The following is a 50,294-nucleotide window of genomic DNA, read 5'->3' on the forward strand; positions in this document are numbered from 1 at the left end:
CGGCGTTCGCCGAGCCGCTTCTCATGGGCCGCATCATCGACCAGCTCACCCACCTCAAGAGCAGCACCAATGCCTTCACGACGCTGGCGCCCCTGATTGGTGCCTGGGTGGCCTTCGGCCTGTTCACCATCGCGGCCGGCGTGACGATCGCCCTGCACGCGGACCGGCTGGCCCACCGCAACCGTTTGACCGCCATGGCCAACTACTTCGAGCACGTGCTCGAGCTGCCGCTCGCCTTCCACTCCTCGAACCATTCCGGTCGCGTCCTGAAGGCGATGCTGGAGGGCTCAAACGGCATGTTCTGGCTCTGGCTCGGCTTTTTCCGCGATCACTTCGTGGCCTTCGTCTCCCTGATCGTCCTCCTGCCGATGACCCTGTTCGTGAACTGGCAGCTCGGCTCGATCCTGGTTGTGCTCGTGCTGGCCTTCACGACCCTGACCACGATGGTCATGCGTCGTACCGAGACCCTGCAGGGCCGGGTCGAGGCCTACCAGTCGGGCCTGGCCGAGCACGCTTCGGACGCGCTGGGTAACGTCGCCGTCATCCAATCCTTTACCCGTGCCAAGGCCGAGAAGGACGCGATGCACGACATCATCCGCAACCTGCTCGCCGCGCAGATCCCGGTTCTGTCCTGGTGGGCGCTCGCCAACGTTGCCACCCGCGCCTCCGCGACCCTGACCATGACGGCGATCTTCATCACCGGCATCGCCCTGCACCAGCACGGTCAGGCGAGCGTCGGCGAGGTCGTGGCCTTCATGAGCCTCGCGACCATGCTGGTCTCGCGCCTCGACCAGGTTGCGACCTGCATCAACGGCCTGTTCCAGCAGATGCCCAAGATCGACGAGTTCTTCGAAATCCTGGACACCACACCAGCGGTCCACGACCGTCCGGGTGCCCAGCACGTCACGCGCTTCGACGGTGAGGTCGCTTTTGAAGGCGTCGGCTTCTCGTACAACGCTCGCCGCAAGGCATTGGAAGATGTTTCCTTCACAGCCCGGGCCGGCGAGACGATCGCCCTGGTCGGCACCACCGGTTCGGGCAAGTCGACCACGCTCGGCCTTCTGCACCGCGCCTTCGACCCGGACCACGGCGCCATCCGCATCGACGGCAGCGATATCCGCGACATCGGACTGTCCAGCCTGCGCCACAACATCGGTGTTGTGTTCCAGGAGCCGATGCTGTTCGCCCGCTCGATCCGCGAGAACCTGCAGGTCGGCCGCCCGGACGCCACCGATGCCGAGATGCTCGACGCCCTGGAGCGGGCCCAGGCCACCGAGTTCATGGCCCGCCAAGCCGACGGCCTCGATACGGTGATCGGCGAGCGCGGACGCTCGCTCTCCGGCGGCGAGCGCCAGCGCCTCTCCATCGCCCGCGCGCTCCTCAAGAACCCGCCGGTGCTGATCCTCGACGAAGCCACCTCGGCCCTCGATGCCACCACTGAGCGCAAGCTGCAGGGTGCCCTGGAGGCCGTGATGGAAGGTCGCACCACCTTCGTCATCGCCCACCGCCTAGCGACGATCCGTAACGCCGACCGCATCCTCGTCTTTCATGAGGGCCGGATCGTCGAATCGGGCAGCTTCGACGAGCTCGTCGCTCAGAACGGACGCTTCGCCGATCTCGCGCGAGCCCAGTTCATGGCGGGGTCCGAGCCGCAAGGCATGCCGCTCGCGGCGTGATCCGCGCAGCGCAAATCGACAACCAAAAGCCCTCGCCGGTTCTTGGACGAGGGCTTTTGGTTGTCTTGCCAAGGACTTAGACGGCACCCTGAAAGTTATGGCTTCACGCTGCGCTTGCGTCTGAACGGTATCCGCGTCCCACTCGATGCGGCGTCTTCAGGTGCAGGCGATCAATCCGCCGCGGCGGACGTCGCACCGTCCTCCGCCCAAACCCGGAACTTCGTCAGGCGGTTCGGTCCGAAGGTATGGGTCAGGGGCACGTCCGCCGCATCGCGCCCACGGGCCACCAGGATCCGGCCTCGGCGCGGAGCATTGTTGCGCGGGTCGAAGACGTGCCAGGCGCCACCGAGATAGACCTCCGTCCAGGCGGCGAAGTCCCCCGGGGCATGCGGCTCGGGCTCGCCGATGAAGCTGAGATAGCCGGTGCAGTAGCGGGTTGGGATATTCAGGGCCCGGCAGAAGGCGACGAACAGGTGAGCATAGTCGCGACACACGCCGCGCCGACTTGCGAAGGCATCGGCAGCGGTGCGGTCGACGTGGGCATACCCATAGCCGAAGGTGATGTGTCCGTGGACGTAGTCGCAGATCGCCTGCACCCGCGACCAGCCGGGCTCGAGGTCCCCGAACAGCCGCCAGGCCTCGCTCGAGAGGAGATCGGATTCGCAGTAGCGGCTCGCTACGAGGAACGGCAGCGCCTCTTCCGGCAGATCCTCGACCGCGTGCTCCTCGGCTTCCAGCACCACCGGATCGAGGGCGCCGTCATCCTCCGTCTCCGCATGCACGCTCAGGGTCAGGGCACCGGCGGGAGCCATGAAGCGCACGGTCCGATTGCCGAAGACATCACGGAAGGTGCGGAGGGGCAGCGGTGGATCGAGGGTGAGCACGTCCGGCGGTACGGCAGCCAAGCCGTTCACCGGATAGGAGTTCAGGCGGGCGATGACGGGCGTCGGCTGCGGAAAATCATAGCCCATCTCGCAACCGAACCTGATCCGCATCGAAGCTCCCCCGGGCCGGCCGCCGCGCCGCCGCTTACGCCATCACTGCCCGTGCCCGAACCGGGACACTAGGCCGCCAGGGTCACAGGCGGATGTCATCGCGCGCCCTGCGCGCAGATGAAGCAGTACAGACTCAGAGCCCCCGAGCCCGGGCCTGCTTCTCCTGCATCCGCGCCTGAAGCCGCACGCGTCGCGCTGCAATGACGGTGCCATTGATCTCGCCACCGAACAGGAACATCGCGGCCAGCCAATACAGGAAGACCAGGAACACCATCGCGGTGGCGAGGCCGCCATAAGTGGAGGCGTAGGCGTTGGAGAAGCGGTCGAGGTAGTAGCCGAAACCGAGGCCGGCCAGGAACCACAGCAGCAAGGTCACTGCGATTCCGGGGACCACCGCCAGGACGGAGCGGCGCCCTGTCGCGACAAACTTATGAGCGATCACGAGTACGGTGAGGAGCAGGAAGGCCGTGATTCCGATCCGTCCGATCGCGACGGTCAGGCTGAGGGGCTCGAGCCCCGGCGCCACGTTGATGACTTTGCGCCAGATCAGGGGGCCAAGCACCACCAAGAGGGCGAAGGCCAGCATGGCGAAGGCGCCGCAGACAACATAGCCGATGGATTCGAGACGCGTCAGCCACCAGGGCCGTACCTCGCGCAGGCCGTAGGCACGGTTCAACCCGACCCGCAGGCTCTCGACCCCAGAGGAGGAGAAGTAAAGCGCCAGCAAGGCACCCAGGGTCAGCACGCCTCCGCGCTGCTCGGTCAGCACCCGGTGCACCTCATTGACGATGGGCTTGGCCACTTCGCGCGGCCAGGCATCGAAGATGAGGACGCTGGCCTCGTCGGCGAGCGACTTCGTGCCGAACAGACCAGCCAGGGCGGCGAGCAGGATCAGAAACGGAAACAGCGCGGTCAGACTCGAGAGGGCGATGTGGCTGGCGATGGCCCAGCCGTCATGGGCGACGAAACGCTGGGCGGCGACGCCTGCGATCTCGAAAGGTTTGCGGAGACGTCTCACGGGGCGGGGGTTCGTCCTCGAACGGGGCAGGCGGGCGTGTCTTCTAAACGTCACGCGACCGGTTCGCGCAACGTGCCGTGCGCGAGGCGGCGCCCTACCTGCTTGAATTTATCGCGACCCTGTGATGCGTGGCCGCCATCATGCCCGCGCCCGCTCCGTTCCTCGTCCCCGCCCTGTTCGTTCTGATCTGGGCGACGGGCTTCGTCGCGGCCCGCTTCGTGGCTCCCCATGCCGAGGCCTTCACCTTCGTGGCGATCCGGGTCGTTGCCGTCGCGCTGGTGCTGGCGACCCTGGCGCTCCTGCTCCGAGCCCGCTGGCCGCGCGGTCGCACCGGCTGGCTCCATGCCGCGTTCGCCGGCGTGCTGATGCAGGGGGTTTACGTCATCGGCGTGTTCTGGTCGGTGCAGCATGGCTTGCCGTCCGGCATCGCTGCCCTCGTTGGCAGCCTGCAGCCCCTGTTGACCGCGAGCCTGGCAGGTCGCGTCCTTGGGGAGTCCGTGAGCCGGCGGCGCTGGCTCGGTATCGGCATCGGCTTTTCCGGTGCGCTTCTCGTCCTGGCACCGAAGATCGGCGCCTCGGATCCTGCCGGCATCCCGGTTCCGGCCCTGACTGCTTGCCTCTTCGCGATGGTGGCGATGACCGGCGGAACCCTCTGGCAGAAGCGACATGGGGCTGGTGCGGATCTCCTCAGCAATGCCGCCATTCAGTTCGCGGGCGCCGTACTCCTTGCCGTTCCAATCGCCCTCCTGTTCGGAACGGGTGGATTCGATGCTTCCACGCCCCTCTGGCTCGGCCTTGCCTGGTCGGTCCTCGTCAACTCCGTCGGTGGCATCCTCCTGCTTCTGATGCTGATTAAGCGCGGCGCCGTGGCGGGTGTCGCGTCGCTGTTGTTCCTGGTACCGCCGGTCTCGGCTGTCATGGCGTACCTCCTGTTCGAAGAGTCGCTCGCGCCGGTCCAGATGAGTGGCATGGCCATCGCCACCCTCGGTGTCGCTCTGGCCAGTCGCGGATGAGCCCCCGCCGGTGAGGCGGTGACTTTTTCTTTGAGAGGCGTCTCAATAAAATTCATCATCCCTTGGTTAGCAAAGAGAAATCAGGGTTTTTCACGCCCACGGATAATGAATTCAGGCGGGATAGTGCCGCAGTGCGGCGAGACGCCTCTACAGGGGCGACGAACCTGCCTATAATGGACTGCAAAGTATCGTTCCTTTGCCAGCGAGTTTGCCATGTCAGCCTCTCCCGTCGTCTCGACCGAACCGCAGGACCTCGTGACCCTGGCCCGCGAGGCGGCCGAGGCCGCCAAAGCCCTCGTCGCCGAGGCGACCCGGCGGGTGCGCACCACGATCCTGTCGGACGAGGGCAAGATCTCGGCCGAGAAGATGGAGACCCAGCAGCACGCCACGCATGGTCTCGCCTGGATCGCGACCTATGCCGAGGGCGTGCGTGAGCTCGGCGCGTACGCGCAGCGTCTGACGGAGAGTGGAGAGTTCGGCGAGACCGAGAGCCTCCTCGTCCGGATCGGTCTCGGCGAGTACCTCGACCAGATGTTCTCGGGCATTCCGATGAGCCAGGGCGAGATGGTGCGGCCGACAGGCTCCCTCGGCCTTGGCGCGCGCGAGGTCGCTAAGTTCCGCACCGAAGCGGTGGAGACCCTGATCGCCGAGGGTAACACCCCCGAGAACCGGGCTGCCCTCGTGGCCCGGATCCGTGACAACGGCGGCTCGGCCACCATCGGCAAGTCCGGTCTCGACGAGGACATGGAGGCGATCCGCTCCGAGATGCGTCGCTTCGGCCTCGCCGAGGTCGTGCCGCACGCGCACGAGTGGCACAGCCAGAACGCCTACATCCCGATGGAGATCGTCACCAAGATGGCCGAGCTCGGCGTCTTCGGCCTGACGATCCCGGAGGAGTACGGCGGCATGGGCCTGCCGAAGATCTCCATGTGCGTGGTCTCCGAGGAGTTGTCGCGCGCCTATATCGGCGTCGGCTCCCTCGGCACCCGCTCGGAGATCGCCGCCGAGCTGATCCTGTGCGGCGGCACCGAAGAGCAGAAGCATCGCTTCCTGCCCGGCATCGCCTCGGGCGACACCCTGCCGACCGCCGTGTTCACCGAGCCGAACACGGGCTCCGATCTCGCGAGCCTGCGCACCAAGGCGGTCAAGGACGGCGACGTCTGGAAGATCTCGGGCAACAAGACCTGGATCACGCACCCCGTGCGCGCCGACATCATGACCTGTCTCGTGCGCACCAAGCCAGAGGAGAAGGGCCACAAGGGTCTGTCGCTCCTCATCGCCGAGAAGCCGCGCGGCACCGACGCCGAGCCGTTCCCGGTCCAGGGCTTGTCCGGTGGCGAGATCCATGTGCTCGGCTACCGCGGCATGAAGGAGTACGAACTCGCCTTCGACAACTTCGAGGTCCCTGCCGGCAACCTCCTCGGCGAGGTCGAGGGCAAGGGCTTCGCCCAGCTCATGCAGACCTTTGAATCCGCGCGCATCCAGACGGCGGCTCGCGCCATCGGCGTGGCGCAGAACGCCCTCGACCTTGGTCTGCGCTACGCCGAGGACCGGGTGCAGTTCGGCAAGGCTCTGATCAACTTCCCCCGCGTGGCCGACAAGATCGCCATGATGGCCGTGGAGATCAACATCGCCCGCCAGCTGACGTATTTCTCGGCTCGCGAGAAGGACGAGGGCAAGCGCTGCGATCTCGAGGCCGGCATGGCCAAGCTTCTGGGCGCCCGCGTGGCCTGGGCGGCGGCCGACAACGCTCTGCAGATCCATGGCGGCAACGGCTTTGCGCTCGAATACGCCGTGAGCCGCGTGCTCTGCGACGCCCGCATCCTCTCGATCTTCGAGGGTGCCGCCGAGATCCAGGCCCAGGTCATCGCCCGCCGCCTGCTCGAAGCCGCCTGAGCCGCACAAGCCGACGCCAGAACGCCAGGGAAATCCGATCGCCCCGGCGTTCCGGTATTCACAGAGGGTGTCGTCGAGGTCGCGCTACTTGGTGACCTTCACCGAGACGGGATCGCTCGACGGGAAGGTTTCCTCCAGCGCCTCGTCGAGGCGCGCGTCGAGTTCGCCCTTCTGGTTCTCGGGGCGGTTCTTGTCCGACCCCTTCGGGGCGGCCTGGCCCGTGGTGGAGATCGTGTCGCTCTCCGGTGTCTTCTGGTGATCGGCCATGCGGGCACTCCTTCGGTTCGGGGATTCAGCGCCTTCCTCGGCACGTCGTCCGAAACAACGCCGGGCGCGCGTGGGGTTTCCATAGGGGGATCCGGGCCCGATGACCGGATCGGTCCACCCAAGGGTCGACAGGCCGGCCAGAACGCCCACCCGGGTCTGAGACATCCCGCATCGGGCCAGTCCATCGCGGTCGATGGATCTCGGCCGCTGTCTCAGGATACGGCCGGAAGCTGAGAGCGCGTGGCGACGCGGCCGGCCGGCGCGCCCGCGGTTCGGGCCTCGCGCAGGACGAAGTCATAGACCTGCGTGAGCCGGTCGAGATGCGCGTCCGACGTGAGGGGTGCCGCCCAGTAGCGCTCGTAGGCCGCCCGGCTCATGCGCTCGGCGAGGCCGTCGTCGGAGAGTCGCACGAGATGCGCGGCGAGCGAGTCCGGGTCGCCGGAGCGGAACCAGAAGCCGGTCTCGCCGTCCTCCACCGCCTCCCGGCCGGCACAGGCGTCGCTGACGATCACCGGCGCGCCGCAGGCGAGGGCCTCGTAGACCGTGAGGGGCTGGCCCTCGTACCAGACGCTCGGAAAGACGAGGGCGCGGGCCTGCCGCATCAGGGCCTGGACGCCGGCCTCGTCGCGCCAGCCCAGCATCACGGCCTCGGGATAGCGCGCCGCGAGGTCGGCGCGAGCCGGCCCGTCCCCGACGAAGACCGGGCGAACGCCGGCGCGGCGGGCCGCCTCGGCGAAGATCGGCGCCCCCTTCTCGGTGGAGATGCGCCCGACGAAGAGGAAATCGCCCGGCGCCCCGGAGCGGAGGGGCGCGTTGGCCACCGCGATCGGGTTGTCGACCCTGTGGAAGCGGGTCGCGCTCGGCAGATGCGGGGCGACGACCCGTTCCTGCAGGGCGCTGAGGGTGACGATGTGCGGGAACAGCGCCTTCAGGCCGGCCACGTGCTCGAGAGCGAGGTGGCGCACCACCCGCAGCAGCTTGCGCGGGTAGCTGCGGGCGTCGCAGTTCGTGGTCAGGCAGCCCGGGGACATCGGCGTGCGGTGGCAGATCCGGGCGGCCGGATACTCGTAGAAGCCGCCGTTCGGGCACACGAGGAAGAACTCGTGCATCGTATAGAGCAGCGCAAGTCCGGACGCCGCGAGGCTGCGCCCGATCGAGGGCGAGAGCGCCTTGGCGAAGGCGTGGACGTGGACCACGGTGTCGCGCGGGTCGAGACCGCGCAGTTCCTCCGCCAGGCGCCGGGCGGCCGGACGGTTCCAGATCGCCTGTGCGGCGAAGGCGAGCTTGTTCCGGGTCGTGCCGATGTCGTCCTGGCCGAGGCAGACCACGCGGATGCCGGCCGCCTCCAGGCGAGGGTCGGCGGGGCCGACGGCGGCGAACACCGTGACGCTGTGGCCGCGGGCACGCAGCCCGAGGCCGGCATCCAGGGCCACCTTGGCCTGTCCGCCGTTGATGAAGGCGTGGTCCACGACAAGGACGAGGTGCATGGTGAACTGTCCCGGCCAACGACGAGGTCTTCCCCGATCTTTACCGAACGTACGTTGATCTCCGGTAAATCTCGGTTCTTGCGGTGGTCGTCGGGTCGTCCGCTGCGAATTCCTCAGGCATCGGCACAGTCTCGGACCTCCCATGCAGATCGTCGTGTTGGCGGAATTCGCGGTGGCGAGCGGCGGTGCCGAGAAGGTGGCCGTCGAATCGGCACGGGGCCTCGCCGAGGCCGGACTCGACGTGACCTACATCCAGGCCATCGACGGGCCGGTGGATGACCTCCTCGACCATCCCCGCATCCGCCGGATCGGGCTGGGCAACACGGACATCTGGCAGCGTCCGGCGCATCGCGCCGCGCTCAACGGGCTCTGGGACGCGGAGGCCGCCGCCCGTCTCGGCGCCGCCCTCGACGCGCTACCGGTGCGGCCGGACCTGATCCATCTGCACCAATGGACGCGCAGCCTGTCGCCCAGCGTCTTCCCGGCGCTGTTCGCGCGCGGTCTCCCGGTCGTGACGACCCTGCACGACTACTTCCTGGCCTGCCCGAACGGGGTCTATTACCGCTTCGATCAGGCCGAGCCCTGTGCTCTGAAGCCTCTCTCGGCCGCCTGCCTCGCAGCGCCCTGCGACGGCCGGAGCCGGCTCCACAAGCTGGTGCGCGTCGGGCGCTCGGTCTCCCTGCGCGCGGCCCTGAAGCGGCAGCGCCTCGACGTCATCCATGTCTGCGACGCGAGCGTGGCGCGGATGGGTACGCTCCTGCAGGGTCTGGCGGTCACCCATCACCGGGTGGACAATCCGGTGCGCGTCACGAAGCAGGTGCCGGCCGATCCGGCACGGGGCGATGCGCTGGCCTATGTCGGCCGCCTGACCCGTGAGAAGGGCGTCGACCTCGTGGCGGACGCCGCGCGGGCCGCCGGGCTTCCGGCCCTGTTCGTCGGCACCGGTCCCCTGGAGAACGAGCTTCGTGCGCGCCCCGGGGTCGAGCTCGTGGGCTGGCAGGCGCCGGACGCGGTCTGGTCGCTCCTGCGCCGCCGGGCCCGGGCGATCGCCGCGCCGTCCCGCTGGTACGAGACCGGGCCCCTGACGGTCTACGAGGCCTTGGCCAACGGCATCCCGGTGATGGCGTCGAACCGATCCGGAGCGTCCGAGAAGATCCTCGACGGGGTGAACGGTTATTCCGTTTCGCCGGAGCCCGAGGCCTGGGCCCGGGCGGCCGCGACGCTCCACGACGACGCACGCACGGCCAGCCTCGGCGCCGCCGCGCATGCCCGCTACTGGGCGAGCCCGATGGCGCTGGGGGTTCATACCGATGCGTTGATCGCGGTCTACGAACGCATTCTCGCAACCCGGGCCGTCGAACGGCTGCCCGCGGACGCGGCTGCCTCGGCGGCTTGAAGGCGGCGCAGAAAGTTGGCAAAATTCTGCATCTTTCCGGACCGATGATCTTGACGTTCATGTTGCATCGCAACATAGATTTCCCGCGATGCATCGAACGAGTCGGTGCAGCCTGGAGAGCAGCGAGATGACCGGTCAGACCTTCGAAATCCCCGCCGAGATGCGCGCCTTCGCCGAGAAGAGCGTCGATCAGGCCCGCACCGCCGTGAGCACCTTCATCGGCACCGCGGTCAAGACGGCCGAGCAGATGCAGACGACGTCGAAGTCGGTGCAGGAGTCGATGCAGACCGTCGTTGCGAAGGGTCTCGACCAGGCTCAGGAAAATGCCGCCGCGACCTTCGACTTCGCCCAGAAGCTGGTCCGGACCCGCGACGTCCGCGAGGCGATGGCGTTGCAGGGCGAATTCATCCGCAGCCAGATCGCCACCCTGCAGGCCCAGGCCAAGGATCTGGGCGCCCTGGCTCAGAACACCCTGCGCCCCTCCGCCTGAACCCGGCCGGAGGCCCGAAACGCGCGGCCGGCCCCCTTCAGCGCCTCGGGGTGCCGCCCGCCCGCGCGGCGCCCCGCAGACATCCCGCCGTTTCGGGTTATTCTTCCCCTCGAAGCGGCAAGGAGACAGAAGCCATGGCAAGACGGCGCAGACCCCCCTCCAAAGCGCAGGACCGAGCCGGAGCGCTTCCGCAGACCGCCGGCAGCCAGGAGGATGGACCGATGAACATCGACACCGTGCAAGCCGTCGAGATGGGTGACCCGAACGATCCATCGGGGTCGGACCATGCGCCGAACCTCCATGACGCGCTCCTCGAAGGCGTGTCCCCGGACGCTCTGGCGGCGGCAGCCGGAAGCGACGGCACGCCGGTCCCGGTCGTGACCGAGTCCGCCACCGCGACGACCGAGACCTCCGAACGCGTCGAGGATCTCACCGTGGTCCCGGAAGAGACGGCGGCACCGGGCGAAGGCGGGCGGGAGACGGTCCAGGCCGCGGCCGACGCCGTCGAAGTCGCGACCGACACCGTCGAAGTCGCGACCGACGCCGTGGAGACCATCGCTCAGACCCTGCCCGCGACCATGGCCGAGCCCCTGCCGGCGGCGCGGTCCGTCCTCGAAGGCTCCCAGGCTTCCTTCGGCAAAATCGCGGACCTCGCAAAGTCGCCGCGGATCTCCGAGGTGATGGGTGAACTCGGCGAGGTGAACACCACCGTGCTCACCTATCTTCGCGGCGAGGGCGCCGCGGCGGTGGCCCACTGGCAGGCTCTCTCGGGCGCCAAGACCCCGGCCGATGCCATCCGCCTCCAGGTCACCGAGATGCAGCGCGCCGCCGACGCGTCGCTGAGCTGCTTCGCGGCCCTCGCCAAGCGGGCGAGCCGCTTCACCGGCACGATCGGCCGGCGCTGAAAGATCCGGCTCCGGCGCCCCTCGCGCCGGCGGCTCGACGCGTCTAGATATCCGGGAATCCGTCGCGGCGCCGTCCCAGACCGGGGCAGGGCCGCCGCGCCCTCGTCCCGGGAGTTCCCATGCCGCGCACGTCCCTTCTGCTCGTCCCGCTGCTGACCGCGACGCTCGCCGCCGCGCCCGCCACGGCACAGATGATGAAGTCGCCGGCGGTCCCCGAGCCGGGGGCGCCGGAGAAGGTGGTGCCCCTCGCCAAGGGCCAGGTGCAACTGTCCTTCGCCCCGGTGGTGAAGCGGGCCGCCCCCTCCGTGGTGAACGTCTATGCCTCGCACGTGGACACGCGGGGTCAGAGCCGCAGCGCCATGGACGAGTTCATGCGGCGCTTCTTCGGTGACAACGGGGCGGGACGCGGGCGCGGGGGCGCGCCGGGCGAACGCGCCCAGAAGTCCCTCGGCTCCGGCGTGATCGTCGACGAATCCGGCCTCGTCATCACCAACAACCACGTCATCGAGAACATGAACGAGGTGCGCATCGCGCTCGCCGATCGGCGCGAATTCGAAGCCACCATCGTGCTGCGCGACCCCCGCACCGATCTCGCCGTGGTCAAGATCAAGAGCCCGTCCGGCGGGCTGAGCCCGATGGCGTTCGGCGACTCCGAGTCCCTCGAAGTCGGCGACTTCGTGATGGCGATCGGCAACCCGTTCGGGGTCGGGCAGACGGTGACGCAGGGCATCGTCTCGGCGCTGGCGCGCACGCAGGTCGGCTCCTCCGACTACCAGTTCTTCATCCAGACCGATGCGGCCATCAATCCCGGCAATTCGGGCGGCGCCCTGGTCAACCTCCAGGGCCAACTGGTCGGGATCAACACCGCGATCTACTCGCAATCGGGCGGCAGCCACGGCATCGGCTTCGCCATCCCCGCCAGCATGGTCCGCGCCGTGGTGGAGACCGCCAAGGGCGGGGCGAGCGCCGTGCGGCGTCCCTGGCTCGGCGCCCGCGTGCAGAGCGTGACGCCCGACATCGCCGAGAGCATGGGCCTGGATCATCCCACCGGCGTGCTGGTGGCGAGCCTTCAGGCCAAGAGTCCGGCGGAGGAGGCCGGCCTCAAGCGCGGCGACCTCATCCTCACGGTGGACGGCAAGAGCGTCGACGACCCGGAAGCCTTCGGCTACCGCTTCGCCCTGAAGGGACTCACCGGCCAGACCCAGTTCGGCATCCTGCGCGGCACCGGGCGCTCGACCGTGGCGGTGAAGCTCGGCCCCGCACCGGAGACGCGTCCGCGCGACACCCTCAAGGTGCGCACCCGCTCGCCCTTCCTGGGCGCGACCCTGGTGAACACGTCCCCGGCCGTGGCGGAGGAGCTTCAGGCCGACTTCCCGTCCGACGGAGTCGCGGTGGCCAGCATCGACGAAGGCTCGGTCGCCGCGCGCGCAGGCCTGCAGAAGGGCGACATGATCGTCGCCATCAACGGCATGCCGATCGCCACCACCAAGGACCTGGAACGGATCACCCGCAACAGCCTCAACATGTGGGAGGTCTCGATCAACCGCGGCGGCGAGGTCATGACCTCGATGTTCGGGGGCTGATGGCCCAGCCGGCAGGGGAGGCCGCGATTTTCCCGGTTGCGGGCGGCGGACACCCGCGTCTTTGATGCGCCGATGTCCGACCTGTTCGCCTCCGCCGGCTTGGCCAACACCGCCCCCCGTCCCCTCGCGGATGCCCTGCGTCCGAAAGCCCTGGCGGAGGTGGTGGGACAGGAGCACCTGACCGGCCCCGACGGGGCCCTGACCCGCCTCCTCAATGCCCGCTCCTTCGGCTCGCTGGTGTTCTGGGGACCTCCGGGCACCGGCAAGACCACCGTGGCGCGGCTCCTGGCGCACGAGACCGACCTGCATTTCGAGCAGATCTCGGCGATCTTCTCCGGCATCGCCGAACTCCGGAAGGTGTTCGACGCGGCGCGCGGGCGCCGGGCCATGGGGCGGGGCACCCTGCTCTTCGTGGACGAGATCCACCGCTTCAACCGGGCGCAGCTCGACGCCTTCCTGCCCGTGATGGAGGACGGCACGGTGACGCTGGTCGGCGCCACCACGGAGAACCCGTCCTTCGAGCTGAACGCCGCCCTCCTGTCCCGCGCCCGCGTCCTCCTCTTCCGGGCGCTCGACGACGCAGCCGTCGCCAAGCTGCTGGTGCGGGCGGAGGCGCTGACCGGCCAGCCGCTTCCCCTGGACGCGGAGGCCCGCGGGGTCCTGGTCCGCATGGCCGACGGGGACGGGCGCGCCGCGCTGACCCTCGCCGAGGAGGTCTGGCGCTCGGCCAAGCCGGGCGAGACCTTCGACGCGGAGCAGCTGCAGGCGATCATCCAGCGCCGCGCGCCGATCTACGACAAGTCGCAGGAGGGGCACTACAACCTCATCAGCGCCCTGCATAAGACCGTGCGCGGCTCCGACCCGGACGCTGCGCTCTACTATCTCTGCCGGATGCTCGACGGCGGCGAGGACCGCCTCTTCATCGCCCGCCGCCTCGTGCGCATGGCGGTGGAGGATATCGGGCTTGCCGACCCGCAGGCCCTCGTGGTGGCCACCGCCGCCAAGGACGCCTTCGACTTCCTCGGCTCGCCGGAGGGGGAATTGGCCCTGGCCCAGGTCACGGTCTACCTAGCCTGCGCGCCGAAATCGAACGCGGTCTACGAGGCCTACAAGGCCGCCACGCGGGTGGCGAAGGCGCACGGCTCGCTGCCACCGCCCCGCACCATTCTCAACGGCTCCACGAAGCTGATGCGCAAGATCGGCTACGGCGAGGGGTATCGCTACGACCACGACGAGCCCGACGCCTTCTCGGGCCAGGATTACTGGCCGGAAAAGCTCGGACGCCAGCACTTCTACGCGCCCACGGATCGCGGCATGGAGCAGCGCTACACCGAGCGATTGGCCCATTGGGAAGCCCTGCGCCGGCAGCGACGCGCCGACGAGGACTGAAGCCCGCGTCTCCTCCGTCGAAAGTCCGCGACGCGTCGCGCGCCCGCTGCCTCAGGCAGACGAGGGGAATCTAGTCGCTCGAGACGAGGCGCAGATGAAAGCCGTCCCGGATCGCACTCGGGACCGACCCCGTGAACTCCGCCGGATCGCCGACGCGCAGGGCGAAGGCCATCTCGTCGGTGGGCAGCGGCTTGGCGGAGACGGGCGGCATCGCCTGCGCGAGGCAGGTGCCGAGACCGATGGCCGCAGCGACCTGACCGCCGATCCAGGGAAGCAGCGTCCGGTGGAGGGAATGGGGCCGTGAGCCGGCCGACGTTCCGGCCAGCATCCGGGCGGGCACGTCCGGGAGAGCCGCCGCCCGGGAGGTCGCGGGCGCCGCGCCGCTCGGCGCCAGCGGGAATGCGCTGAAATCGAAGGCGGCGGAGTCGTCGCTGAGCGGGACAAGCACGGGTTCCATGTCGCTCAAACTGGACCGAGTCCGCTAACGCCGTCTTAACTGCCCAGGCCGGGGCAGATCTGGTCTGGCCGGGCCGGCGGCCAGTCTTGCGGGGCGTCCGACGTCTCGGCTCGGCGCGAGGCGCCGGAGCTGCGCGATCGCGCGGCCCGGCCTTGCAACCGGGTGGCCGCCATGGTGGGATTCGCGCCTCCGGTCTCGCCGCGCCGCCGGGTGCGTGACACCCCGGACCGACGTCCCAGCGGTCCTCGGTCACGCTCCGTGCCCCGGCCACGACCCAGCAGGACCCTTCGAGCCAGCATGCAGACCTATCCGATCCTCTCCGCCCGCTTCGCGCGCCTCGGCGCCCTCGGGGACGCCGCGGGGCTTCTCCATTGGGACCGCCAGACGCTGATGCCCGCGGGTGCGGCCGACATGCGGGCCGAGCAGCTCGCCCAGCTCGCGGTCATCGGCCACGAGATCCTGACGGCCCCGGAGACCGGCGACCTGATCGCCCGGTCCCTCGACGACGTCGCGAGCCTCGGGCCGTGGGAACGGGCGAACCTGCGGGAGATGCGCCGGGCCTATCTGCATGCCGCCGCGGTTCCGGCCGATCTCGTGGCGGCGAGCTCGAAGGCGTCGTCCCAGTCGGGGATGATCTGGCGGGAGGCGCGGGCGCGCGCCGATTTCGCCATGCTGGCGCCGGCCCTGGGCGAGACCCTGCGCCTGCAGCGGGAGGTCGGCGCGGCGAAGGGGTCCGCCCTCGGCCTCGATCCGTACGACGCCCTCCTCGACGGCTACGATCCCGGGATGCGCCGCGCCACGATCGATCCGGTGTTCGCCCACCTGCGCGCTGCGTTGCCGGATCTGATCGCGGCGGTTCAGGCGCGTCAGGCGCGGGAGCCGGCCCCGCTGCCCCTGACCGGCCCGTTCCCGGTGGAGGCGCAGAAGGCGATCGGGGAACGGCTGATGCGCGCCGTCGGCTTCGATTTCGAGCGGGGCCGGCTCGACGTCAGTCTCCACCCCTTCTGCGGCGGCGCCACCGACGATGTGCGGATCACCACCCGCTACGATGCCGCCGATGCCACCGGCGCCCTGATGGGCGTGCTGCACGAGACCGGCCACGCCCTCTACGAACAGGGCCTGCCGGCCGCGTGGCATCACCAGCCGGTGGGGACGGCCCGCGGCATGACCCTGCACGAGAGCCAGTCGCTGCTGGTGGAGATGCAGGCCTGTCGCTCGGGTGAGTTCTGCGCCTATCTCGCGCCGATCCTGGCGGAGGCCTTCGGCGGGGAGGGACCCGCCTGGAGCACGCAGAACCTCTACCGGTGCTACACGCGCGTGGCGCCGGGCTTCATCCGGGTCGATGCGGACGAGGTGACCTATCCGGCCCACATCCTCCTGCGCTACGAACTCGAGACCGCGATGATCGCGGGCGATCTGGCGCTCGCCGACCTGCCGGGCGCCTTCAACGACGGCCTGCGCGATCTCCTCGGCCTCACCGTCCCCGATGATCGGCTGGGCTGCCTGCAGGACATCCACTGGCCGAGCGGAAGCTTCGGCTACTTCCCGACCTACACCCTCGGCGCGATGGCGGCGGCGCAGCTGTTCCGCGCGGCTCGAGACCAGAGGCCGGGCCTGCCGTCCGATCTGACCAGGGGTGATTTCACGGCCCTGCGCGGATGGCTGCGCGAGGCCGTCCACGCCCGCGGCTCCCTGCTCGAGACCGACGACCTGCTCGTCGCCGCCACCGGCAAACCCCTCGGCGCGGAGGACTTCATGGCTCACCTGCGGCTCCGGTATCTCGGAGAGGGCTGAGACGCCTGCGCCGGGCGATCGCCGCCCTGTCCGCGCGGGGCTCGCGGCGGCGGCCGAAGTGCACCGGCGCGCGGCGAGGCCGTCGCCGAAACCGCCGCCCGGCTCGGTTCGCCGACCGCCTCGCGCGGGCGCGGTCCGTCGTTTCGGGTTCACGGACGGTGGACCGGACGCGGGTCAGCCTGTAGGCCGGCGGCCCCTCCACCAGCGGACCTGACGTCCGGAGATCCTCATGGCGGCCTGCGGCCTCGATTTCGGCACCTCGAACACCACCCTTGGCCTCGTCACCGGACAGCGCCCGCAGCTCGTGCCCCTGGAGGGGCGCCACGTCACGATCCCCAGCGCGATCTTCTTTCCGCCGGGGCAGGCGCCCTTCGTCGGGCGGGCCGCCATGGCCGAGTACCTCGAGGGAACGCCGGGCCGGTTGATGCGAAGCCTCAAGTCGGTGCTGGGCTCGTCCCTCCTGGAGGAGACGACCCCCGTCGGGCGCGAGCGCATCAGGTTCCGCGACGTCATCGCCCGCTACCTCGCGGCCGTGAAGACGCGGGCGGAGACCGAGACCGGCCGCGTCCTCGATACCGTGGTCCACGGCCGCCCGGTTCACTTCGTCGACGGCGATCCGGAGGGCGATGCCCGCGCCGAGGAGGCCCTGCGCGCGATCGCCACCAGCATCGGCTTCCGCCACGTCTCGTTCCAGTTCGAGCCGATCGCGGCCGCCCTCGATTACGAGCAGCAGGTCCGCGCGGAGGAGATCGCCCTCATCGCGGATATCGGCGGCGGCACCTCGGACTTCTCCATCGTGCGCCTCTCGCCGGAGCGGCATGCGCAGCCCGATCGCAGCAGCGATATCCTGGCCAATGACGGGGTGCGCATCGGCGGGACCGACTTCGACCGCCGGCTGAGCCTCGGCACGGTGATGCCGCTGCTCGGCCTCGGCAGCCCGATGACGCGGGGCGATATCGATGTTCCCACGGGCTATTTCCACGACCTCGCCACCTGGTCGAGCATCAACCGGCTCTACAACGCCAAGACCCTGCGCGAGATCGAGGAGGTCCGCCGCGACGCGCAGCGTCCCGACCTGCTGGCGCGGCTCCACACCGTCGTCGAAGCCGAGCGCGGGCATTCCCTGGCGATGGAGGTGGAAGGCGCCAAGATCGCGACCTCGGAGGCCGGTCAGGGCAGGATCGCCCTGGACTGGGTCGAGGCGGGGCTTGAGGCCGAGATCGACCGGCAGGGCCTCGTCGTCCATACGGACGAACTCGCGCGGCGGATCGCCGAGCGGATCGACCGATGCCTCGCGCAAGCCGGCCTCACGGCCGACCGGATCGACGCCCTGTTCCTCACCGGGGGCTCCACCGGCTTGCCCCATGTCCGCGCCGCCCTGACCGCCGGCGTCCCGAACGCCCGCGTGGTCGATGGCGACACCTTCGGCTCCGTGGGCACCGGGTTGACCCTCGAGGCGGCCCGGCGTGCGGCCTGAGGCCGATCGGAGCCCAGAAAGATCGACCCGGTCGGGCGACACGCTCCGTGTGCCCTTTGTCGTGGCGCCCGTGGGTGTTACGAGCAGGCCATGACCACACGACCACCTTCACGCGGCGGCTCCGGGCGCAAGGGCGCCGGCACGGGCCGCGGCGCACCGCCCGGCCGCTCCCCCCGGCCGGGCAAACCGGGTGCCTTCCGGCGGCCGGACCGCGAGCGCACGGGGCCGCGCACCAGCGCCCTCGATGCCGCCCAGCGCGCGGCGCAAGGGCGCGGCGATGCCGCGGCCAAGCACGCCCCCTGGCGCCCCGGCCAGGAGGCGAGCGACCGCGAGGCCGGCCCCCAGGACGGCTTCGAGACCGTGACCGAAGCCCCCCGGCGGGCGCCGCGCACCCGCGCCGAGCGACCGGCGCCGGCCGGTCCCGCGCCGGCGCGTCGCCCGGGCGCGGCCTCGCGTGAGACCGCACCGGCGCCGGAGGGACCGACCCGGCGCGAGCAGCGCGCGGCCGCCTCCGCCACCCTGGCCTCCGGCGTCCAGACCCTCACGGTGGAGGAGGACGAGGCCGGGATGCGGATCGACCGCTTCCTGACCACGCGTTTTCCCCAGCTTCCCTTCACGCGCGTCCAGAGCATCGTGCGCAAGGGCGAGCTCCGGGTCGACGGCAAACGCGCCAAGCCCAACGATCGGCTCGATCCGGGCATGAGTGTGCGCGTGCCGCCGCTCAAGCTCGAGGCCCAGGGCGAGCGTCCCCGCTCGGCCGCGAAGGACGCCACGGACGCCGACTTCATCCGCTCGCTCATCCTCTACGAGGATGCCGAGATGATGATCCTGAACAAGCCCTTCGGCCTTGCGGTCCAGGGCGGCTCCGGCACCGTGCGGCACGTGGATGGCCTCCTGGAGGCACTGACGGGCAAGGACGGGCAGAAGCCGCGCCTCGTCCACCGCCTCGACAAGGACACCGCGGGTTGCCTCATCGTGGCCAAGACGCGGCTGGCCGCCGCGACCCTGGCCAAGAGCTTCCGTTCGCGCTCGGCCCGGAAGGTCTACTGGGCCCTCACCGCCGGCGTGCCGCGGGTGGCGCAGGGCCGGATCTCGACCTACCTCGCCAAGGAGGAGCCCACGGACGCGGATGCGCGCATGCGGGTGGCCAAGCACGGCGACGAGGGCGCCGCGCACGCCCTGACGTATTACGCCATGGTCGACAACGCGGCCCAGAAGCTGTCGTGGCTGTCGCTGAAGCCGGTGACCGGGCGCACCCATCAGTTGCGCGCGCACGCCGCCCATATCGGGCATCCCATCGTGGGCGACCCGAAATACTTCAGCATCGAGAACTGGGAGCTGCCCGGCGGCATCCAGAATCGGCTGCATCTCCTCGCCCGACGGATCGTGATCCCGCATCCCCGGACGGGACAGCCCGTGGACGTCACGGCCCCGCTTCCGCCGCATATGGCGCAGAGCTGGAACCTGCTCGGGTTCGACGCATCCCGCTACGATCCCATCGTGGAGGCGCCGGAAGCCTGACGCCCCCTCCCGCGCTCGGGAGGTGCGGCACCTCGCCGGAGGACGAGGCGGGAGGGCGCCACGGCTGCACCTTGGCAAGCGCCCGCCATGCCTTATCCTCCCCATCCATCCCGGCGGGCGCGTTGCCACCGGCCAAGGACCGTCGCGCCACGATGCATCGAGACACGATCCTGACGCCGGCGATCGGCTTCGCACTCCTGGCACTCGCGGCGATCGGCGCGGGCAGCACGCTCAGCACCGCCGCGACGGCGCAGGCGACTCCACCGGCCCAGACCCAGACAAGGGCGCAGCCGCAGACGCCGGCGACGCCGCAGAATTCAGGACCGCAGCCACAAGCGGCACCGGCCGTCCCGCCTCAGGGACCGGGCGCACAGGGGCAGGGATCACGGCCGGCGGGAGCCAGTCAGGCGGTCGGTACGGCCGGAGGGCGTGGCGCGGCACAGGTCGGCCGGCCCCGGCGGCGGTCCTACGCCGCCTGCAACCGGATCTCGCACACGCGCGGCCTGCGCGGCGGAGCCCGGCGCCGGTTCCTCGTCCGGTGCAAGCTCGGCTACGATCGCCCCCGGAACGGTCAGACCCAGGGCCCGCGGCAGCCGTGAGGAACGCCGTTCGCAGCACGAGCCCGAATCCGTGAAGCTCATCGTCTTCGACGTCGACGGAACCCTCGTCGACAGCCAGCACCTCATCGTGGCCGCGCAGGGCATGGCCTTTGCCGAGCATGGCCTGACGGCGCCGAGCCGTACGGACTCGCTCTCGGTGGTGGGGTTGTCCCTGCCGCAGGCCTTCCGGCGCCTCGTCGGTGACGACGGCCCGATCGAGGGGTTATCCGAGAGCTACAAGCGCGCCTTCAACATCCTGCGCCTCGACCCGAACTACGAGGAGCCCTTGTTCCCCGGCATGGAGGCGCTGCTCACACGCCTCCATGCCCGCGACGACGTGCAACTCGGGATCGCCACCGGAAAAGCGCGGCGCGGGGTCGATCGCCTGATCGAGACCCATGGCTGGCGGGGATGGTTCGCCACGACCCAGAGCGCCGACGACGCGCCCTCCAAGCCCGACCCCGCCATGCTGCTCCAGGCCATGGCGGAGACCGGGGCCGCGCCGGACGCCACCGTGATGATCGGCGACACCACCTACGACATGACGATGGCGGTCAGTGCCGGTGCCGCGGCCGTAGGCGTGGCCTGGGGCTACCATCCCGTCGGGGCGCTGTTCGGTGCCGGCGCTTCCATCGTCGTCGACACCGCGGATGATCTCGGGGCCCTCTTTTCCGGGGATCCGCGCGCACGGGCGGCGGCCCAGGCCTGACCCCGGCGCCAGACGCGAGACGCCGTGTCTCGCAGCCTGCGCCGCGATGCCCTATCTGCAGGACCATGAGCGACGATTCCAAACCCGATTGGCTCGGCGAGCCTGAACACCCCACCCAGCCCGATCCGACCCGTGCGGCACGCGGCCCCGGCAAGCCCGCCCTGCCGAAACGGTTCTACGGACAGGCCGGCCTCGCCGCGCACGGCGACGGCTTCCGGCTGACCCTCGACGGGCGCCCGGCGAACACGCCGGCCCGCAATCCTCTCGCCCTGCCGACGCGCGCCCTCGCGGAGGCCGTGGCCGCCGAATGGGCGGCGCAGGTCGCGGTCATCGACCCCGCCACCATGCCGCTGACGCGCCTCGCCAACACCGCCATCGACGGGGTCGCGCCGCGCCGCGAGGCCGTGGTGGACGACCTCTCGGCTTATGCGGGCACCGACCTGCTGGCCTACCGCGCCGGCGATCCGGCGCGTCTCGTGCGCGCCCAGGCCGAGGCCTGGGACCCGATCCTCGACTGGGCGCACAGCGATCTCGGCGCCCGCTTCATCCTCGGCGAAGGCGTCATGCACGTCACCCAACCGGATACCACCGTGGTGGCGCTGCGCCGGGCGATCGGCGAAACCGAAGGCCCGTTCCGGTTGGCCGCCCTTCACACGTTGACGACGCTGACCGGATCGCTCGTCCTCGCCCTCGCGGTGTTGCGCGGGCAGGCCAGTCCGGCCGAAGCCTGGGCGGCGGCCCATGTGGACGAGACCTATCAGGCGAGCGTCTGGGGCCGTGACGCGGAGGCTGAGGCGCGTCACGCCCTTCGGCAAGCCGAGTTCGAGGCCGCGGCCCGGCTGGCACAATTGAGCCGTTAAATCGATTTTCGCGGAAAGCGCCGCGTGCTAAGGCCGGTTCAAATCGCGACCGCCAAGGTTACCGCTCAAGTTCGTGCGGGACGCGACCTCATCTCTCCAACCAGGGCCGAGCGCGCATGAAGGACATTCTCGAGAAGCTGGAAGAGCGGCGCGCCCAGGCCCGCCTCGGCGGCGGCGAGAACCGCGTCGTGGCCCAGCACAAGCGCGGCAAGCTGACCGCGCGCGAGCGCATCGAGCTCCTCCTCGACCACGGGTCGTTCGAGGAGTTCGACATGTTCGTCCAGCATCGCTCCACCGATTTCGGCATGGAGAAGCAGAAGATCCCCGGCGACGGCGTGGTCACGGGCTGGGGCACCATCAACGGCCGCACGGTCTTCCTGTTCTCGAAGGACTTCACGGTGTTCGGCGGCTCCCTGTCCGAGGCGCACGCGGCCAAGATCGTCAAGGTCCAGGACATGGCGCTGAAGATGCGCGCGCCGATCATCGGCATCTTCGATGCCGGTGGGGCCCGCATCCAGGAAGGCGTCGCGGCGCTGGGCGGCTACGGCGAGGTCTTCCGCCGCAACGTCGCCGCCTCGGGCGTCATCCCGCAGATCTCGGTGATCATGGGCCCCTGCGCGGGCGGCGACGTCTACTCGCCGGCCATGACCGACTTCATCTTCATGGTGCGCGACACGAGCTACATGTTCGTGACCGGGCCCGACGTGGTGAAGACGGTCACCAACGAAGTCGTGACGGCCGAGGAGCTCGGCGGCGCCAAGGTCCACACCACCAAGTCCTCCATCGCCGACGGCTCCTTCGAGAACGACGTCGAGGCGCTCCTGCAGGTCCGCCGCCTCGTCGACTTCCTGCCCGCCAACAACATCGACGGCGTGCCGGAGATCGAGAGCTTCGACGATCCGCTGCGCCTCGACATGAGCCTCGACACGCTGATCCCGGACAACCCGAACAAGCCCTACGACATGGGCGAGCTGATCCGGCGCGTGGCCGACGAGGGCGACTTCTTCGAGATCCAGGCGACCTACGCCCGCAACATCATGACGGGCTTCGGACGCATCGAGGGCCGCACCGTCGGCTTCGTGGCGAACCAGCCGATGGTGCTGGCCGGCGTGCTCGATTCGGACGCCTCCCGCAAGGCGGCCCGCTTCGTGCGCTTCTGCGATGCCTTCTCGATCCCGATCGTCACCTTCGTCGACGTGCCGGGCTTCCTGCCGGGCACCGCGCAGGAATACGGCGGCCTGATCAAGCATGGCGCCAAGCTGCTCTTCGCCTATTCGCAGGCGACGGTGCCCCTGGTGACCATCATCACCCGCAAGGCCTTCGGCGGGGCCTACGACGTGATGGCGTCCAAGCACGTCGGCGCCGACCTCAACTACGCCTGGCCCACCGCGCAGATCGCCGTGATGGGCGCCAAGGGCGCCGTGGAGATCATCTTCCGCAGCGAGATCGGCGATGCCGAGAAGATCGCCGAGCGCACCCGCGAGTACGAGGACCGCTTCCTCTCGCCGTTCGTGGCCGCCGAGCGCGGCTACATCGACGAGGTGATCATGCCCCACTCGACGCGCAAGCGCGTCGCCCGGGCCCTCAGCATGCTGCGCACCAAGGAGATGGAGCAGCCCTGGAAGAAGCACGACAACATCCCGCTCTGAGGGCGGGGACCACCGGCCCGGCGCCTCGCCGGGCCGGCGTCGCGCAACATTCCGGTGGCCTATTCCCGGAAGGCTGCCATGATCCCCCAACCACAATCGGAAGGAGACAGGTCATGGCGGCGGAACAGAAGCGCGGAAGTCGCGAGGCGAAGAAGCCCAAGAAGCCCGTGACGAAGACGATCGCGGCGGCGCCCTCGACCAAGGGCACGGTGGTCGCGGCACCGAAGGCCGGCAAGAAGTAGGCCCGCAGGGCACCGGTGCGGGCCCGAGCCCGCGCCGGGGTGCCCTCGAGGCGCGTCAGCCCTGGATGAGCCCGGGTCCCTGAACGGTCTTGCCCGCCGGATCGGACGCGCTTCCGAGATTCAACAGGACGATCTCCGGGGGGACCCCCAGGCGCACCGGAATGCGGCTCACGCCGAACCCCCCCGAGATGATCATCTGGCGGCCTTTCCGGACCACATGGCCGTAGGCGAAATCGTTGTTGCCGTGGATCGCCGCAATGGCCGGCGAATAGCCGAAGAGGCGAACCTGACCGCCATGGGTGTGGCCCGCGAGGGTCAGGGACACGCGGTCCGGCACGTCGAGGAACAGGTCCGGCTCGTGGATCATCAGAAGGACGGGCGCGGAGTCGGTGATCTTCGCGAGCGTGCCCGGCAGGTCGTCGCGCCCGCCCTCGTCATCTTCCAAGAGGAACGGAATCTGGTCGCCGACGCCCGCGATCCAGAACGGCTTGCCGTCCTTCACGAGACGCAGAACGTCGTTCTCCATGACGGGAATCCCGACATTCTCCAGCGCCCGCTGCGCTTCCACGGGCCCGTCGCGGCGCGCCTGCGCCTGCTTGTCGTCCCACCAATCGTGGTTGCCGAGGATCGAGTAGACCCCGAGCGGGGCGCGGAGCGCCGACACCACCCGGGCGAATTCCGGCAGCGGGATCTTTCGGTAGGTGACGCTCGGTCCGGCCGGGTAGTCCCCCAGCATCAGGATGAGATCGGGCTTCAGCGCGTTCGTGGTGTCGACGATCTCGGCGATCCGGTCGAGGGGCATGAACGGCTCGCCGACATGGAAGTCGGCCAGCACGGCCACGCGCAGCGACAGGCCGGGTGTCCAGTTCGGAAGGACGGGGGCGTAAGGCGTGACCACGAGACGGTAGAGCGGCTCGATGCCGAAGGCGTAGACACCCGTCGACCCGACGACACCCGCACTCGCCCCGAGCCCGGTCAGGAACTGCCGGCGGCTCGGCAGGATCAGCATGGTCAGGCTCCTCGGTCGCGCGAAGGACGCGGCGCGTCCCTCTCGCCACAAAAGATGACGAAAGCGAGGAGCGTGCCGCGCTCAGCGTGACCGTTAGGCCCGAGGCGTTGAGGAAGGACTACCGCAGGGGTGGACTCGCGCCCCTCGACGCAACCCACCGTCGAGACGTCAGGACAGTGGCGTGTCCTCGTGCTCGAAGCGCGCGGAGCGGGTGCCGCTCAGGAGCCCCGTCCGAGCCGACTTCTGCGCCTTGGACACGGCCTGTACGGCCGCTGCCAGGGCCGGAAGTGCGACGGGCCGGAACGTCTCAGCCTGATGATCGACGATGATGGTGGAGCGGTCGGAACGTCGAGCGGTGCCTGAAGTCTGTGGGCGCGGGTGCATGTAACGGGTGTCCTGTTGTGCTCGACAGGCTCTGTCAGGTTCTCGTGCCTAATCTTGAGCCATGAACGTCTCGCGGGCACCGTTTGGTTTCACCCGGACGCCGATCGAGCGACGTGACAATCATAGAGCCGCCGCCAACCTGAATGAAAGCTTAAGGCTCTCACGATCCCTTGACCAAAGCCCAAATCGACCGCGCGTCCCATCTCGAGAACACTTAAGCAGGGCCGCGCTTGCAGCGCAAAAGACATCATGCACTGCGAAGAATACCTTCGCGGTGCAATCTTGCTGGTCAAGCCACGGGACGCGGAGCGGCTTCGAGCTTCTGCTCCGCGATCCAGGCCGAAGTCCGGTCGAGGGCTCGCGTCAGGCGGTCGAACAGGGTGTCGATCTCGGAGGGCGCGATCACCAGGGGCGGGCAAACCGCGACGCGGTCCCCGGCGAGGAACCGTACGATCAGCCCTTCGGCCTGGGCGAAGGCGACCACCCGCGCCGCCACGCCGGCCTTCGGCTCGTATTGCCGGCGGGACGCCTTGTCCGCCACGAGCTCGATGCCGCCGATGAGCCCGATGCCGCGTGCCTCCCCGACGAGGGGGTGATCGCCCAGCGCCGCCAGGCGCGCCTGGAACTGCGGCGCCTTCTCGGCGACCCCCTCGACGATGCGGTCGCGCTTGTAGATCGCGATGGTCTTGAGGGCGACGGCGCAGGCGACGGGGTGCCCCGAATAGGTGGTGCCGTGTCCGAAGGTCCCGAGCTTTGCGCTCTGCTGCACCATCAGACGGTAGAGCGGCTCATCGACGGAGATGCCGCCGAGCGGCAGGTAGCCGGAGGTGAGCGCCTTGGCGAAGGACAGGCTGTCGGGCCGCATCCCCATCGCCTCGGATCCGAACCAGGTCCCGAGCCGCCCGAAACCGCAGATCACCTCGTCGGCGATGAAGCGTACGTCGTGCCGGTCGAGCACGGCCTGGATCTTGGCGTAATAGCCCACGGGCGGGAGGATGGCCCCGCCGGCGCCGAGCACCGGCTCGGCCACGAAGGCTGCGACGGTCTCGGGGCCCTCGCGGAGGATCACCGCCTCCAGCTCGGCGGCGAGGCGGGTGGTGAAGGCCTCTTCGCTCTCCCCCTCCTGCCCGAAGCGATAATGGTGCGGGCAGCCCACATGCAGGAAACCCGGCAGCGGCAGGTCCCAGTCGGCGTGGTTGGCGGGCAGGCCCGTCATCGAGGCCGTGGCCACCGTGACCCCGTGGTAGCCCTTGATGTGCGAGAGGATCTTCTTCTTGCGGGGTCGGCCCAGCGCATTGTTCATGTACCAGGTCAGCTTGACCTGCGTGTCGTTGGCTTCCGAACCCGACGAGGTGAAGAAGATCTTCGAGGTCGGAACCGGCATGAGCTCCTTCAAGGTCTCGGCCAATTCGATCGCCGGGTCGTGGCTCCGCCCCGAAAAGAGGTGCGTGAAGGGCAAGCGCGCCATCTGCTCGCTGGCCGCCTCCACCAATTCCTCGTTGGAATAGCCCAGCGCCGTGCACCACAGGCCGGCCATGCCCTCGAGATAGGGTCGGCCGTCGCTGTCGTAGACCCACACGCCGTGGCCGCGCTCGATGACGAGCGGCCCCGTCTCGCGAAAGGTCTCCAGGTTGGTGTAGGGATGGATCAGGGTTTCGACGTCGCGGGTCGCGAGGTTCGAGAGCATAGTTTTGCCTGACGGTTGGCCGATGGCCGACATGGGTGCGAGACTGTAACGAGGGGCGCCCGCCGTAGAAACCCGCGCGACGTCGCAACCGGACCCGAACCCATGCTCGACCCCGCCACCATTGTGGCTCAACCCGCCCCCGGCCGCGCCTGCGGAACCTGCACCCTCTGCTGCAAGGTCTACGACGTCCCGGCGGTGGAGTCCGTTGCCGGGCAATGGTGCCGGCACACCCGGCAGGGGCGGGGCTGCGCCATTCATGCGACCCGGCCCGATCATTGCCGCGCCTTTCACTGCCTCTGGATGACCGAAGGCTGGATGGGCCCGGAATGGAAGCCCGAGCGCGCCAAGATGGTGCTGAGCCTCGATCCGATCTCGCGCCACATGAACGTGCAGGTCGATCCGGGCCAGCCGAATGCCTGGCGGCGCGAGCCCTATTACGGCCAGCTCAAACGCTGGGCGGTGTCGTCCCTGGCCCAGAAGCGCCACGTCCTCGTCCATCTCAACAGGACCACCACCGTGGTGCTGCCCGACCGCGACGTGGCCCTCGGCGTCTTCGAGCCCGGCGACCGCATGGTGGCGCGCGAGCGTATGACCCCGCAGGGGGTCGTGATCGAGGTCGAGAAGGTCCGCGATGCGGCCTGAGATTCTCGGGACCACGATCCGCGGGATCCTGTTCGACAAGGACGGGACCCTCGTCGATTTCGACCGGACCTGGGGGCCGGCCGCCTATTCGGTGATGTCCGACCTGTCGGGCGGCGACCGGTCCCGGCTGGATGCGCTCATGCGGGTGAGCCACTACGACGAGGTCGGCCAGCGCTTCGCGCCGACCTCGCCGCTCATCGCCGGCTCCTCGGCCGGCTACGGCCCCCTCTGGGCCGAGGTCCTGGACCGGCCCGCCGGCCCGGCGCTTTATGGCGAGATGGACGCGTTGTTCCGCGCGGCCGGCCTCGCGGCGCTGACGCCGATCGGGGCACCGTCGGACCTCGCCGCATGCCTCGTGGCCGGCGGCTTCACCCTCGGGATCGCCACCAACGACGCCGAGGCTTCGGCGCGGGCCCAATGCGCCGCCCTCGGCCTCGCATCGCACTGCGCCTTCGTGGTGGGCTATGATTCCGGTCACGGCGCCAAGCCGATGCCCGGAATGGTCACGGCCTTCGCCGACCATCTCGGGGTGCCGTCGAAGCGGATCGCCATGGTGGGGGATTCCCCCTACGACCTCGTCGCGGCCCGCGCGGCCGGGGCGATCGCGATCGCGGTGCTCAGCGGCCCGCTGGGTGCCGCCGCCCGGGACGAGCTGGAGCCCCTGGCCGACTACATCCTCGACTCGGCTGCGGATTTGCCGGCGCTGCTCGGGCTCTAGCCCGCTTCGCCGGTGACCGGCTGCTCACGGGCCAGATCGCGCCACTTCAGCACGAGGCGCTCGAAATCCGCGATGTCCTGGGCCGGCAACTGCCCCAGGGTGCGGGCGACGTACGCCTTCTGCGCGACGATGCCGCGCGTGGCGAGGTCCGCTCCGGCGGGGGTGAGATAGAGGGCGTGCGAGCGCCGGTCGCCCGGGATCGGACGACGCTCGACGAGGCCAGCTTCGACGAGACGATCGATCAGCCCGGAGACGTTGCCCTTGGTCACGTAGAGCCGCGCCGCGAGGTCCTGCTGCGTCATGCCCTCGCGCTCGGTGAGGGTGGAGAGGGCATCGAATTGTGGGATGGACAATCCCAATCCGCGCAATTCCCCGGCCATCGCGGCGGTCACCCGACGGTTGAGGCGGATGAAGCGAAACCAGACCCGCAGAGGATCGGCAGCCTCGGCGGGTGTCGGAGCGGGTGGGGGCGCGGGCATCGTCGGGCGGCTATAGCAGACACGGCGCCACTCCCGGAAGCTTCGCGACACACAGCCCGGGTGGCGCCGGGGAGCGCGGACCGGTAAAGCTCCAGGCATACGGCCCCGCGGATCGTCCGGACAGCGAATCTCGTCACAGCATGCGTCGTCTGCCCTACGAAGATCCCATCACCCGCGCCGGCCCGGTCTCGCGGACCGTTGCGGTGCTGGCCCTCCTCGTCAGCCTCTTCGCCCTGGTCCTGGTGCGCGATCCGCGCGCCGAGGCGGGCCCCGCCCTGGCGACCCTCGGCGCCGGTCTCGTTCTGGCGGGGGTCGCGGTGTTCCTGGCCCTCGTCGCCTTCGTCCGGGTCTGGCGCGAAGGCGCGCGGGGCCTCGGGGCGGCCCTGGCGGGCCTGTTCCTGGCCGGCCTCGTCCTCGCCTATCCGGCCTACGCGGCCCTGCGCGCGCTGAGGCTGCCGGCGCTCGCGGACGTGACCACCGACACCGACAATCCCCCGGCCTTCTCGCGCTCCCGCACCGCCTTCGCTGCCCGCGAGGGTCGCTATCCGCCCGATCCAGGCCCCGCCGCCCGCGCCGCGCAACGCGCGGCCTATCCGCAGATCGCGCCGCTGACCCTCGACCTCGATGCCGACGAGGCCTTCGAGCTCGCACGCAAGGCGGCCGTGAACCGCCGTTGGCAGATCGTCGAGGCGATCCGCCCCGGCGGACGTGTCGGGAACGGCCGCATCGAGGCGGTGTCGCGCGGTCCCATCCTCAACCTCGCCGATGACGTCACCGTTCGGGTCCACCCGCGGGCGGACGGGGCCCGCATCGACGTCCGCTCCGCCTCGCGCCTCGGCACGCGGGACTTCGGCAGCAACGCCGACCGCATCCGCGCCTATCTCGACGAAGTCGCCAATCTCGCCATCGCGGTGAAGTGAGGGTGCGTCAGGCCGGTGCGTAGCGGCTGTCGAGCCGGGCAGGGCCGTCGCTCCGCACGACGCCGCGCTCGACCAGATCCTCGAGGTGGGCGAAGACCGACAGGGCGGCCGCGCCGCGCAGGGCGGGGTTCAGGCCCTGGTAGATCGCCGCGACGATGGCGCGGATGTCCCGGTCGCCCGCCTCCAGGCGCCCGCGGATCGCGCTCTCACGCTGACGGCGATGGGTGGCGAGACCGCGCACGAAGCGGCGCGGGTCGCGGACCGGTCCGCCATGGCCGGGCCAGTAGATCGTCTCGTCACGGTCCCGCAGAGCCTCGAGGGACTCCATGTAGGCGCGCATCGCGCCATCGGGGGGCGCCACGATGGTGGTCGACCACGCCATCACGTGGTCGCCCGAGAACAGGGCCGTCTCCTCCCGCAGGGCGAAGGCGAGGTGGTTCATGGTGTGGCCCGGGGTCTCCACGGCCTCGAGGGTCCAGCCTGGCCCCGCGACGGTGTCGCCCATCCGCAATTGCCGGTCGGGGACGTGGTCCCGGTCGGCGCTGGCATCGAGATGGGGGATCTCGCCCGCGCCGAGCGTGCGCGCCGCCCGGTGCGGACCGCAGCCGAGGATCGGCGCGCCCGTATGCGCCTGGAGCAGCCGGGCGCCCGGCGAGTGATCCCGGTGGGTATGGGTGACCAGGATGGCCGTCACGGGGGCCCCGGCGCAGGCCGCGACGAGCGCCGCGATGTGCCCCTCGTCCGCCGGGCCTGGATCGACGATCGCGACGGCCTCGTCGCCGACGAGGTAGCTGCAGGTGCCGGTCGCCGTGAACGGTCCGCCGTTCGGTGCGATCCGCCGCCGGACCAGGGCGGAGAGCCGGACCGTCTCGCCGCTGGGAGGCGGCGATCCGTCGAGGTCGGGATCGGACTGCGTCTCGCTCATAGCGGCTCCTGAGCGGGTGGGATCGAACCGGCCCCTCCGCCGCCATCGGCCGAGGGACGACGCGCGGCACGCGACCGGCCGCCGATTCAATAGACGAAGGGCGATGCCATCACGACCCGGGTCGGCGCCCGGACCGCACCGAAGCGCGGCTCGACGTCGATCGGCACCGGCACCGGCTCGAAGCCGTCGGACGCGGCGACCCGGACGCGGAGCGCCCGATCGGCTCTGCGGACACCCTGGCGGAGGGCTCGGGCATCGGCCTCGCGGCGGACCACATCGACCTTGGCATCGATGTCGCGCCGCGCGCGGCGCGACAGGCCGCGCGCCTCGCGGAAGTCGACGACGGTGAAGCCGCCGGCGCGGGCCGGTACGACGACGGCCGCGCTCGCCTCGGTGGCGACGACGTCGCCGGCGCGCACGGTCATGTCCTGGAGAATCGAGAGCGGCGCGGCCACGCCCTGCTCGGGCTGACAGCTGCACTGCTCCACCCGTTTCGTCCGATAGAGGTTGGCCACGGCGAGGCTGCGGTAGGGCTGTCCGTCGAGACCGACGGCGCGGTCGAATTCGGTCTCCCCCGCCCCCAGGGTGAAGAGACGCGTCGGCGTGTTCGGGCAGGCCGCCGCGCAGGCGGCCTCGTGAACCGGCAGGTCGGACCGGGCCCCGAGGCGTCCGAGGGGGAAGACGTAGCCGTCGCAGGATCGCACGCAGACGGTGCGGGACCCCAATACGGTGCGCGCGGCGGCCGGCACAGCCACCACCTGGTTTCTCGCGGCCGGACCTCGGGGATGCCGGATCCGGATCGGTCGGGCCGCGGTCGCCTCGACGAGGGGGCGCGGCGTTTGGCGCATCGGCCGCACGGCGCTCACCCGCCGGGCGTCGGGAAGCGAGACGTAATGCCCGGGCCGGCGCGCGGGAATCGATGCCGCCGGCGGGGGGGCCGGCTCACGGAACAGCGTCTCGAGGAAATTGAAGAGGCCCCCCCGCTCCGAGGCCCTGACCATGGTCGTCCCCGCCGTGACCCCACCGAGACCCAGAAGAAGGCCGGCCAGTGCCGTCCCTATCATCTGCTGTCGCGTACCGGCCGGTGCGAGACGCTGCCACTTCATACCCGCCGGCTCCGCTTCCGTCGCTGAGATCGTTTTGGCCGCCTCTCACGGGGCACGGCTTCATCAGGTACACATCATCGCGGACCCGGCGCAACGGCGGCAAACAACCGAGACGGGCGCGCGTGACGACGGAGCGGCGGCATCCTGGCTGGTTTCGACGGCCGGCAGGGCGGTGCAGTTTCAACGACGCACAGCCATGCCGTCGAAACATATTGCTCGATGTTCCTCAGTCGCGTGATCGATGGCGTCGTGCCCGATCGCCCTGTTGGCAATGAAACCACGGTGAAGGACCGACCGCCGATCGCAATCCCGGTGTCGCGGAAAGGCTACGGCCATGCGGTCTTTCATCGAAACTTCGACATCGGCTCACGGCAATCGGACGGAACCGGCGACATCCGGGTCGCGCGGACGACCAGAACGAGCAATTCGCCCAAACAGCTAAGACTGCTCTTCCCTCGAAGCTAACCTTTGATGGAAACCCGGACTACAGATTTCTCCGGATCATCACGGGGATTTTATCTAGGGTTTCATTCGGGTTTAAGGCTTTCCGGCTTCACTCGGTGTGCACCGGGGAGGGTGCCGGCAGCAGTTCCCATGCTGTCGTCGAAACACCCCACAGGGGATGTCGAGCGCTCCGGATCGTCGAGTCGACAGCACAGTTCCCTCGAGGAATCGCGCCGCGCTTCCTCACCGGTGGTCGGGCCCGTCCCACGGGCACCCCGGAGGGCGCAGAGGTGTCCGCACGGCAGTGGAACGCATCGCAGCCGAGGATTGCCCATGACGTTCTTCAACACCCGCACCGCGGCAAAGCTCGAGGCGCTCGACCGGTCCCAAGCCGTGATCGAGTTCCTTCCCGACGGCACGATCGTGGCCGCCAACGAGAATTTCCTGAAGACCGTGGGCTATGAACTCGCGGAGATCAAAGGCCGGCACCATCGCATGTTCGTCGACGCGGCGGATCAGGATCGTCCGGCCTACGAGGCCTTCTGGGCCGCTTTGGCCCGAGGAGAGTTCCAGCGTGCCGAGTACAGGCGGATCGGCAAGGGTGGCCGCGAGATCTGGCTGCAGGGAACCTACAATCCCATCCGGGGACGGGACGGCCGCGTGACCAGCGTGGTCAAATTTGCCACCGACATCACGGAGGAGAAACAGCGGAGTGCCGATACGCGGAGCCAGATCGAAGCGATCGGCCGGTCGCAGGGCGTGATCGAGTTTGACCTCGACGGCACGATCGTGAATGCCAATCGAAATTTCCTCGATGTGGTGGGATACAGCCTCGAGGAGGTGAGGGGCCAGCATCACCGCCTGTTCGTCGACGGCCCCGAACGGGACAGTGCCGCCTATCGTGTCCTCTGGGAGGGATTGGCCAGGGGCGTCTTCCAGAGCGGCGAGTTTCGGCGCATCGGCAAGGATGGCCGCGCGATCTGGCTGCAAGCCACCTACAATCCGATCCTCGACTTGGCCGGGCGCCCGGTCAAAGTGGTCAAGTTCGCCACCGACGTCACGGCCGAGAAGCTGCGGACTGCAGAGCTGCAGGGCCAGGTGGAAGCGATCGGCCGCTCGCAGGGCGTGATCCATTTCGATCTCGCCGGACACGTTCTGGATGCGAATGCGAATTTCCTCGCCGTTCTGGGATACGATCTCGCTCAGATCCGGGGCCAGAACCACCGCATGTTCGTCGACCCAACCTATGGAGCCTCGGCCGAGTACAATGCGTTCTGGTCCGCCCTGCGCCGGGGCGAGTTCCGCAGCGGCATCTTCCAACGCGTCGGCGCAGGCGGCCGCACGATCTGGATCCAGGCCTCCTACAACCCGATCCTCGACATGAGCGGCCGGCCGTTCAAGGTGGTCAAGTACGCCACCGATATCACGGCGCGGATGCGCTCGCAGATCGAGGCCGCCGGCGCCTCGTCGCAGACCCTCGTGAATGTCCAAGCGGTGGCCTCGGCCGCCGAGGAATTGAACGCCTCCATCGGCGAGATCGCCAGCAGCCTTGCCCGGTCCCGCCAGGAGGTGGACGAGATGGACGAGCGCGCGCAGAGAGCCGACCGGTCGACCGGCCAGCTCGCTGACGCCGCCGCGTCGATGAACGGTATCGTTCAGTTGATCCAGGGCGTCGGCGGGCAGATCAATCTGTTGGCCCTCAACGCCACGATCGAGGCCGCCCGCGCTGGCGAGGCGGGGCGCGGCTTTGCCGTGGTGGCGGGCGAGGTGAAGAACCTCTCCAACCAGGTCACGAACGCCACGGCACGGATCGCCGAGGATATCAAGACGATGCAGACGGTCTCTGGCGACGTCGTCGTCTCCTTGACGGCCATCGGACAGGCGATCGACGTGGTTCGCGGCTTCGTCACGGGCGTGGCCTCTGCGGTGGAGGAGCAGAGCGCGGTCACGCAGGAAATCTCGATGAGCATGCAGACGGCGGCTCACGGCGTGGCCGATATCGATCGCAACCTGCAAGCTCTGGCATCCTGACGGCCTGCGGGTCCGGGAGGAGCAACCATCGCGTCGGGTCCGACTTAGCCGTTTGCTCTTTTTATAGCTCCTGCTATAAAGCGGTGGGCTGCTTCCAGGCGCCCGGCGGTCCTCTTCCCGGAAACACGCGTGGGCATGGCTCGACACGAACCTCTGACGGCTCCGATGCCTGTCTCGGCACCGGAGGGTACCCTGGCGAACGGAACGCGCACGGAAGGATCCTGGCGCTTCAGCCGGGAGACTCTTGACCACCCGAGCCTCGGACGCATGAACGGCAGCGTTCCCGTTCAGGCGACAGGCACCTGGTTGCGGCGACTGCTGGCCTTCATCGGCCCCGGCTACATGGTCTCGGTCGGCTACATGGATCCCGGCAACTGGGCGACGGACATCGCCGGCGGTGCCCAGTTCGGCTACACGCTGCTCTCGGTCATCCTGCTGTCCAACCTCATGGCCATCGTCCTCCAGGCGCTCGCCGCTCGGCTCGGGATCGCGACGGGTCGCGACCTCGCCCAGGCCTGCCGGGATCATTACCCGCGCCCCATCAGCCTGATGTTGTGGCTCGCCTGCGAAGCGGCGATCATCGCCTGCGACCTCGCCGAGGTCATCGGGACGGCCATCGCCCTCAAGCTCCTGTTCGGCTTGCCCCTCGTCGTTGGCGCAACCCTCACGGCGCTCGACGTTTTCCTGATCCTGCTCCTGATGCGGCGGGGCTTTCGCGCGCTCGAGGCCTTCGTCATCGCTCTGTTGGCCGTGATCTTCGTGAGCTTCGGGATCCAGATCGCACTCGCGGCACCACCGCTCCAAGCGGTGCTCGGCGGCTTCCTGCCCACATCCGAGATCGTCCGGAATCCGGCGGCGCTCTACATCGCCATCGGCATCATCGGCGCCACCGTGATGCCGCACAATCTCTACCTGCATTCCTCCATCGTGCAGACGCGGGCTTATCCTCGGACGGACGACGGCCGACGTGAGGCCATCCGCTTCGCGGTGGCCGACTCGACGATCGCGTTGATGCTGGCCCTGTTCGTGAATGCCGCCATCCTGATCATGGCCGCCTCGGTGTTCCACGCCCAGGGACGCACCGACATCCAGGAGATCGAGCAGGCCTACGAACTGCTCTCACCGCTCCTCGGAGCCGGCATCGCCTCGACGCTGTTCGCGGTGGCGTTGCTGGCCTCAGGCCTCAATTCCACCGTCACGGCGACGCTGGCGGGACAAATCGTGATGGAAGGATTCCTGCGCCTGCACATCCCGGACTGGGCCCGACGCTTGGTCACCCGCGGGATCGCCATCGTGCCGGTCGTCGGTGTCACGGCACTCTATGGGGAACAGGGTACGGCGAAGCTGCTCGTGCTGAGTCAGGTGGTGCTGTCGATGCAGCTCCCCTTCGCGATCATCCCCCTGGTCGGATTTGTCTCCGACAGAGGGAAGATGGGGGTTCACACGATCAAACCCTGGCTCAAGGTCGTATCCTGGGCCATCGCGGCCCTGATCGTCGTCCTGAACGGCAAGCTGCTGTTCGATACCGTGATGGGCGCCTGAAAAGACGCCCTTCAGGCAGGCCTCAGCGGCGACGGTCGGCGCGGACACGCACCGGGATCGGCTGAGGCGCCGGCATCGGCCCTTCGAGGATCGCACCGATCAGCGAGCGACTGGCCTCGGCGACGGTTTTGATCAGACGTCGCGCGATGGAGGCGACAGTCGATTGTCTCATGACGGGCTCCTGACCGACGGGCTGAGGACGAACGTCGCATCCCGGGCCGGGTTCCGGTTGCGATGAGACACAGATAGCAACATCAGTGTCGCTTGCTCAGGGGTCGAGGGCAATCGGCCGCATCGGTGCGAAACGCGCAAAAAAACACCGGCGCGATGACGCCGGTGCCCAGACCCGATGCAGGCGGAGGATGGTGGAGTCGTAGGGTCCCGGGGACCCTACGGCTTGCCGCGCTTCGCCATGAGCTGCTCGATCAGCGAACCGCCCTTTTCGATGGCAGCGAGTTCCTCCGCGACCGCGTCCACGGTCTCGCGGATCTGTTCCGGCGTATGCTCCGAGGTGATGAAGAAGCGCAGGCGCGACGCTCGTTCCGGCACGGCCGGGTGGATGATCGGCTGAACGTTGATGCCGCGCTTGAAGAGGCGGTCCGACAGCGTCACCGACTTCAGGGAGTCGCCGACGATGACGGGGATCACCGCGAGGCCGAGGCTGGTCCCGGTGTCGAGCCCATGCTTCTTCGCGCAGGACAGGAACAGGTGGCCGTTCTGCCGCAGACGCTCCACCCGGTGCGGTTCGGCATGCATGATCTCGAGCGCCGTTTCGGCCGCGGCCGCGAGAGGCGGCGAGATGCCGACGCTATAGATGAAGCCGCCAGCCGTACACTTGAGGTACTCGATCAACGCCGCCGGTCCGGCCACGTAACCGCCGCAGGTGGACAGGGTCTTCGAGAGGGTGCCCATCCAGATATCGACCCCGTGGGGATCGACGTCACAATGTTCGGCCAGACCGATGCCGGTCCGCCCGAGGACGCCGAGCCCGTGCGCGTCATCGACCATCAGCCAGGCGTCGTAGCGCTGCTTCAGGGCGATGAGTGCCGCGAGGTCCGGCGCATCGCCGTCCATGCTGTAGAGGCCTTCCACCACGATCAGCGCCCGGCGATGCTCGTGGCGCGTGGCGCCGAGCAACGTCTCCAGGGCGTCGAGGTCGTTGTGGGAGAACGAGCGGCGCTGAGCGCCGGAGAGCTGAGCACCGGTGACGATGCTGTTGTGGCTGAGGGCGTCGTGGAAGATCACGTCGCCCGGCTCCAGCAGGGCGCCGATCGTGGTGACGTTGGTGGCGTGGCCGCTCACCATCACCACGCAGGCCTCGGTGTCGTAGTGGTCGGCCAGGGCCTTCTCCAGGGAGAGGTGTCCCGGTCGCTCACCGGCCACGATCCGGCTGGCCGACGCCGACGTGCCGTAGGTTTCGATCGCACGGGCCGCCGCGGCGTTGACGTCGGGATGCCCGTTCAGACCGAGGTAGTCGTAGGACGAGAAGTTGACGAACGACTTGCCGGCAATGCGCGTCGTGGCGCCGGCCTTGGTCTCGTGCACCCGGAAGAACGGATTGCCGAGGCCGATCAGATCGGCCGCCGAGCGCTGGAGGCGCAACTCCCGGTATCCCGGCAGGGACTCGAAGTTCTGTACGGACGCATCGCCCGCCGGGCGCTGCGCCGGACGGGCGGGAGCCGTCCGGTTGGCGTTTCGCCCGAGGCGGTTCGTGACGAAGCCCGCCAGGGCCGCGCGTCCGCCGTCCGGTCTCGCGGAATTGCTCATGCGGCATGCCTCAAGGGGGAATCGCTCACGGGAGGATTTCTTTGATCGCGAGGCTGTTTTCTTCGACCATCGCGTGGAAGGGCTCGAGGGTGCGGACATCCACCCCCTCGCTGGCGTGACGCTGGGCCAGGCTCATCACGGCCGCCGCCGCCTCGTCCACCGGAGCCGCGATCGACTGGATCAGGGTCTCGGTGAGTTCGTTGACGGTGAGGCCGGAGGAGATGCCGGACGGCGGCGCCTCGAGGGCGAAGCGCTCCTGCAGGCTCGCGCCGAGTTCGACGCCCATCAACGAGTCGAGACCGATCTCGGAGAGGTGGCGCACGCGGCTGATGTCGTCCTTGGGCAGGCGCAGGATTCGGGCGATGTCCTCCACGATGGCGTCGGCCACCGTCTTGCGCACCGAGTCGATGTCCTGCGTCTTCAGGAGCAGGCCGATATTGATGGCCGCCACCGTTCCGGCTTCCATCTGCTGGTCCGAACCGAGCTCGGCGTAGCTCGGGCTCTTCATGGTGGCGAGACGCTCGCGCGCCTTGCCCCAATGCATCGACGCGATGGCGATCACGGCGTCGTCCGGGCTCGACCCCTGGCCTTCGAGCGCGTCGGCCATGAGGTCGAGGCAGTGGCGGGCATCCATCGGCGTCACGCCGACGCGACCCGCCAAGGTCTCCATCACCGCACGGTTACGGGCCAGCACGCCGACATCGCCGATGGCCCCCCAGGCGACGGCCAGCGCCGGCAGGCCGAGCTTGCGCCGGCGGCGGGCGAGGCCTTCCATGAAGCCGTTCGCGGCCACGTAGGCGCCCTGTCCGGGGTTGCCGATGAACGTCGTGGCCGAGGAGAACATCACGAAATAGTCGAGCGCGCGCGCGCGCGTCGCGGCGTCGAGATGCTCGGCGCCGATGACCTTCGGACGGATGACCGTGTCGAGGGCGGCGGCGTCGATGTTGGCGATGAGGCCATCCTGGAGCACCATCGCGCCGTGGATCACGCCGGCGAGCGACCGGCCCCCGCGCTCCACCTCGGCCAGCAGCGCATCCACCGCCTTGCGGCTGGTGATGTCGCAGGCCATCGCGGCCACGGCGACGCCGCGGGCGCCGAGATCGGCCACGACCTGCTTGGCCTCGGGACTCGCGGCCCCGTTGCGGCCGACGAGGACGATGTGCTTCGCACCCCGGTCCGCGAGCCAGCGCGCCGCCTCGATGCCGAAGCCGCCGAGACCGCCGGTGACGAGGTGGACACCCTCGGGAGAGACCGTGAAGGCGGACTTCTCCGTCTGCATCACGCTGCCGGGCTTCGGCGGTGCGATGACGATCTTACCCACATGCCCCGATTGCTGCATCAGCCGGAAGGCGTCCGAGACCTCGTCCGCCGTGAAGGGCTGGAAGGGCAGAGGCTTCAGGCCGCCTTCCTTGAACAGGGACATCACCTCCCGGAACAGCCGGGCCCCGTCCTCGCCCTGGTGCTGGAGCACCTGGTCGAGATCGACGCCGAAATAGGACAGGTTCCGGCGGAACGGACGCAGCCCGATATGGGTGTTGGCGACGTAGTCGCGCTTGCCCAGCTCGATGAAGCGGCCGAAGGGCTTGAGGACGTTGAGGCTGCGCTCCATCGCCTCGCCGAACAGGCTGTTCAGCACCACGCCGACGCCGTCGCCGGTGATGCGGCGGACATCGTCCACGAAGGCGAGGGAACGCGAGTCGAGCACGTGCTCGGCCCCCAACGCCTTGACCAGGGCGCGCTTCTCTCGCGAGCCGGCCGTGGCGATGACCCGCGCACCCTTCATCTTGGCGATCTGCAGGGCGGCCAGACCGACGCCGCCGGCTCCGCCATGGATCAGGACCCACTCGCCGCGGCGCAGGCGGGCGCAGCTGACGAGGCCGTAATAGGCCGTGAGGAAGGCAACCGGCACGGTGGCGGCGGCCTGCGGATCGAGGCCGGGCGGGCTCGGGGCCACGACGAGCTCGGGGACCACGATGTGGGTCGCGAAGCCCGACTGCGCGAAGGCGACGACGCGATCGCCGGGCTTGAAGGCGTCGACGCCCTTGCCGACGGAGAGGACGCGGCCGGCCACTTCCAGCCCGAGGCGCGGACCCGCGAAGCCATCCTCCAGGATCTCCTCCGGCAGCATCGACAGGGCCCAGAGGACGTCGCGGAAATTGAGACCCGTGGCCTCGACCGCGATCTCGACCTCGCCGCGCTCGGGAGCCCGGCGGGTCGCCGGCCCCCAGGCCATCTCGTTGAGGCCGCCGGTGTTGCTGCGTTCCAGGCGGGCCGCCTCGGCCGGAACCGCATCGGCGCCGGGACGACGGGAGAGCTGGCCCGGCGAGAACCGGATCACACGGGTCCGGTCGGCGTCGAGGATGATCTCTGTCTCGAGCGTGCCCGAGAGGATGAGGTCGCGCAGCCGCTCGGCGGCGGCCTTGGTCGAGAGCGCCTCGGCGAGGTCGATCCGACGTACGTCGAGATTCGCCACCTCGTTGGCAAGCGTCCGGCTGAAGGCCCAGACGCCGGCCTCCACGGAGCCGGTCGGATCCCCCGCATCGCGGGTGGCGCCGGGGCAGACCACCCAGAGCCGGGTCTGGCGGCTGCCGAGATGCTCGACGCAGCGCTTCAGGCTCAGGCAGCGCTCCCGCAGGCGGTCCGCCGCGGCACCGGCATGGTTGAAGGCGCCCGCGAGGAAGACGACCGTGTCGGGGGTCTCGCGTTCCAGTTCGAGCAGCGACTGCTCCGAGTCGAGGATGATCGAGACGTGGACGCCGCTCGCCACCAGCAGGGTCGCCAGGGACGAGGCCGTCTCCGCCGCGACAGCGTCGTGCGAGCCGATCACGAACGCGAAGGTCTGGCCGGGCGCCGGCTTGGCGCGCACCGGCGCCTCGGCGATGAACAGCAGATCGTCCCCGTTGGCGGAGACGGCGCGATCGACGGCCACCCGCACGAGGCCGGTGTCGCTCAGCGCACGCTGCCACCCGGTGATGTCGTCGAGACGGCCCACCGGCAGGTCGGCCGTGGCCTCGAACCAATCCGGGGTCAAGCCGAACACCAGATCGCGGAACAGCGACGCTCCCGGCTCGACGGCGACGAGGAAGCCACCGGTCGCGAGCGCGTCGGCGACCTTGCCGAGCAGGGCTCGCTCGGAGCGATGCAGGACGTTGCTGGCCAGGATCACATCGAAGCTGCCTGCCGACAGCTCGGCCGTATCTTCGATGACGGTGACGCCGCGGGGCAGGGCGAGGCGCGCCCGCTCCGCTAAACGACGATCGGCTTCGAACACGGTCAGCTGCGCCTCGATGCCGTCCGTGAAGGCGGCGGCCTGCGCCGAGAGCGGTCCGAATCCGACCTGAAGCACCCGCAACGCACGGTCGCGGGGCAGGGCGGCACGACCGGACTCGACGAGATCCGCGATCACGTCGGCCGCGGCCCGGGCCGTCGCACTGCGCAGGACGAAGGCGTCGAGGGCGTTCTGCGAGAGGGTCGGAGCCTCCGTCAGATCACCTGAGAGCAGCCGGCCGACGACGGCGCCGATATCGGCGGTGAGCACGAGTTCGGCCGAGAGTTCGGGGTGATCCGCCGCGATCCAACGCATGATCTCGTCGGGTGCCGGCAGGGACACATCCTTGCGCAAAGTCCAGCGCTCGCCGTCGAGGGTGGCGAGGTCGCTGCTCTCCAGGGCGTAGAGGGCGTTCAGGAGCCAGGGGCGCATCGCCTCCGGCACGCGGTCGTCGATCGCCACGGTGCCGGAGCGCTGGAGGCCCTCCGCCAGGCGGTAGGCCATCGACGTCGCCCAACCTTCGAGAAGGAGGTGCCCCGGTGCCAGCGGCGCCTCGGCAGGTGCGACGGCGGCCTTGCAGGCCGGACGGATCGCGTCGGCGACGCGCTTTCCGCGCTCCATCGCGATGGCAGTGGGTTCGGTGGCAAGCTCGGGCCGCTGCGCGATGGCGTACGCGGCGAGATCGCTGCCGTTCTTGGAGCGGAGCGCCTGAAACCGCCCCTCGCGCAAGGTGGCGATGACGGCGCCATCGGCATCCACCAGGGTGAAATCGGCCAGGATGCTGCGCTCGTTGGCACGCCGGGTCTGGATCATCGCCCGGGCGATGACGGCCCCCGGCTTGACGAGGCGGATTTCGCCGAAGCGAACCGGGACATAGGCCTTGGTCGACCCCTCGCCCATCAGACCGGCGAAGAGCAGGATGAGGCCGTGGAAGCAGGAATCGAGGCGCGCGGGGACGAGCCCGAAGCGCCCGTCGGCCTCGGCGGGCAGGAGCTCCGAGACGATGGTGGTCTCGTCGAGGCGCGCACTCGCCGCGACCTGACGGAAGCTCGGGCCGAAGCCGAGACCCGAGGCGGCGGCCAGGCGGTAGAGGCCTTCGCCCGCCACCGCGTGTTCGGCGGGAACGTGCAGGTCCACCGGGGCGGGCGCCGGGAAGGTGCCGTCGATGATCTTGGCCGCGGCGTGGAGCTGCCAGGCGGCCTGGGTCAGGCGTGGCCGGCTGAGAATCTGGATGGCGTTGCCCGAGCCGGCGACCCGCACCGCGACCTCGCGCAGGGATTCCTCGCCGAACACCATCGGCGATTGGATCTCGAAGTCCGCGAGCGTGACGCTGTCCGTCTTCATCGCCTCGCGGGCGACACCGAGGGCCATCTCGATGAAGGCCGCGCCGGGCAGGATCGCCTGCCCGTCGATGCGGTGATCATCGAGGTCCGGCACCGTCGCGATGTCGACGTGGCCGTGCCATTCGAGGCCGTCCGGTGCGACGCGGGAGCCGTAGAGCGGATGATAGGGACGCGGCGTCGCCGCACCGACACCCTCGGTGGTCTCGGCGAGCCGGAAGGAGCGACGCTGCCAGGGATAGAGCGGCAGCGACACGTCGCCCGTCGGATTCGCCCCGAAGACCGTCGCCTCATCGACGGCGGCGCCCTGCACGAGGGCGGCCGCGACGGTGCGGGCGATCGGATCGCCGCCCGCCGGCTTGCGGTGGAGGACGCCGATGGTGGCGTTCTCGATGCCGAGGGGCTCGATGGCGTCGCCGATATGCGACAGCAGGGTCGCGCGGGGCCCCACTTCGATGAAGACGCGGGCGCCCTGTCGGGTCGCCTCCTGAACGGCCTCGCAGAAGCGCACCGGTTCACGGATGTTGCGCCACCAGTAACCGGCCCCGAACTGATCTCCGGTCAGTACCTTGCCGGTGACGGTCGATACCATCGCGGTCGTTGCAGCGTGCGGCTTGAGCCCAGCGAGGTCCCGCAGCAGCGGCTTCTCGGTCGGGTTCATCAACCGGCCGTGGAAGGGGTACTCGAGGTCGAGCTTGCGCCCGCGACGACGCTTGCGCGTCAGCGCCTTCATGGCCGCATCGATATCCTCCACCGGGCCCGCCACCGTGATGGCCTTGGGGCTGTTATAGGCGGCGATGTCGAGGCTCGGGTAATCCTTCAGGAACAGTTCGATCTCGTCCGCAGGGGCGAGCAGCACGGCCATCGTTCCGAAGCCGCGCGTCGTCTCCTGGTGCTTGCTCCGGTAGAAGATGACCTTCACGGCCTGTTCGAGGCTCAAGATCCCGGCGGCTTCCGCCGCGGCGATCTCGCCGACGCTGTGGCCGAGGACGTAGCTCGGCTTGAGGCCGTGGGCCCGCAGCGCCGTCGTCGAGGCGCTCGAGATCGCGAAGATCAGGGGTTGCGACACCCGCGTGAGGGCGAGGCGCTCCTCCAGATCCTCGGCGAACAGGGCCTCCTTCAGGGACCAGCCCGAAAGGGTGTGGAACAGGCCGTCGATGCGGTCGAAGGCCTCGCGGAAGACGGCGTTCTCGTCATAGGCCTCACGACCCATGCCGGCCCACTGACTCCCGTTGCCGGAATAGACAAAGGCGACCTCCGCCGCGCGGTCCACGGCGGTCCCCAGAAGGGCGTCGGGGGCATCCTCGGCCTCACCGACGGCGCGCAGGACCCCCGGAAGATCGGTATCCAGGGAGACGGCCAGGCGCGAGGACAGACGCTCGCGGCGATGGGCGGCGGCCGCGGCGATCCGGGCGATCTCGGCCTTGTCGGCGCCGTCGAAGCGCTCGGCGTAATCGAGGGCGAGTTCGTTGAGGGCGGCACGGCTCTGGGCCGAGAGCAGGAGCACTTCCGGCATCCGGGCCGCATCGGGGGCGCCCGAAGCGGCACGAACCGGCGGGCCGTCCGTGAGGACGACGTGCGCGTTGGTGCCGCCGAACCCGAAGGAATTGACGCCCGCGAAGCGCGCCTTGCCATCGCGCGCCAGCGGCAGCGGCTTGTTCGTCACCGACAGGTTCAGGTCCCGAAAGGGGATCTCGGGATTCAGTTCGGCCGCGTGAAGCGAGGTCGGGAAGAGGTCGTGCTCGAGAGCGAGGCTGGCCTTCAAGAGACCGGCAAGGCCCGAGACCGGCTCGGTGTGGCCGATGTTGCTCTTGATCGAACCGATCGGCAGCGGCGCCTTGCGGGGACGACCGAGCTTGCCGCCAATGGCACTCGCCTCGATCGGATCGCCCACCGGCGTACCGGTGCCGTGGGCCTCGACGAAGACCACCGCGTCGAGGTCGATTTCGGCCTCGCGGTAGACCTGCTCCAGAAGCGCACCTTGGGCATAGCCGGAGGGCAGGGAGATGCCAGTGGTGCGCCCGTCCGAATTGACGCCGCTGGCCGCGATGACGCCGCGCACGGTACTGCCGTCGCGCAGGGCCGCTTTCGCGGATTTCAGCACGAGCACCACTCCACCCTCGGAGCGCACGTACCCGTCGGCGCTCGACGAGAAGGCCTGGCACAGGCCGGTGCGCGAGAGCATCTGCGCGTTCGAGAAGCAGATGAAGTTGAAGGGGCTCGCGAGAAGGTTCACGCCGGCGACGACCGCCGTGTCGATCCGACCGCTGGAGATGGCCGCCACCGCGGCATCGAGGGCGACGAGCGAGGACGAGCAGGCCGTGTCGACGGTGAAGCTCGGTCCCTTCAGGTCGTAGATGTAGGAGATGCGGTTCGACAGGATCGAGAGCGTGTTCCCGGTGGCCGCGTAGGCGTCGCCCGACGAGGTGTCGAGGACGCGCAGGTTGCCGTAATCCAGGGAGGAGGCGCCGACGAAGACGCCGATCTGGGTCCCCGCCACGTCCGAGGGGCGCAGCCCCGCATCTTCCAGGGCTTCCCAGGTGAGTTCCAGCAGCAGGCGCTGCTGCGGATCCATCTGCTCGGCCTCACGGGGCGAGATGCCGAACACGCCCGGGTCGAACGACCAGATGTCGTCGAGGACGCCAGCGGACCACGTATAGCTCTTGCCACGCTCCTGCGCGCGCGGGTGTCCGAACCGCTCCAGGGACCAGCGGTCATCCGGGATGCGACCGACGGCGCATCGCGCCTCGGTCAGGAGCTGCCAGAGCCCGTCGACGCTCGAAGCGCCGGGAAGCCGGCAGGCACGGCCGATGATCGCGATGTCTGTACGTTGTGTCACGTTCGATTCGCACACGCTCTTGAACGGGGGACAGGACCGACTTGTACCACCGGTGGCAACCAGCCCGATCCTTAGTATGGCTCCAGGCTACTGTCCAACCGAAGCGCCGGGAATCAGGGCAATCACCGACCGGGAACAGGAACCCTGTTGCACGTATTCATCGATCATTCCGGCAAGATGAGGGAGCAAAGTGCCGCGCTTCACAGCGACGACTGCTCGATCACATGCAGGAATTCCAAACAAATGCCACAAACTGAGACGGCTTCCCCGACCTGACTTATGAACCATCGCCGACCGAAGTCACCGGCCCGTTACGCCGGCATCCTGGCAAGGGAGGGACCTGAAGGCAGGAAGGGTGCGGACCAGCGTCGCCCCCTGTGATTCAGACCCCGCTGCCACCCTGTTTCGCAACGGTTCATCGCTGTGCCGAAGCCATCCAGGGAAGGCGGGTAGACCGGCTGATTACGGCGACTTTGCGGTGCGAGGGGACGACGCTGCGCCGCAACATCAGAGCCGATAGCGCGCGGCGATCTTCGAGAGATTGGGATTGTAATACGGGTCCGCCCGCAGAACCGCCCCCCATCGGTCTTGCATCACCCGGACCTCGCGCTCGAACCGGGCCAGTTTCTCGGGTGTGTCCTCCGCGCCGCGGCTCTTCGATTCGTGGTGGATCAGCCGCGCATGCGGTGTCCACACGATCCGATACCCCTGCGCGCGCAGCCTGAGGCAGAGGTCGACGTCGTTGAACGCGACGGCGAGGTCGTCCGCGTCGAAGCCCCCGCTCTCCGAGAAGACCGACGCCCGGAGGAGCAGGCAGGCGCCGGTCACGGCCGAGACCTCCTGCGTCAGGACCATCCGGGCGAAGTACCCGGGGTCGTCCTCGGACAGCCCGGGATGGCTGTGCCCGGCCACGCCGCCGATCCCGAGGACGATGCCGCCGTGCTGCAGCGTGCGGTCCGGGTAGAGCAGTTTCGCGCCCACCGCGCCGATGTCCGGCGTCAGCGCGATGGACACCATCTCGCGCAGCCAGCCGGGCTCGATGACCTCGACGTCGTTGTTCAGGAACAGGAGCAGCGGCCCCCGGGCCGCTGCCGCGCCTCGGTTGGAGAGGTCGGAAAAGTTGAAGGGTCCGGGCACCGACACGACACGAACGCGCGCGTCGTTCGAATAGCGCGCGAAGAGGTCGCGCGTGCGGGGCTCCCGGCTGTCGTTGTCGACGATGAGCACCTCGATGGCCGGATAGTCCGTCGCGTCGAGAACACCCGCGAGGGCCACGGCGAGCAAGTCCGCGCGGTCGCGCGTCGGAATGACCACCGAAACGAGGGGAGCCGGCTCCGGGACCGGACGGACGAGCCGGTTGAACCCGAGGGGGCCGCGCACCGCCGTCGCCCGCAGGGGAGCGGCCACCTCGGCCAGCGCGCGCAGCCGCGCCATCTCGCTCCGCTCCAGGGCCCGGTCCGAGAACGTCCCCGAGCCGCCGGCGGCACGCCAGTGGTAGAGGATCCGCGGAATGTGCCGGATGCGATCCGGCGTCAGACGCGCCGTGATCCGCAAGAGGAGATCGTGGTCCTGGCTGCCCTCGAAGCCCGGGCGCAGGCCGCCCACGGCCCGGATCGCCTCCGTGCGGATCACCGTGAGGTGATTGATGTAGTTCTGGCCGTAGAGCAGCTCGCGATCGAACCCCGACTTGAAGTGCGGCTCGAAGCGACGCCCACGCCCGTCGATCTTGTCCTCGTCGCTGTAGATCAGAACGAGATCGGGCGCGGCACGGATCGCGGTCGCGACGTGGTAGAGCGCCCCCTCGGCCAGCACGTCATCGTGGTCGAGGAAGGCGACGAAAGGACCGGTCGCCTGCGCGAGGGCGTCGTTGGTGGCGCGGGCGATGTGACCATTCTCCGCACGCCGGACGACGTGAATGCGGGGATCCTGCTGGGCGTGACGGGCCAGGAGGCGTGGGATCGCCGGATCCGTCGAGGCGTCGTCGACGATCGAGAGCTCCCAGTTCGGATAGAGCTGCGCGCGGACCGACCGGATGGCGGCGTCCAGGACGCGCGGGGCGGGATCGTGCACCGGCATCACCACCGAGATCCGCGGCGCGTCCGGCCAAGCATCGATCGCGTCGCGGATGCGCCGCCGATCGGCCTCGGAGAGGGTATCGAATCGGGCGATCCACGTGGCGTAGCCGGTCTCCGTCCGATCGTGGAGGGCCCGCAGGAGCAGCGCCCGCCCGCGAACCTTGAGGCCGAGGGCGCGCCAGTACAGGGCGCGCGCGGCGAGGGCCGGGTTCCGGCGCAGGGCGCACGCGACGAGGCCGATCCGCCGGACCCGGCGGATCGCGAAAGCGTCGAGGTGGAACTCCGTTTCGCGGGCGAGGGGCGCCAGGTGCAGGGCTCGCAGCCCCTCGGGCAAGCGCCCCGTCCAGGCGAAGCGATCCCCGCCCTCCGCCTCCTCGGAGAGGGTCACGATGCCGGGCCGACCGTCCGGGCCGAGGACCCGCGCGCTGAGGACCAGCCGGCAGACGCCCGCGCTCCCGACGTCCCGGAACCGGATCGTCGCCCAGGTCCCGCCGAGACCGGCATCCGCGAGGTCGAGGTCGAAGCCGGGGCCATCCGGGACGAAGCACCGCGTCGAAGCCCCCCTGCGAATCCGGGGGAGCGAGACGGCCGGCGGCGAGCCGGACCGGTTCGGGGTCTTCATCCCTGGCTCACTCCATCGCGGACCGTACCAGAGGTGGCAGGGCCGGACCTTCCCGCGAGCGTCATCGAACGGCGGGACACCGCAGGGCGGGCCCGATCATTGCCCCCGCTCCCCCGGTCGGCGTCGCCGCCCCAAGCGCGAACGGCCTTCCCGCGCCCACCGTCGTTCCCGCCCCGCATCGTTCCACCGCAAGCCCCAACCCGCCTGTTCCGGCCGCCAGCCCCAGTCGGCGCACCGGACCGGCCCGCGCCACCGGAAGGCGACCGGGCCCGGCTTACCGCATTTTCGCGGGTCACACAGGACCGATGCCGGGGCCGGGGATCGCCCGACCGGCAGGCCGAACATTCGCGCGGCGAGGGCCCTTGCGTACCCCGAAACCCCAGGCTATAGCCCCCTCCATCGGCGCCGAGCGGCACCGGTGAGGGCGCGTAGCTCAGCGGGAGAGCACTACCTTGACATGGTAGGGGTCACAGGTTCGATCCCTGTCGCGCCCACCATTACTCCTTGATCGGATTAGTGGATTACAAAAGGCGGCCTTCGGGTCGCCTTTGTCGTTTCCGAGGGGTCATCCCGTAACGGCGACGCGTGGTCGATGGCGGATCGGCCGGGATTCCAGGTCCTTGTGGCTTGTCGGTGACGGGCCGTGAGCGCGTCGTGTTTTCCGGGCGCGCCTGATCCCACGAGGCCGGAGCCGTCACGAACCAAGGCGTCACGCGCGTCCGATCACGCAGCCGCGAAAACCGCGTCATCCCCCCAGACATTTCCCGCCCGAGCATCGCGCGACCAGGCGCCCCCCGGAACACGCGCGCGCGAATCCGATCGCGGGAGGCCTCACGACAGAGAACAGCCGCCGCCCCCGAGGGGAGACGACGGCTGTCGATGAGCGGCCGCGGACCGGTGTGCGGCCGTTTGGTCAGGCTGCCGTCAATCAGGCGTAGAGCGGAGCGGTGTAGACCAGGAAATCGTCCGCATGGAGTTCGACGGGCTTCGTGTCGAGCGTCGCGAAGACCACCGCCTTGCCAGCCCCAGCGGTCCCATCGGCATCGAAGGAAACGTTTCCACTCGTGCTGTCATAGATAATCGTCGGCGCTCCCTTCTGGGAGATCTCGTTGCCGGGGCGCAGAATGAGGTGATTGTCCACTCCGGTGCCGTCCACCAACTGAGCATAGCCATTGTAGATCGGCGTGCTGTTGTTGAAGACACCGAAGATCGAGCTGTCGAGGACGATCTTGTCGAGTCCAACCTGGAAGTCGGTGATGTGGTCCAGGTTACCCGACGTCAGAGACGCGTCGAAGATGAACTTGTCCGCACCTGCACCGCCGGTGAGGACATCGCGACCGGACCCACCGGAGATCACGTCGTCCCCAGCGCCGCCGTCGATCGTGTCGCTGCCGGCTCCCCCACGCAGGCTGTTCATGCCGCTGTTGCCGACGATGATGTTGTCGCCGTCGTTGCCGGAACCGCCGATATTGGCCGACCCTTCCAGGTAGAGGTTCTCGAGATTGACTCCGAGCGCCCAAGTGACGGTCGAGTGAACGTTGTCGATTCCGCCACCCTCGCCATTGAATTCGACGGTTTTATCGTCCCGGTGGTACACGTAATAGGTGTCATCACCAGCACCGCCTTCCAGACGACTGGCCTGGGTCAGCGAGGCGTACAGAACATCGTCACCATCGGTGCCGCGATCGAAGTATCCGAAAGCCATACTCAAACTTCATCCGTAAGATTTTTGTACGGAGTGGACTATGAAATACTGAATATTTCAAATAATTAAGCTCTCATAAAGTGTTGCCTGCACTTTATCGGGAAATTTATAAAAAATTGAATTAAATCTAAGGGCTTGACGCTGCCGATGTGAACTTAAGCTGCCTAGACCGTCTTGTCGGCAGCTGTCTTTCCCAAGACAACCTACTTCCGTGGTGGAGAACTGGCGTAGAGCGCCGGCCCCAACCCCGTCTAGCGGATAGTTTTGACGAAATGCGCTTTCATCTGACCGGAGATTTGCGAAGTGAATTCTCCGCACAATCAGCCAGACACGAACGGAACAGGATCTGGAAGAGACGCTGAACGAACATTCAGACTGTGACGTTTGCCGCAGTGCCCGATCAGACTTGGCGGGTGACAATCTTCTGCCGCCGGCCATCAACCGACCAGGGTCACGGATGGACATTCCGGCGACTGGCCCGTTGCTGCGTTGCTGCATGCGGCGGGCGATCAATAAAAGGGCCCACGCGGATGTGATCACAACATTGCGAGGGGAGGGGGGAGCCTGCAGCAGGATCGGGCGCGCCTGCACGGAGGCTCGCGTCGCACGACTCCGTCCGTGTCACGACACCGGGTGCGTGGCGTCGCAGGCCGATTCGACCGAGACTCATTCCAGGAACAGATGGATGCCGAGAACCCGATCGGCACAGGACATTCGGCCGATCCGCACGTCGGCCCGCACGGCGGTCCCTCTGACCGCCCCCTAGTGCGTCCGTACCAGAAATCGCGAGCGTGACCGGAACAGGATTGCGCACGATTCGTTTGCGCACAGTTGCTGATGCACCCGGCGATCGTCTTCCGGGATGCAGCCACGCTTGGACCGACGAAGCCACTTCGGCAGACGACGACGGGAGACCATCATGATCGACACCCACCGTGTGACCGGTACCGCCAAGGAACTCGCCGGCAAGGCGCAGGGCGTCATCGGCGACCTCACGGGATCCCGGGATGATTCGGTGAAGGGGCGCCTGCGTGAAGCCCAGGGCTCGGCCGAGGACCTCTACGGCCAGGCCAAGGACGTCGTCCGAAACGTCGCCGACGAGGTCTCGGATTATGCCGAGGACGCCTACGACCAGGGTAAGCGCCAGTTGCACGAGGTCCATGAACGGTCCGTCGCCTGGCCGCACGCCTCGCTTCTCGTGGCCGGCCTCGTCGGCTTCGGCCTCGGCCTCCTCGTCAGCAAGCTCTGACCCGTCCACGCCGCTTTTCCAGACCCACCGAACGTTCGGAGTATCCCGTGTCCACGTCCCCCCTTCTCGCGACCCCGGCCGTCTCGGCCGACACCCGTACCGTGCTGCTGAACCAGGTC

General features: G+C 69.1%; 37 protein-coding genes and 1 tRNA gene (1 of these 38 cut by a window edge). 22 read left to right on the plus strand and 16 right to left on the minus strand.

Annotated features, from left to right (window positions below):
• Positions 1-1,676: the 3' portion of a glucan ABC transporter ATP-binding protein/ permease gene (locus ASF20_RS05335; protein ID WP_056271699.1), read on the plus strand. It extends 100 nt beyond the left edge of the window; only the last 1,676 of its 1,776 coding nucleotides appear in the window; its start codon lies beyond the left edge, outside the window; the stop codon is at positions 1,674-1,676.
• A 170-nt stretch (positions 1,677-1,846) separates the two neighbouring features.
• Here ASF20_RS05335 and ASF20_RS05340 read toward each other — a convergent pair whose 3' ends face one another.
• Positions 1,847-2,671, minus strand: a complete 825-nt coding sequence (locus tag ASF20_RS05340; RefSeq protein WP_056271701.1) for a transglutaminase family protein — start codon at positions 2,669-2,671, stop codon at positions 1,847-1,849.
• Positions 2,672-2,804: 133 nt separating this feature from the next.
• Positions 2,805-3,689, minus strand: a complete 885-nt coding sequence (locus ASF20_RS05345) for a YihY/virulence factor BrkB family protein (protein WP_056271704.1) — start codon at positions 3,687-3,689, stop codon at positions 2,805-2,807.
• 140 nt (positions 3,690-3,829) lie between these two features.
• On the opposite strand from ASF20_RS05345, the gene ASF20_RS05350 reads away from it, so the two are divergent.
• On the plus strand, positions 3,830-4,702 hold the full coding sequence (locus tag ASF20_RS05350) for a DMT family transporter (protein WP_056271826.1): 873 nt from the start codon (positions 3,830-3,832) through the stop codon (positions 4,700-4,702).
• A 213-nt stretch (positions 4,703-4,915) separates the two neighbouring features.
• Positions 4,916-6,598, plus strand: a complete 1,683-nt coding sequence (locus ASF20_RS05355; protein WP_056271708.1) for an acyl-CoA dehydrogenase family protein — start codon at positions 4,916-4,918, stop codon at positions 6,596-6,598.
• Positions 6,599-6,682: 84 nt separating this feature from the next.
• Here the strand turns inward: ASF20_RS05355 and ASF20_RS05360 are convergent, their stop codons facing one another.
• Positions 6,683-6,865 carry a hypothetical protein gene (locus ASF20_RS05360; protein WP_056221130.1) on the minus strand — a complete coding sequence of 61 codons (183 nt, stop codon included), beginning with the start codon at positions 6,863-6,865 and terminating at the stop codon, positions 6,683-6,685.
• Positions 6,866-7,077: 212 nt separating this feature from the next.
• Positions 7,078-8,352: a glycosyltransferase family 4 protein gene (locus tag ASF20_RS05365; RefSeq protein ID WP_056271711.1), complete on the minus strand. Its 1,275-nt coding sequence runs from the start codon at positions 8,350-8,352 to the stop codon at positions 7,078-7,080.
• Positions 8,353-8,494: 142 nt separating this feature from the next.
• Between ASF20_RS05365 and ASF20_RS05370 the strand changes: the two genes are divergently transcribed.
• The 5 genes from ASF20_RS05370 to ASF20_RS05390 all read left to right on the plus strand — a co-directional run bounded on the left by ASF20_RS05370 (position 8,495) and on the right by ASF20_RS05390 (position 14,115).
• Positions 8,495-9,748, plus strand: a complete 1,254-nt coding sequence (locus ASF20_RS05370) for a glycosyltransferase (RefSeq protein WP_056271714.1) — start codon at positions 8,495-8,497, stop codon at positions 9,746-9,748.
• 127 nt (positions 9,749-9,875) lie between these two features.
• A complete protein-coding gene (locus ASF20_RS05375) occupies positions 9,876-10,238 on the plus strand; it encodes a phasin (RefSeq protein WP_056271717.1) in 363 nt (120 codons plus the stop codon).
• 221 nt (positions 10,239-10,459) lie between these two features.
• Positions 10,460-11,143 carry a hypothetical protein gene (locus tag ASF20_RS05380; RefSeq protein ID WP_056271720.1) on the plus strand — a complete coding sequence of 228 codons (684 nt, stop codon included), beginning with the start codon at positions 10,460-10,462 and terminating at the stop codon, positions 11,141-11,143.
• 119 nt (positions 11,144-11,262) lie between these two features.
• Positions 11,263-12,726: a Do family serine endopeptidase gene (locus tag ASF20_RS05385; protein WP_056271721.1), complete on the plus strand. Its 1,464-nt coding sequence runs from the start codon at positions 11,263-11,265 to the stop codon at positions 12,724-12,726.
• Positions 12,727-12,798: 72 nt separating this feature from the next.
• The gene (locus ASF20_RS05390) at positions 12,799-14,115 is read left to right on the plus strand and encodes a replication-associated recombination protein A (protein ID WP_056271724.1); all 1,317 of its coding nucleotides are present in this window, start codon (positions 12,799-12,801) and stop codon (positions 14,113-14,115) included.
• Between the two features lie 70 nt (positions 14,116-14,185).
• Here ASF20_RS05390 and ASF20_RS05395 read toward each other — a convergent pair whose 3' ends face one another.
• A complete protein-coding gene (locus tag ASF20_RS05395; protein ID WP_156647974.1) occupies positions 14,186-14,563 on the minus strand; it encodes a hypothetical protein in 378 nt (125 codons plus the stop codon).
• Positions 14,564-14,869: 306 nt separating this feature from the next.
• On the opposite strand from ASF20_RS05395, the gene ASF20_RS05400 reads away from it, so the two are divergent.
• The 7 genes from ASF20_RS05400 (at position 14,870) to ASF20_RS25245 (ending at position 23,423) form a co-directional block, all read left to right on the plus strand.
• Complete coding sequence (locus ASF20_RS05400; protein ID WP_056271730.1) at positions 14,870-16,366, plus strand: carboxypeptidase M32; 1,497 nt, start codon at positions 14,870-14,872, stop codon at positions 16,364-16,366.
• A gap of 229 nt (positions 16,367-16,595) precedes the next feature.
• A complete protein-coding gene (locus ASF20_RS05405; RefSeq protein WP_056271733.1) occupies positions 16,596-17,843 on the plus strand; it encodes an Hsp70 family protein in 1,248 nt (415 codons plus the stop codon).
• 90 nt (positions 17,844-17,933) lie between these two features.
• A complete protein-coding gene (locus ASF20_RS05410) occupies positions 17,934-19,364 on the plus strand; it encodes an RluA family pseudouridine synthase (RefSeq protein ID WP_056271736.1) in 1,431 nt (476 codons plus the stop codon).
• Positions 19,365-19,994: 630 nt separating this feature from the next.
• The gene (locus tag ASF20_RS05415; protein WP_056221163.1) at positions 19,995-20,672 is read left to right on the plus strand and encodes an HAD-IA family hydrolase; all 678 of its coding nucleotides are present in this window, start codon (positions 19,995-19,997) and stop codon (positions 20,670-20,672) included.
• A 65-nt stretch (positions 20,673-20,737) separates the two neighbouring features.
• Entirely contained in the window at positions 20,738-21,532 is a 795-nt protein-coding gene (locus ASF20_RS05420) for an ATP12 family protein (protein WP_056271738.1), read from the plus strand.
• Between the two features lie 116 nt (positions 21,533-21,648).
• Positions 21,649-23,181: an acyl-CoA carboxylase subunit beta gene (locus ASF20_RS05425; RefSeq protein ID WP_056221169.1), complete on the plus strand. Its 1,533-nt coding sequence runs from the start codon at positions 21,649-21,651 to the stop codon at positions 23,179-23,181.
• A gap of 113 nt (positions 23,182-23,294) precedes the next feature.
• Entirely contained in the window at positions 23,295-23,423 is a 129-nt protein-coding gene (locus ASF20_RS25245) for a hypothetical protein (RefSeq protein WP_274534750.1), read from the plus strand.
• Between the two features lie 55 nt (positions 23,424-23,478).
• Here the strand turns inward: ASF20_RS25245 and ASF20_RS05430 are convergent, their stop codons facing one another.
• From ASF20_RS05430 to ASF20_RS05440, 3 genes are all read right to left on the minus strand, one after another.
• Positions 23,479-24,432, minus strand: coding sequence for a metallophosphoesterase (locus ASF20_RS05430; RefSeq protein ID WP_056271741.1), 954 nt, complete (start codon positions 24,430-24,432; stop codon positions 23,479-23,481).
• Between the two features lie 168 nt (positions 24,433-24,600).
• Positions 24,601-24,816 (minus strand): hypothetical protein, encoded by a 216-nt coding sequence (locus ASF20_RS05435; RefSeq protein ID WP_056271744.1) that lies wholly within the window; start codon positions 24,814-24,816, stop codon positions 24,601-24,603.
• Between the two features lie 289 nt (positions 24,817-25,105).
• Positions 25,106-26,503, minus strand: a complete 1,398-nt coding sequence (locus tag ASF20_RS05440; RefSeq protein ID WP_056271748.1) for an aminotransferase — start codon at positions 26,501-26,503, stop codon at positions 25,106-25,108.
• 102 nt (positions 26,504-26,605) lie between these two features.
• On the opposite strand from ASF20_RS05440, the gene ASF20_RS05445 reads away from it, so the two are divergent.
• Both ASF20_RS05445 and ASF20_RS05450 read left to right on the plus strand, forming a co-directional pair.
• On the plus strand, positions 26,606-27,145 hold the full coding sequence (locus ASF20_RS05445) for a hypothetical protein (RefSeq protein WP_056221180.1): 540 nt from the start codon (positions 26,606-26,608) through the stop codon (positions 27,143-27,145).
• Positions 27,135-27,863, plus strand: coding sequence for an HAD-IA family hydrolase (locus ASF20_RS05450; protein WP_056271751.1), 729 nt, complete (start codon positions 27,135-27,137; stop codon positions 27,861-27,863). Before ASF20_RS05445 ends, ASF20_RS05450 begins: the two co-directional genes overlap by 11 nt.
• Here ASF20_RS05450 and ASF20_RS05455 read toward each other — a convergent pair.
• On the minus strand, positions 27,860-28,342 hold the full coding sequence (locus ASF20_RS05455; protein WP_056221185.1) for a MarR family transcriptional regulator: 483 nt from the start codon (positions 28,340-28,342) through the stop codon (positions 27,860-27,862). The genes ASF20_RS05450 and ASF20_RS05455 overlap by 4 nt on opposite strands.
• Positions 28,343-28,482: 140 nt before the next feature.
• On the opposite strand from ASF20_RS05455, the gene ASF20_RS05460 reads away from it, so the two are divergent.
• On the plus strand, positions 28,483-29,262 hold the full coding sequence (locus ASF20_RS05460) for a DUF1499 domain-containing protein (protein ID WP_056221188.1): 780 nt from the start codon (positions 28,483-28,485) through the stop codon (positions 29,260-29,262).
• Positions 29,263-29,269: 7 nt separating this feature from the next.
• Here ASF20_RS05460 and ASF20_RS05465 read toward each other — a convergent pair whose 3' ends face one another.
• On the minus strand, positions 29,270-30,187 hold the full coding sequence (locus ASF20_RS05465) for an MBL fold metallo-hydrolase (protein ID WP_056221191.1): 918 nt from the start codon (positions 30,185-30,187) through the stop codon (positions 29,270-29,272).
• A gap of 86 nt (positions 30,188-30,273) precedes the next feature.
• Positions 30,274-30,942 (minus strand): DUF2865 domain-containing protein, encoded by a 669-nt coding sequence (locus ASF20_RS05470; RefSeq protein ID WP_162242610.1) that lies wholly within the window; start codon positions 30,940-30,942, stop codon positions 30,274-30,276.
• 1,128 nt (positions 30,943-32,070) lie between these two features.
• On the opposite strand from ASF20_RS05470, the gene ASF20_RS05475 reads away from it, so the two are divergent.
• A complete protein-coding gene (locus tag ASF20_RS05475) occupies positions 32,071-33,768 on the plus strand; it encodes a PAS domain-containing methyl-accepting chemotaxis protein (RefSeq protein ID WP_056271757.1) in 1,698 nt (565 codons plus the stop codon).
• A gap of 165 nt (positions 33,769-33,933) precedes the next feature.
• Positions 33,934-35,310 (plus strand): Nramp family divalent metal transporter, encoded by a 1,377-nt coding sequence (locus ASF20_RS05480; protein WP_082501185.1) that lies wholly within the window; start codon positions 33,934-33,936, stop codon positions 35,308-35,310.
• Positions 35,311-35,332: 22 nt separating this feature from the next.
• Here ASF20_RS05480 and ASF20_RS23870 read toward each other — a convergent pair whose 3' ends face one another.
• From ASF20_RS23870 to ASF20_RS05495, 4 genes are all read right to left on the minus strand, one after another.
• Entirely contained in the window at positions 35,333-35,482 is a 150-nt protein-coding gene (locus tag ASF20_RS23870) for a hypothetical protein (protein ID WP_156389572.1), read from the minus strand.
• A 218-nt stretch (positions 35,483-35,700) separates the two neighbouring features.
• On the minus strand, positions 35,701-37,077 hold the full coding sequence (locus ASF20_RS05485; RefSeq protein WP_056221203.1) for an aminotransferase class I/II-fold pyridoxal phosphate-dependent enzyme: 1,377 nt from the start codon (positions 37,075-37,077) through the stop codon (positions 35,701-35,703).
• Between the two features lie 25 nt (positions 37,078-37,102).
• Positions 37,103-44,524: a type I polyketide synthase gene (locus tag ASF20_RS05490; RefSeq protein WP_156647975.1), complete on the minus strand. Its 7,422-nt coding sequence runs from the start codon at positions 44,522-44,524 to the stop codon at positions 37,103-37,105.
• Between the two features lie 507 nt (positions 44,525-45,031).
• Complete coding sequence (locus tag ASF20_RS05495; RefSeq protein WP_056271765.1) at positions 45,032-47,221, minus strand: glycosyltransferase family 2 protein; 2,190 nt, start codon at positions 47,219-47,221, stop codon at positions 45,032-45,034.
• Between the two features lie 422 nt (positions 47,222-47,643).
• Here ASF20_RS05495 and ASF20_RS05500 point away from each other — a divergent pair.
• A tRNA-Val gene (locus ASF20_RS05500) sits at positions 47,644-47,718 on the plus strand.
• 431 nt (positions 47,719-48,149) lie between these two features.
• Here ASF20_RS05500 and ASF20_RS05505 read toward each other — a convergent pair.
• Positions 48,150-48,926, minus strand: coding sequence for a calcium-binding protein (locus tag ASF20_RS05505; protein ID WP_056271768.1), 777 nt, complete (start codon positions 48,924-48,926; stop codon positions 48,150-48,152).
• Between the two features lie 919 nt (positions 48,927-49,845).
• Between ASF20_RS05505 and ASF20_RS05510 the strand changes: the two genes are divergently transcribed.
• On the plus strand, positions 49,846-50,175 hold the full coding sequence (locus ASF20_RS05510) for a CsbD family protein (protein ID WP_056271771.1): 330 nt from the start codon (positions 49,846-49,848) through the stop codon (positions 50,173-50,175).
• Positions 50,176-50,294: the final 119 nt, after the last annotated feature.

The sequence above is a fragment of the Methylobacterium sp. Leaf88 genome (assembly GCF_001422795.1).
Taxonomy (GTDB): Bacteria; Pseudomonadota; Alphaproteobacteria; order Rhizobiales; family Beijerinckiaceae; genus Methylobacterium.

Bases quoted from the DNA above. Each gene is read 5' to 3' on its own strand.
- ASF20_RS05340 (WP_056271701.1), bottom strand. From the start codon at position 2,671: ATGCGGATCAGGTTCGGTTGCGAGATGGGCTATGATTTTCCGCAGCCG.
- ASF20_RS05350 (WP_056271826.1), top strand. From the start codon at position 3,830: ATGCCCGCGCCCGCTCCGTTCCTCGTCCCCGCCCTGTTCGTTCTGATC.
- ASF20_RS05355 (WP_056271708.1), top strand. From the start codon at position 4,916: ATGTCAGCCTCTCCCGTCGTCTCGACCGAACCGCAGGACCTCGTGACC.
- ASF20_RS05360 (WP_056221130.1), bottom strand. From the start codon at position 6,865: ATGGCCGATCACCAGAAGACACCGGAGAGCGACACGATCTCCACCACG.
- ASF20_RS05365 (WP_056271711.1), bottom strand. From the start codon at position 8,352: ATGCACCTCGTCCTTGTCGTGGACCACGCCTTCATCAACGGCGGACAG.
- ASF20_RS05370 (WP_056271714.1), top strand. From the start codon at position 8,495: ATGCAGATCGTCGTGTTGGCGGAATTCGCGGTGGCGAGCGGCGGTGCC.
- ASF20_RS05375 (WP_056271717.1), top strand. From the start codon at position 9,876: ATGACCGGTCAGACCTTCGAAATCCCCGCCGAGATGCGCGCCTTCGCC.
- ASF20_RS05380 (WP_056271720.1), top strand. From the start codon at position 10,460: ATGAACATCGACACCGTGCAAGCCGTCGAGATGGGTGACCCGAACGAT.
- ASF20_RS05385 (WP_056271721.1), top strand. From the start codon at position 11,263: ATGCCGCGCACGTCCCTTCTGCTCGTCCCGCTGCTGACCGCGACGCTC.
- ASF20_RS05390 (WP_056271724.1), top strand. From the start codon at position 12,799: ATGTCCGACCTGTTCGCCTCCGCCGGCTTGGCCAACACCGCCCCCCGT.
- ASF20_RS05400 (WP_056271730.1), top strand. From the start codon at position 14,870: ATGCAGACCTATCCGATCCTCTCCGCCCGCTTCGCGCGCCTCGGCGCC.
- ASF20_RS05405 (WP_056271733.1), top strand. From the start codon at position 16,596: ATGGCGGCCTGCGGCCTCGATTTCGGCACCTCGAACACCACCCTTGGC.
- ASF20_RS05410 (WP_056271736.1), top strand. From the start codon at position 17,934: ATGACCACACGACCACCTTCACGCGGCGGCTCCGGGCGCAAGGGCGCC.
- ASF20_RS05420 (WP_056271738.1), top strand. From the start codon at position 20,738: ATGAGCGACGATTCCAAACCCGATTGGCTCGGCGAGCCTGAACACCCC.
- ASF20_RS05425 (WP_056221169.1), top strand. From the start codon at position 21,649: ATGAAGGACATTCTCGAGAAGCTGGAAGAGCGGCGCGCCCAGGCCCGC.
- ASF20_RS25245 (WP_274534750.1), top strand. From the start codon at position 23,295: ATGGCGGCGGAACAGAAGCGCGGAAGTCGCGAGGCGAAGAAGCCCAAG.
- ASF20_RS05430 (WP_056271741.1), bottom strand. From the start codon at position 24,432: ATGCTGATCCTGCCGAGCCGCCGGCAGTTCCTGACCGGGCTCGGGGCG.
- ASF20_RS05435 (WP_056271744.1), bottom strand. From the start codon at position 24,816: ATGCACCCGCGCCCACAGACTTCAGGCACCGCTCGACGTTCCGACCGC.
- ASF20_RS05440 (WP_056271748.1), bottom strand. From the start codon at position 26,503: ATGCTCTCGAACCTCGCGACCCGCGACGTCGAAACCCTGATCCATCCC.
- ASF20_RS05445 (WP_056221180.1), top strand. From the start codon at position 26,606: ATGCTCGACCCCGCCACCATTGTGGCTCAACCCGCCCCCGGCCGCGCC.
- ASF20_RS05450 (WP_056271751.1), top strand. From the start codon at position 27,135: ATGCGGCCTGAGATTCTCGGGACCACGATCCGCGGGATCCTGTTCGAC.
- ASF20_RS05455 (WP_056221185.1), bottom strand. From the start codon at position 28,342: ATGCCCGCGCCCCCACCCGCTCCGACACCCGCCGAGGCTGCCGATCCT.
- ASF20_RS05460 (WP_056221188.1), top strand. From the start codon at position 28,483: ATGCGTCGTCTGCCCTACGAAGATCCCATCACCCGCGCCGGCCCGGTC.
- ASF20_RS05465 (WP_056221191.1), bottom strand. From the start codon at position 30,187: ATGAGCGAGACGCAGTCCGATCCCGACCTCGACGGATCGCCGCCTCCC.
- ASF20_RS05475 (WP_056271757.1), top strand. From the start codon at position 32,071: ATGACGTTCTTCAACACCCGCACCGCGGCAAAGCTCGAGGCGCTCGAC.
- ASF20_RS05480 (WP_082501185.1), top strand. From the start codon at position 33,934: ATGCCTGTCTCGGCACCGGAGGGTACCCTGGCGAACGGAACGCGCACG.
- ASF20_RS23870 (WP_156389572.1), bottom strand. From the start codon at position 35,482: ATGAGACAATCGACTGTCGCCTCCATCGCGCGACGTCTGATCAAAACC.
- ASF20_RS05485 (WP_056221203.1), bottom strand. From the start codon at position 37,077: ATGAGCAATTCCGCGAGACCGGACGGCGGACGCGCGGCCCTGGCGGGC.
- ASF20_RS05495 (WP_056271765.1), bottom strand. From the start codon at position 47,221: ATGAAGACCCCGAACCGGTCCGGCTCGCCGCCGGCCGTCTCGCTCCCC.
- ASF20_RS05505 (WP_056271768.1), bottom strand. From the start codon at position 48,926: ATGGCTTTCGGATACTTCGATCGCGGCACCGATGGTGACGATGTTCTG.
- ASF20_RS05510 (WP_056271771.1), top strand. From the start codon at position 49,846: ATGATCGACACCCACCGTGTGACCGGTACCGCCAAGGAACTCGCCGGC.